The organism is Rhizobium cauense, from assembly GCF_019511525.1.
GTDB lineage: Bacteria > Pseudomonadota > Alphaproteobacteria > Rhizobiales > Rhizobiaceae > Rhizobium > Rhizobium cauense.
Map to the genome: position 1 here is coordinate 56,248 of NZ_JAEUAT010000012.1, position 57,328 is coordinate 113,575.

Sequence of the window (57,328 nt, forward strand, 5' to 3'; positions counted from 1 at the left end):
GGCCGCAGGGCTCGAAGCGCGAGGGTATGATGATGGCGTCGCTGCCGGCCTGCATAAGGTGCGACATCGGCTCGTTGTAGCCGATGGAAACGCCGATCCGCCCGGGGTGACGGGCGGCAGCGGCCAGCAGCGACCCTTCGAGCGCGGCGTCTCCGGAGCCAAGAATCGCAAGCTTGCCGCCCATGTCGACGATCTCGTCGGCGGTGGCGGCGATGACGTCCATGCCCTTCTGCCAGGTCAGCCGGCTGATGATGCAAAAGATCGGCGCGTTGTCGTGATGCAGCCCGAAGAATTCCGCGATCGAGGTGCGGTTCTCGGCGCGGCTTTTCAGCGTTGTGCCGTTGTAGTGGGTGTGGACAACCGGATCGGTCGAGGGGTTCCAGACATCGGTGTCGATGCCGTTGACGATGCCGTGGAGCGAATCGATTCGGCTTGCGATGACGCCCTGGAGGCCCATGCCGAACTCGGGTGTCAGGATCTCGCCGGCATAGGAGGGGCTGACAGTCGTGATGGCATGGGCAGTCTTCAGACCGCCCTTGAGGAAGCCGATATTGCCGTAATATTCGATGCTTTCCGTTGCGAAGGCGTGCGGTGGCAGCCGAAGGCCCGGGAATATGTCGGCGCCGAACTGCCCCTGGAACGCGATGTTGTGGATCGTCAGAACGCTGGGCAGTTCCGGCGTCGGGTTGTAGCGCATGTAGACCGAGGTCATCGCTGACTGCCAGTCATGTGTATGGACGAGATCCGGTCGCCAGCCTGGCATCAGTCCGGCGGCGATCTCGGCTCCCGCCAGAGACAGTGCTGCGAAACGGCGCCAGTTGTCGGGATAGTCTTTGCCGGTGGCGTCGAGATAGGGGCCGCCCGAGCGGTCGTAATAGGCGGGAGCATCGAGCACGAGGATATCGAGCCCGTCGTGCTTGACTTCGAGCACGGTTGCCGGTTCGCCGAGCAGATCGTCGAATTGGAGCCGGACGACAGGATTGCGGATAGCCCTCATGACGGCCGGATACCCCGGCATGAGGGTCTTGGTTTCGATGCCGAAACGCTCAAGAGCGATCGGCAGGGCACCCGCCACATCAGCGAGGCCCCCTGTCTTGACGAGTGGGAAGACTTCGGACGAAACCGAAAGAACTTTCATGTCTCTACAGGCCCAGCTTGTCGATCATCGGTTGGGTAATGAGGCAAATGCCGCCCTCGCTGCGGCGGAAACGCTTGGCATCCAGAACCGGATCCTCGCCGACGATGAGGCCTTCAGGGATCACGACGCCATGGTCGATCACGACGTCTCTGAGCTGGGCGTGCCTTCCGATCTTGACGCTCGGGAGAACAACGGCACCTTCGAGCTTGGAGTAGGAGTTGGCTCGAACGCCGGTGAAGAGGAGGCTCTTGTTCAGCGTCGCGCCCGATATGATGCAGTCGCCCGCCACAACCGAGGAGGTCGCCGAGCCGCGGCGGTCTTCGTCATCATGGACGAACTTCGCCGGCGGCGAGATTTCCGCGTAGGTCCAGATCGGCCAGGACTTGTCGTAGATATCCAGTTCCGGAACAACCGCGGTCAAGTCGATATTGGCCTGCCAATAGGCGTCGATCGTTCCAACATCGCGCCAGTAGGGTTCGTGCTCGAAGTCGGAGCGAACGCAGGATTGCGCGAAGCGATGGGCTACGGCCTTACCGTTCTTGACGATGTGGGGGATGATATCCTTGCCGAAGTCCTTGCTGGAGTTCGGATCAGCCGCGTCGCGACGCAGAGCATCGATCAGGAACTTCGTGTGGAACACGTAGATGCCCATCGAGGCAAGGGCAAAATCCGGCTTGTCGGGAATGGCGGGCGGATCGGCGGGCTTTTCGACGAAATCGATGATCCGGTCGGTACTGTCGACGTGCATGACACCAAAGCCGACGGCTTCCATGCGCGGCACTTCCAGGCAGCCGATGGTGACGTCGGCGCCGGAATCCACATGCTGCTGAAGCATGTATTCGTAGTCCATCTTGTAGACGTGGTCGCCGGCAAGGATGACCATGTACTCGACGCCGTAATCCTCGATGATGTCGATGTTCTGATAGACGGCATCGGCAGTGCCCTCATACCATTGCGTTTCCGAAACGCGCTGGGAGGCCGGCAGAATGTCGAAGCTTTCGTTTCGCTCCGGCCGGAAGAAGTTCCAGCCGCGCTGCATGTGGCGGATCAGCGAATGCGCCTTGTACTGGGTTGCGACGCCGATGCGGCGGATACCTGAGTTCAAGGCATTCGAAAGGGCAAAGTCGATGATGCGCGTCTTGCCGCCGAAGTAGACCGCCGGCTTGGCGCGGCGATCGGTGAGTTCCTTCAGGCGGCTCCCCCGGCCGCCGGCGAGAACATAGGCCATTGCGTCGCGGGCAAGTGGCTGAACACGTTTTTCTACCATTTTTATCCTCCCACCAGTCGTCAGTTCTCAGGTTCAAGCATTATCGTCGCCAGAGGCGGCAAGGTAATCGAGGCGGCGATGCTGCCGCCGGCATTAACGGCCTGAACGCGGCCGCCATTGCCCTTGCCGCTGCCGCCGTAGATATCGGCATCGGTATTCAGGATTTCGCGCCACCGCCCCTCGGTCGGCAGGCGCACGGAATAGTTCTCGCGATAAACCGGCGTCAGGTTGCAGATGACGGCAACGGGCTTTTCGCCGGGCGCCTTGCGAAGCCAGGCAAAGACAGAGTTCTCATGGTCATCGGCGATCAGCCACTCGAACCCGTCGCCTTCGCAATCGCGGGCGTGCAATGCGGGCTTGCTGCGGTAAGTCAGGTTGAGGTCCCGCACCAGGCGACGCATCCCCTCGTGCATGCGGTACTGCAGCAGGTTCCAGTCGAGCGAAGTTGCCTCGTTCCATTCGCTCCATTGCGCGAATTCCTGACCCATGAAAAGCAGCTTCTTGCCTGGATAGCCCCACATGAAGGCGTAATAGGCACGCAGGTTGGCGAACTTCTGCCAGTCGTCGCCCGGCATCTTGGCGATCAGCGAGCCCTTTCCATGCACCACCTCGTCATGGGAGAGCGGCAACACGAAGTTTTCCGAATAGGCGTAGAGCAGGCCGAAGGTCAGCTCGTTGTGATGGTGCTTTCTGTGGATCGGCTCACGGCTCATGTAGGAGAGCGTGTCATGCATGAAGCCCATGTTCCACTTGAAGCCGAAGCCGAGGCCGCCCTCGTGGACAGGCTGCGAGACCTTGGGCCAGGACGTTGATTCCTCGGCGATCGTCATGACGCCGGGATGCTCCGCGTAAATGCGGGTGTTCATGTTCTGCAGGAAACGAACCGCCTCCAGGTTCTCGTTGCCACCGTACTCGTTCGGGATCCATTCGCCGTGCTTGCGCGAGTAGTCGAGGTAGAGCATCGAGGCGACCGCGTCGACACGCAGGCCGTCGAGGTGGAACTTCTCGGCCCAGTAGAGCGCATTGTTGACGAGATAGGAGACGACTTCGGTGCGCCCGAAATTGTAGATCGCCGTATTCCAGTCGGGGTGGAAGCCCTGGCGCGGATCTGCATGTTCGTAAAGTGCGGTGCCGTCGAACCAGCCTAATCCGTGCTCATCGGTCGGAAAATGCGCCGGCACCCAATCAAGGATGACGCCGATGCCGACCTTGTGGCAGCCGTTGACGAAGCGGGCGAAACCCTCGGGCTCGCCGAAGCGGGCGGTGGGGGCATAGAGACCCGTGGTCTGGTATCCCCAGGACGGATCGTAGGGATGCTCGGTAATCGGCAGGAACTCGATATGGGTGAAGCCCATGTCGACGCAGTAGGGGATCAACCTTGAGGCCAGCTCATCCCAGGAGAGAAACGTGCCGTCGTCGCGCCGCTGCCACGAGCCGGCATGAACTTCGTAGATCGAGATCGGCTGGCGGCGTTTGTCCGTCGTCCCCCAGTGCTTCTGATGCGCTTCATCGTCCCATTCCTGCAGCAGCTCCGAGGCCGCGACGGAGGCGGTCTTCGGGCGCAATTCGCTGCGGCGGGCGAATGGATCGGCTTTCAGAGGCAGAAGAACGCCGTCCTGGCCGCGGATTTCGAACTTGTAGGCCACGCCGGTCGGAACGTCGGGGGCAAAGATCTCCCAGATGCCGGCGCCTGAGCGGAAACGCATCACATGGCGGCGACCGTCCCAGCCGTTGAAATCACCGACGACCGAGACGCGCTGCGCATTGGGCGCCCAGACGGCGAAATGGATACCTTGCGCACCCTCATGCTTGATCCAGTGCGCTCCCATCTTGTCGAAGAGACGAAGGTGGGAACCTTCGCGCACGTAATAGTCATCCATCGGCCCTAGGACGGGCCCGAAGCTGTATGGGTCAGTCACCGCCCATTCTGCATCGCCACGCCGGGCACGGTAGCGCACCGGCACCTGCTTGTTGACGGAGACAGTTCCAGCAAAGAACCCGTCCGGGTGTTGCTGCACCAGTTCGCCAACGACGCTGCCATCAAGCGTCATCGCGGTCACTTCTTCAGCACCAGGAATGAAGCATCGGGCAACGTAGGCGCTGCCTGATTTGTGAACGCCGAGGACGGCGAATGGATTGGAATGCGAGCCTGCGAGGATTGCCGCTATCTCGTCTGCCGAAATCTCCCAGGGAAGTCTGACTTCAGGGGTTTTCGGCGTTTTCATCCGGCTCTCCAGATTTCCTTGGCGTATTGCCGTATCGTGCGGTCAGACGAGAACCAACCCATCCGCGCCGTGTTGCAGATCGCTTTCGCGTTCCATACCGAAGGATCGGTCCAGAGCTGATCGACCTCTCGCTGGGCCTGCGCGTAGGCGTCAAAGTCGGCCGCAACCATGAACCAGTCGTGGGCATAGATGCCTTCGATCAACGCCGCGTAGCGGTTTCGGTCGTCGTGCGAGAAGACGCCGGAGCTGATTGCCTGGAGTGCCTGTGACAGTTCACGCGACGCCTCGATGACGGCGCGGGGTTTGTGACCATCGGCACGGGCGGCTGCGACTTCGTCGGCACGCAGGCCGAAGATGACGATGTTATCCTCGCCGACATGATCGCGCATCTCGACATTGGCGCCATCGAGCGTGCCGATCGTCAGCGCGCCGTTCAGCGCAAACTTCATGTTACCGGTGCCGGAGGCTTCCATGCCGGCCGTCGAGATCTGCTCGGACAGGTCGGCAGCGGGCACCATGACTTCCGCCAGCGAAACGTTGTAGTTCGGCACGAAGACGACCTTCAGCAGGCCGCGGACGGCCGGGTCGTTATTGATCGTGCGGGCCACGTCATTGATCAGTTTGATGATCAGCTTGGCGTTGTGGTAGCTCGGCGCCGCCTTGCCGGCGAAAAGTTTTACGCGCGGCACCCAATCCAACTCAGGATGCGATCGGATCTGGTCGTAGAGAGCGACAGCTTCAATGATGTTGAGCAGCTGGCGCTTGTATTCGTGAATGCGCTTGATCTGGATGTCGAACATCGCCGAAGGGTCGAGCTTGATGCCCATGCGTGACGCGACGAGGTTCGACAAGGCCACCTTGTTGGCACGCTTCACTGCCGCGAACTTCTCCTTGAAGCTTGCATCGTTCGCGAACTTGTCGAGCGGCTTCAGCTTCTCGGCATCATCAAGGAAGTCGTCGCCGATGGCCTCGCGGATCAGCGAGGTCAGGCCGGGGTTGCACTGCTGCAGCCAGCGGCGCGGCGTGATGCCGTTCGTCTTGTTGTTGATGCGGTCGGGATAGAGCTTGTGCAGGTCGGCAAAGACCGTGACCTTCATCAGGTCGGTGTGCAGCGCAGAAACGCCGTTGATCGAATGGGCGCCGACAAAGGCGAGATTGCCCATGCGGACACGGCGCTCGCCGCTTTCCTCGATCAGGGAAATCGAGCGAATTTCCGTCTCGGAGAAAAGTTTGGTCTTGCGCGCTTCGAGCAGCACCTTGGCGTTGATCGCGTAGATGATCTGCATATGGCGCGGCAGCAGGCGCTCAAACAGCGGGATCGGCCAGCTTTCCAGCGCTTCGGGAAGGAGCGTGTGGTTGGTGTAGCCGATCGTGCCACGGGTAATATCCCAGGCCTGATCGAATTCGAGGCCATGCACATCGCACAGCAGGCGCATGAGTTCGGCGATGGAGACGGCAGGATGCGTGTCGTTCAGCTGGATTGCCACCTTGTCGGGCAGCGACGTGAAATCGTCATACTGCTGCAGGTGGCGGCGCAGAATGTCCTGCAGGGACGCGGAAGAGAAGAAGAACTCCTGGCGCAGGCGAAGTTCCTGACCGGCCGGCGTCGCGTCGGCGGGATAGAGAACGCGTGTCAGACTTTCGGCCTTGTTGCTTTCGCGAAGCGCGCCGATGTGGTCGCCGGCGTTGAAGGCATCGAGCAGGATCGGGTCGATCGGTTGCGCCGACCAGAGGCGCAGCGTGTTGACGCGCTTGCCGCGCCAGCCGACCACAGGCGTGTCGAAGGCGGCGGCGATGACGCGCTCGGCCGGTTTCCACACATAGCGCGGCTCGCCGTCGGGGCTGTTGACGACATCGACGGTTCCGCCGAAGCCGATTTCGTAGGCGCTTTCGCGACGCTCGAACTCCCAGGGATTGCCGTGCGCCAGCCAGCTCTCCGGCAGCTCCACCTGCCAGCCGTCGGCAAGCTGTTGACGGAAGAGGCCGTGCACATAGCGGATGCCATAGCCGTAGGCGGGGACATCGACGGTCGCCATCGATTCCATGAAGCAGGCGGCAAGGCGGCCAAGGCCGCCGTTGCCAAGCGCGGCATCGGGCTCGAGGCCGGCAATGACTGACACATCGACGCCGAGCGAGGCAAGCGCATCGCGCACCTGCTCCATGAGGCCGAGGTTCGAGACGGCGTCACGCATCAGGCGGCCGATGAGGAATTCGAGGGAGAGGTAATAAACGCGCTTGTCGCCGGTGGCATAGACCTTGCGGGTCGATTCCATCCACTTGTCGATGATACGGTCGCGAATGACGAGGATCGTTGCCGTCAGCCAGTCATGGGGCTTGGCGACCTTCGCGTCCTTGCCGATGCGATAGGTCAGGCGCTCGATGATTTCCTCGGCGAGAATTTCCGGTTTGGAACTGCGCGGCGCGGGAGAGGGGATGGTCGGCTTCGAAACGGTGTTCATCGTCAGTCCTCGCCAATTCTGTTTGGTTTCAGTACGTTATGCCAATTTCAATCGGTTTACCGCGCACTAAAGACGCAGTTTATGCATCGTTACAACGCACTTGCAACAAAGGAATTATCCAAACGAAAAAATTGACGACGCCCGGCGGTTCGCTGCGGAAAGAGCTTGATTTCAATCGGTTTTCCGATTTTGATATGCGCGTTTTCGCAGGCAAACGAAAAGCCGCTCCGGTTTGTTCCGGAGCGGCTTGTTTGTTTGGGTGAGGCTGACTGCTTATTGCGTTAGCAGTGTCTTGCTCGCTGCTGTCTCTTGTCCGATCTTCTGGAACGCGGATATTAGATCGCCCATGCTCTCAGCTTTGAAATAGTAGCCTGCACCACTTGAGCAATCATCGAGTAGTTGCTGCCCGCGGGGCGGCGCCATAAACGCGATCGAATAGATCTTTATGTTCCCCTTGGTGGGGTCTTTCGCATCGGCGCATACACTACGCGTCAAGGTGTCGGAGTTGGTGCTGTTGTTGTTGCCGTCAGTCATGAACACGATGTATTTGGTGAGCTTCGTGTTGCCGGCGGCAGTCTGTATACTTGCCTCTGAGTTCGTGATGTTGTCCTGCAAGCCCTGGTACGCTTTGTTCATCGGTGCGTAGGATTCGGTGCCATTGCCTGCTGAAAGCAGGTTGACGACTTGGCTGCGGGTGTTCGACGTGCCCCAAGAGAACGTGTTCGAAATCCGAACCTTGTCGCTCCAGCCGATCCCGTTTGTCCGACTGTATTTGGCTGGTTTGGAGGGATCTGCCTTGTCGATTTCGTCCAGAAGTAGGTTCGCTGCCGTTTTCAGCGCGTCGATCTTTTTGATGTAGCAGGGGCTGAACTGCGTGATCGTCTTTTTCCCAACCTTCTCGGTGTATTGGTTCCCGTTTTCGTCGTAACGGGTACAACTGGTATTGTTCGGATCAAGCGTGCTCGTCTCGGCCAGCATCGAACCTGATTGATCGAGGACAAGCGTCATAGAAACGGCGCTCCGTTCTTCGCTGATGCCGCTCGTGGTGCTGCTATTGCTGGCGAGTTCCACCGTCTTCTTGCCGAAGACGTTCATCAGGGGCGTCAGGCCCATGTCGTAGGTGGCATTGACGTCAACCTTGTAGCTCTTGCCCGTGGACGTTGTCGTCTCTTTCACCGCTACGGTGGTCTTGTCCTTCAAGGACGCCGCATCGTCGGAACTGAGGTAGTTGGCCATCTGGCCGACGACGAAATCCTTGGCGATGGTCTGGGCCTGTGCGGTGGTGGCCGCTTTCCCACTGGCAAGCGCGGTCGCTGCTGCAAGCGCCGCCGCATCGGAAGCCTCCTGAAGCTGCCGCTGCTGAAGGACCATGTTGGAGAAGTCGATGGCAACACCGGCGGTCCCGATCAGAACCGGTATCACGATGGCCGTCATCATCCCGAAATTGCCGCTGCGATCACTCTGCAGCCGAGACAGGCTCGACTTCAGCGCTTGAAAGGTGCTCATCATGTTCACCTGAGTTAAGTGCCTCAATAGTGCCTACAACATGCTTGAGGACCCTTGAGTTCACCTTTATCCGGTCACTAAAATTGTAACGGAATGTCAGTTTTTTGCGCATGCCGCCTCGGTGGCGGCAGCTATTGAGGGATTTGGTCCCGTGGGCCCCGCCACAGCATGCAGTTCAACTCAGCGGGATGACATCCACGGCCTGAACGGCGCGTTGGCCGCCGTAGCTCTTCAGCACGCCGATGACAGGGGCAACATCGGCATAATCGCGGCCGTAGGCAACGACGATATGGTCGGTGCCGGCCCGGATATTGTTCGTCGGATCCAGTTCGACCCAGCCGATCGTTTCGCCGCACCAGACCCTGACCCAGGCGTGCATGGCGTCGGCGCCCTCCAGCCGTTCCTTGCCGGGCGGCGGAATGGTGCGCAGGAATCCGGAGACATATCCGGCCGGAATGCCGAGGCTGCGTAGCGCAAGGATCATGACATGGGCGAAGTCCTGGCAGACGCCGCGCTTTATCTTGAAGGCTTCAAGTGGAGTCGTGTCGACGGTTGTCGCGTCGGCATCGTACTTGAAATCCCGATGGATTTTCGCACAGAGCGCGGTGGCGATCTGCAGCACGGTCGATGACGGCTCGGCGCTCGCCTTGGCATAGTCCGAGATCGCGCGGGTTTCCGAAAGACGAGGGCTGTCGCCGAGAAAATGGTGCGGGGCGTCGGGCTTCAGCGACCAGATCCCCGCGACCTCGTCCGGGAGCCTGGCCAAAACGGGGGAGAAGTCTGCTGCGATCGAATGGTTCTCTACCTGGACGCGGGCCTGCATGCGGATATCCAGCTTTTCATGCGGAGCGCGCAGCATGAAGGAGGTCGCCGGATGCTCGAAAAAGTCGACAAAGCCGGCCTGTTCGTCCGGCGTCGGCGAGACCTTGATGGAACCGGCGATCAACCGCTGGCGGTTCGGTAGCGACAATGGCATCAGCCGCATGATGTGGCGTGCGCCGGAGGCCGGCGTGTCGTAGATGTAACCCATGTGCAGCGAGAGATCGTAAAGCACCAGGGTCACCCGAGATATGTGTGAGCAAGAAGGTCGGAGAGATGTTCCAGCTCCCGCTCGAGACGGCGGTAGACCTCGACGCTGATCGTCTCCGGGGTCATTACGGCAAGGCCTGAGTGCAATCGCATTGCCTCGCGGTAGAAGGGCGACATCTGGCCGTTGACGAGCGCGTTCGGCAACTGCTCCACCTCGCGGTGGATCTCGTTCATCTGGAAGAGGATCGAGCGAGGGTTGAGCGGATCGAGCGCCAGCAGGTCGGTCACCGTCAGCCGGGCGGTGTTGACGTTGTAGCGGCGGCGATGGGTCATGACGCTGTCGCCGATCTCGAGCAGCATGTCGAGCGCGCCATCAGGGGCGTCGGGCCCGGACATGTGGCCGAGCAGCCGCGTCATGTGCAGGCCGCGCTCGATGTGGCGACCGAGCGAGAGGAAACGCCAGCCGGTGAAGCGATACATGTTTTCATGCACGAGACCGGCGAAGCCCGCAAGCTTGCGCAGCAGGATTGTCATCGCGTGGCTGGCGTCGTCGCCGGGGGAAATGGTCTCGTGAAACCGTCGCGCTGTCTTCGCCAGATCAGTGAGCGCCAGCCAGCCATCCGGCGAGAAACGGTCGCGAATGTTGCTGGCGGAATAGACGGCGCTGTCGATGTTGCGCATCAGCGTATCCGGGACCGCTTCCTCGGTGTCGATGTCGACGGCGGCCAGATAGGCAGTCACATCGGCCAGCAGCGGCTGGTTCGGATCGGCGGCTTCGGCGAAGCGGGCGTGCCAGGCGCGCAGGATGCGCAACGCACCCTCAGCGCGCTCGATGTAGCGACCGAGCCAGAAGAGGTTGTCGGCGGCGCGGCTTGGCAGGCTGCCCGGCATGTTGCGGGTGAAGCTGCCCTCGGCCGGCAAAAGGGTGTGGCGTTCCACCGGCTTGTCACTGACGATCCAGACATCGGCGGCGGCACCGCCCGATTGCATGGCGATGGCCGAAACATCGTCGCTGCCGCCGATACGCGCAAAACCGCCCGGCATGATCTGCCAGCCATTGGCCGTGCGGGCGGCGAAGACGCGAAGCGACATGGGGCGTGGTGTCAGCTTGCCGTCGATCCAGGCCGGGGTCGTCGACAGCGTTACGACTTCCTGACCAGCAAGTTTGGCGCCGTCGGAGTTCAGCCAATCGCCGATGGAGTCCCTGGTCGTGGCACGCAAGGTCGAGCCGAGCACGGATTCGCCCCTGTCATCGAAGAACGGTGCGCGCGAATAGGCTGGACCGATCACCATCTTTTCGATGTTGGCCGCCACATGTTCGCGTTCGCCCTTCTGGCCGCACCACCAGGTCGCTATCGAGGGGAGCTTCAGTTCCTCGCCGAACAGACGACGACAGATGGTCGGCATGAAGGCGAGCAGCGCGCGTGTTTCGATGATGCCGCTGCCGAGCGCATTGACGATGGTCACGCTTTCCGCGCGCAGAGCCTCGACGAGGCCGGGCGTGCCGATATGTGAATTCTGGTTCAGTTCCAGCGGATCTGCATAGGCCGAGTCAAGGCGGCGCCAGAGCACGGTGATCGGCTTCAGGCCAGACACGGTGCGGACCATGACCTTGCCGTTGACGACAGCCAGGTCTTCGCCCTCGAGCAGCATGAAGCCGAGATAGCGGGCGATATAGGCGTGCTCGTAGTAGGTTTCGTTGGCGGGGCCTGGCGTGAGCACGGCGATGCGGTCATCGCCGCTGTGCTTCATGCCCTGCAGCGCATCGCGGAAGGCGCCAAAGAAGGAGGCAAGTCGATGGACCGGCGTTTCCGCGTAAATGTCGGAAAAGGCGCGGGTCGTCGCCACTCGGTTTTCCAGCGCGAAGCCGGCGCCTGATGGAGCCTGAGTGCGGTCGGCGAGCACCCACCAGTTACCATCCGGGCCGCGGCCGATCTCGAAGGCGCAGAAGTGCAGGTAGTGACCGCCGGCCGGCGTGACGCCGACGAGCGGACGCTGGTATTCGGGGTTGGCAGCGATCAGGGCGGGCGGCAGCACGCCTTCAGCGACGAGGCGATTTTGGCCGTAGACATCGGCCACGATCGCTTCCAGGAGGTCGGCGCGCTGGACGAGACCAGCCGAAACCGCCTCCCATTCGCGCGCATCGATAAGGACCGGAACGTGCGAGAGGGGCCAGGAGCGCTCGGCGCTTCCGGTGCTGCCATAGGCCCGGTAGAAAACGCCGGCATCACGCAGGTAACGGTCGGCGCGGGTGAAGCGTTCTGTCAGCTCCTTTTCGGGCATTCCGCTCAGATGCGAAAAGAAGTGCTGCCAGACCGGGCGGATGGCACCGTTGGTGTCGACCATCTCGTCGGCGACGCCAGGCAGAGGAGTATAGCCTGATACCGCATCGTTTCCCCTGCGGTTGCGTGGCTCCTCCCTCAGTTCTGCCGTCGGTTTCTTGCCCATTTCGCCCTAATTTTTAGATCCCCACCGGCCGTCGAAGATCGAGCGTCAGCGGGAATTCCGGTGAAACTGTCTCGGCACGCGGAATGAATGCGCCTGCCGTATGCCCCCACGGCTCGAATCGCGCCAGCCGTCTCGCTTCCGCTTCGTTACCATTGACTGGGAAGGTGTCATAGTTACGCCCGCCCGGGTGAGCAACATGATAGATGCAGCCGCCGATCGAACGCTTTGACCATGTATCATAAATGTCGAAGGTGAGCGGCGTATTGACCGGCAAAACCGGGTGTAATCCCGACGCAGGCTGCCATGCCTTGAAGCGAACGCCAGCGACCGAGACGCCTGTCGTACCGGTCGGCGTCAACGGAACGGTGCGGCCGTTGCAGGTCACGGTGTAGCGGGAGAAATTGCTGGTTTCCAGGCGGACCTGCAGGCGCTCGATAGAGCTGTCGACATAGCGGACCGTGCCGCCGATCGCTCCCTCTTCGCCCATGACGTGCCAAGGTTCCAGCGCCTGCCGCAGTTCCAGTTTCGAGTCTTCGTATTCGACCTCGCCACAGAAGGGGAAGCGGAATTCGAGCTGCGCCTTGAACCATTCCGGGCTGAGGTCGAAACCGTTCTGCTTGAGGTCGCCGAGCACGTCGAGGAAATCGGCCCAGACGAAGTGCGGGAGCATGAACCGGTCATGCAGTGACGTGCCCCAACGCACGAACTTGCCGTCCGCAGGGTGCTGCCAGAAGCGGGCGATCAGGGCGCGGACCAGCAGTTGCTGGGCAAGCGACATACGTGCGTTCGGCGGCATTTCGAAACCGCGAAATTCGACCAGGCCGAGCCGTCCGGTCGGGCCATCAGGCGAAAACAGCTTGTCGATGCAGATCTCGGCACGGTGCGTGTTGCCAGTGACGTCGGTCAGCAGATTGCGGAACAACCGGTCCACGAGCCAAGGGAGGGGTTGCACGCCGCGACCCGGCGCGGGCACCTGGGCGAGCGCGATTTCCAGTTCGTAGAGGCTGTCATGACGGGCCTCGTCGATGCGCGGCGCCTGGCTGGTCGGGCCGATGAACATGCCTGAAAACATGTAGGAGAGCGAGGGATGACGCTGCCAGTGCAGCACCAGGCTCTTCAACAGGTCGGGGCGGCGCAGGAAGGGGCTGTCGCCCGGGTTCGCTCCGCCGACGACGACGTGGTTGCCACCGCCGGTACCGGTGTGGCGCCCGTCGATCATGAACTTGTCGGTGCCGAGGCGGCTTTGGCGAGCTTCCTCGTAGATCGTCGTCGTAATGTCGATACAATCCTGCCAGTTGGAGGCGGGATGGATGTTGACCTCGATGACGCCGGGATCGGGGGCTACGCGGATGACGTTGATGCGCTCGTCGTGAGGTGGCGAATAGCCTTCGATATGGACGGGGAGGCCGAGTTCGGCCGCTGCATTCTCCGCAGCGGCGATCAGCTCGAGATAGTCCTCGATGCGCTCGACCGGCGGCATGAAGACGCAGAGCCTGCCGTCACGCGGCTCGACCGAGATCGCCGTGCGGACGGAGCCGCCGATTTCACCGACGGTTTGCTCAACGCGGTTCTGGCTGCTGTCGTCGCTGTGGCGGGAGGCTTCCGGCATGGCGCGGCCCAATGGAACGAAGACCTCGGGCAGCGGATTGCGCGGGATCGAGGGGTCGGCCGGGTGAATATAGGGAAAGCGGGCCGGCGGCACGTAGGGGAGGGTGCCGAGCGGCAGGCGATAGCCGACAGGGCTGTCGCCGGGCACGAGGAAGATCTTGCCGCGACGGGTCTTCCATTTCTCGCTGACCCACCGCCGGCCCGATGCGCGCGCGTTCCAGGCCTGCACCGGCAGGATGTAGCCAGTCGGTACCGTCAGGCCGCGTTCGAAGACGCGGGCGATGCGGCTGCGCTCTTCCGGATCCTTCAGCTTGGAATTGGAGGGATCGACGTTTTCAGGCAGGCTGCCTTCCTTGATGATCCATTCGGCTGGATCCTCGTAGGCGGGCAGCACCATCTCGGTCTCGATCGCCAGCTGCCTTGCGATGGCATTCAAAAGGTTGGCGGCGTCATCTGCCTTTACACCGGTGTCCTTGCCCTCGCCGGCGATGAGGTCCGGGTTCTGCCAGATCGGCTTGCCGTCCTTGCGCCAGTAGAGCGAGAAGGTCCAGCGTGGTAGGCTTTCGCCCGGATACCACTTGCCCTGGCCGTAGTGCAGGAAGCCGCCGGGCGCGAAGCGCTCGCGCAGCTTGCGGATCAGGACATCTGCCTTCTCGCGCTTCGTCGGGCCGACGGCGGCGGTGTTCCACTCCTCGGATTCGAAGTCGTCGATGGAAACGAAGGTCGGCTCGCCGCCCATGGTGAGGCGGACATCCCCCGCCTGCAGGATGCTATCGACCTTGGCACCAAGCGCGTTGAGCTCCTCCCAACTTTCGTCGGAGAAGGGTTTGGTGATGCGCGGATGCTCGGCGACGCGCGAGACCTTCATGTCGAACGCGAATTCGGTGTTGGCGTGGCCGTAGAGCGCGCCCGAGATCGGCGCGGCGTTGCGGTAGTGAGGCGTGGCGGCGAGCGGGATGTGGCTTTCGCCGGTCAGAAGGCCGGAGGTCGGGTCGAGGCCGACCCAGCCGGCGCCGGGGAGGTAGACTTCGCACCAGGCATGCAGGTCGGTGAAATCGACCTCGGTGCCCGAGGGGCCGTCGAGCGCCTTCAGGTCGGGCGTCAGCTGGATGAGGTAGCCGGAAACGAAGCGGGCGGCGAAGCCGAGATTGCGCAGGATCTCGACCAGCAGCCAGCTCGAATCGCGGCAGGAGCCAAGCGCCAGCTTCAGCGTTTCCTCCGGCGTCTGGACGCCGGGCTCCATGCGGATGACGTATTCGACGTCGTTCTTCAGCCGCGCATTCAGCCCGACGATGAAGTCGGTCGTGCGCATCGGGGTGCGGTCGATGCCGGCGAGATAGGCTGATAACGCCGGCTCCACCGGCTGCGGCTCCATATAGATCTTCAGGTCGTCCCTGATCTCCTCGGGATAGGAGAAGGGCCACATTTCTGCGCTCTCCTCGATGAAGAAATCGAAGGGATTGTAGACCGTCATGTCAGCGACGAGATCGACCTCGATCTTGAACTCGGTCACCGGGTCGGGGAAGACGTAGCGGGCGAGATAATTGCCGTAGGGATCCTGCTGCAGGTTCACGAAATGGTTGGACGGCGAAACCTTCAGCGAATGGCTGATCACCCGCGTCTTCGAATGCGACGCGGGCTTGAGGCGGATGATCTGAGGCCCGAGGCGGACCGGCTTGTCGTATTTGTAATGCGTCAGATGATAGATGCTGGCCTTGATCGACATGTATTGCCTTGTCCGCTGCCACATCGTTGTGCGGCATTTGCTGTTCCCAAACGGCAGTGTGTGCAATGCAGCGAAAGAATGCAAGGCGCTAAGGCCAAGCCGGCTAAGCCTTTAGGCAGCCTTTGCAAAAGTCACCGAGGCCTTGAGACCCCTGCCGCCGCTGCCGGGCGCCAGTGCAAGCGCAGCATTGAAGAGGCCGGCAATCTCCTCGACGATCGGCAGACCGAGCCCGGCGCCCGGAGCTCCCGAATCGCTGCCGCGCGAAAAGCGCTGGCGAACAGCGGCCAGCTTTTCCGCCGGAATGCCTGGGCCGTTGTCCTCGACTTCCAGGCGGACGGTGTCATCCGTTTCGGCTATCCGGACGGTGACCTCGGCACCCTTGCCGGCATAGGCAATGGCGTTTCCGGCGAGGTTGCGCAGCAGTTCGCCGATCAAAAGCGGCTCGGCGCGGACTAGGGCCGGGCGGTCGCCTTCGAAGCCGAGGTCGATGCCTGCCTCGGCGGCGGTCGGGATAAGTTCTCCGGTGATGTCCTGGGCGATGGCCGTGAGATCGATCGAAGAAGCGCTGAGCGCTTCCTTTGCCGTTGCCGCATCGATCTTCGCCATCAACAGCAATTGCGCGAGGATGCGTTCGGCATGTGCGACGGCCTGATCGCCTTTCAGGGCCGAGCCCTGCGCTTCCGCCAATGTGCCCGCGCGGGCCGAGAGGGCGAGCTGCGTACGGATGATTGCAAGCGGCGTGCGCAGCTGATGGCTGGCGTTGCCGGTGAAGTTGCGAAGCGCATCCAGCGCCGATTGCAAGCGCACCATGAAGCCGTTGACAGTATCGACGAGCGGCTGGACCTCGCTCGGGACGGATTGTTCGATCGGATGCAGGTCGTCAGGACTGCGCTCGCCGATCGCGTCGCGCAGCTTGTAGAGCGGACGGAGGGCGACTGTGACCGAGATCCAGACGATGACGGCAGCCCCCGCGATCATCAAAGAAAGGCGCAGGGCGGATCGGAAGAGGATGGCGCGGGCGAGCTGACGCCGGGCAATCGTGGTTTCGGCGACGGTCACGGCGAAGGGGACCGAGCGAATGCCTGTGGAGGCAGAACGCTTAAGCGTCGCCACCCGGATCGGCTCGCCGCGGAAGGTGTCATCGGCAAAGGCTGCGGTGTCGCCCACAATTTCGGCAAGCACGGGGAGCGCCTGGTAGCCGGTGATGAATTTTCCAGGCGGGCCGTCGACGCGGTAGAAGACCCGGTCCTGCGCGGCCGAGGTGAGCATCTCAAGCGCCACATAGGGGATATCGACCTCGAGCGTGCCGTCTTCGGCCACGACCACGCGTTCGGCGATGGCGAGCGCCGAGCCGGCAAGCACGCGGTCCGAGACGATGTTGGAGGTCTGTACCGCCTCGCGGTAAGTGTCCGCGAGCGCGACCATGCCGATAATGGCGGTCGAGATCAGCAGCCAGAACAGGAGCCTTCGTCGGAGCGAATAGGCCGTCGTCATGGGGCCTCGGGCAGCTTGTCGAGATAGTAGCCGATGCCGCGCGCGGTCTTCACCGTCAGGCCGTACGGCGACAGGCGCTTTCTCAGACGGCTGACATATTGTTCGATGGCATTGGCCGAGATGTCGTCGTCAAAGGCGGTCAGCGACTGGATGATCGCTTCCTTGGCGACCACCTTGCCGGCGCGCATGAAGAGGATTTCCAGAAGGCCAAGCTCACGGGCGGGGATATCGAGCGGCGTCGAACCGGCTGAAAACGCGCGCGAATTGAGATCGAGCGAGAGGCCGCCAAAACTGACGGTCGCCGAATGAAGACCGGCCTGGCGGCGCAGCAGAACGCGGACGCGAGCTTCGAATTCCGAGATATCAAAGGGCTTGATGAGATAGTCGTCCGCGCCGAGATCGAGGCCTTTGACGCGCTCTTCCGGCGCGCCACGCGCGGTCAGGATGAGGACCGCCGACTGGTTCTGCCGGGCGCGCATGGCGCGCAGCACCTCGAGGCCGTCCATTTCAGGGAGGTTCAGGTCGAGCACGACGAGATCGAAATTCTCGGCCGCCGTTGCGGCATTCGCTGAGGCACCGTCATGCACGACGTCGACGGCGTGGCCGGTGCCGCGCAGGATGGCCGAGAGCCCGTCGGCCAGCGCGATATTATCCTCCACCAGTAGAATGCGCACGGATGTTCCCTTGATTTTTGAGAAAGATACAGGGCGGTGAGGCTGATGTCACGACGGGCCAAGCGCACGACCAACGAAGCAAAAAAATGCGGCGCCCGCTTGAGTCGGCCCTTAGGTCATAGCCTATAACAAGTCGCGGAGGGCAAAATGGCGGGACAAAACAATGATCATTCCTGGCTAAGCGCGGCCGAGTGTGCCAACCGAATGGGTGTCACCGTGCGGGCGCTGCGGCTCTATGAGGTGCGCGGCCTCATCAAGCCTCGCCGGACTGGGAAAAACTGGCGTCTATATGGTGTTTCCGACATCGCACGGCTGCACGAAATCCTAGCGTTGAAGCGCATGGGGTTGAGCTTGGCCCACATCACCCGGCTCCTCGCGGGCCATGCGGTAGATCTCGATCGCATACTCGCCATGCAGCAAGCCGCTCTCATTGCATTGCAGGCGCGGGTAGAGGAAGGGCTCGCTCTGATCCGGTCGTCGCGATGCCGCATCGCGGCGGGTGAGACGATCGCGATCCACGATCTAGTCAATATCGCAAGGGAGACTGATATGACCCACGATACTGCTGACGCCATTGCATGGCGACGCTACGAGCAGACGCGTCCGCGCACGGAGGTGTCGATCGATCCGGCGCTCTATCCGCGTTACGTCGGCAACTATCGTTTTCCTGACGGCAGCATCATGACAGTGTCGATCCGCGAGGGAGGGCTGGCGACGCAGCTCACGGGTCAGAACCAGCTCGACATTTTTCCCGAGGCAGGCAATTTGTTCTTCTACCGCGCAGTACTGGCGCAGTTGAGCTTTGCTGTTGAGAATCGGGGACCTGTCGAAAGCCTTATCCTGCATCAGAACGGATATGAGCAAACAGCACGGCGTATCGATGACCACCTGGCGCATGAGATAGCCTTTGAGCTTGAAAGCAGGATCAGAGACAAGCGAGCGGTCGCGGGCAGCGAAGACCGCTTGCTCGGCCTGATTGGTCAGGCAGCGCGTGGGGAATATGACTTTGATCAGATGACGGAGCCGCTCGCCGTCGCAACGCGCGAGCAGGCGCAGATGGTAAAGGCGGATCTCGAAAAGGCCGGCGCGGTGAAGGGCCACGTTTTTAAGGGCGTGTCGTCGGAAGGGTGGGATGTCTACGAGGTCGCCTTCGAGAACGAGACAATGGAGTGGCGCTTCATCCTCGCCGACGACGGGCGCATGAGCGGTGCATGGATCAGACCGCTGCCTTAGATTGTCGGTCGGAGCGGAGATTCCTCGACTGCGGCCCAGCATTTGTCGCCGGTGACCACACGTCGTTTCAAAGCGTCCTCCATGTCTAGGCTGGCGAGCTCCAGCGAGTCTTGCGGGCTCGAACGAGGGAACGATCTCTACGCAATTGGCGGGCGCCTTGTGCCGCCTGCCACCCTCATGCATCTTAGGGGTATGAGGAGACTGTCTTTACTTGCGTGCCTGCTGCTCTGTCCCGGTCTGGCCCTGGCGGATGAGGCGTTCTATCCGGCTCGGTCCGGCAATGCTGCGGCTCCGACACTGGTTGTCTATTCCTCGCTCGACGAGCCTTTGGCGCAGCCGATGATCCGCGGATTTCAGGAGGCCAATCCTGATGTCGCGGTCAGATACGAGGATATGCTCACCGGCGAAATTTATGACCGCATCGTGCGCGAGACTGATGCCGGCAAGCGAACCGCCGATTTCGCCTTTTCCTCGGCCATGGACCTGCAGGTGAAGCTTTCCAACGACGGCTATGCGCAGGTGAGCAACCTGCCGATGAGCGCACGCTGGCCGAAATGGGCGAACTGGCGCAATACCGCTTACGCGCTGACTTTCGAGCCGGCGGTCTTCGTGTACCACAAGCCAAGTTTCGTGAACGAACCGCCGCCGAGTTCGCGTGCGGAATTCGTCGATTATCTCAAGCGCAAAGGCGATGCGATCCATGGTCGGATCGGCACCTACGACATAGAACGTTCCGGCGTCGGCTTTCTGTTCATGGCCCGCGACCAGGAGCAGTTCGGGGACATCTGGTCGGTAATCGGCGCGATGGGTGCGGCGGGCGTCAAGCTCTATTCCACGAGTTCGGCCATTCTGGAGCGCGTGTCGGACGGGCGTTTCGTACTCGGCTACAACATCCTCGGTTCCTACGCTGCCGATTGGGCGAAGCGCCATCCCGATGTCGGGATCGTGCTGCCGAAGGACTATACGGTCGTGATGTCACGTATCGGCCTGGTACCGCAGGCCGCGGGCGAGCCGGAACTCGGGCGGCGCTATCTCACCTTCTTCATGTCGAAGGAGGGGCAGACGATCATGGCGCGCGAATTGCAGATTCCCGCTGTCAGCCCCGAAGTCGCCGGCGAGAACACCGCCAACACGATGCAGGAGCTTCTGGGTGCACAGTTGCGGCCTGTGCCTGTCAGCCCCGGACTGATGGTCTATCTGGATCAGGTCAAGCGCGCGCGACTGATCGCCCACTGGAACGAAGTGCTGCGCACGCAATAGAAACCGTGACTGATTATCAGCGGAAGACGCAGGGGCGCTGCGCGTTGGCCAGCAGTTCCTGCTTGGTCGCGTATGATCCGAAAAGCGAGAGAAGGCGCTTCTCCTCCTGCTCGTCCAGCCTATGCCGAAGTGCAAAGTCATGCACACTCCAGACTTGGCGTAAGCCCTCATTTTCGATCTGCTTGCTATCGATGTGAGAACTCATGGGACAATCCTCCTGAGTGCTCTAACGCGCAAACCGCTCCCAGGTTCCATGGACATTAGCATTTATGTCCGTTTCGCCGCGCTCAATTGCGGCAAAAAAGTGTCATGGCGGGGTGGATAGTCTGCCGATGTCAGCTAAATGACAGCTTGTTGTGGTCCGTTTTGCAGAACTTCAGCTCCGTGGAGGCGGAGAGGTGAAGTTTTCGGGAGGAGCCTGCCAGTCGTAACGGACCTTTGTGTCCGTCTGCCCGTGTCTTCCCGATTCCATCGAAAACACAGTGCGGTTTCTCAGCCGCGCCCACGGAGGACACACTCGTGAAGCATACTTTTCTTGCAACCATTCTCGCCGCCGCTGTCGCGTTGCCGGCTTATGCTGCTGACTACACGATCATCGCGCCGGCAGCTCCCGGCGGCGGTTGGGACCAGACGGCGCGCTCGCTGCAGACCGTCATGCAGAAGGAAGGCATCTCTGGCAACGTTCAGGTTCAGAACGTTCCGGGTGCCGGTGGCACCATCGGTCTTGCGCAGTTCACCGGCCAGAACAATGGCAACCCCAATGCACTGATCGTCGGCGGCTACGTCATGGTCGGCGCAATTCTCACCAACAAGTCGCCGGTCACCCTGAAAGACGTCACGCCGATCGCGCGTCTCACCGGCGAGTATGAGGCCGTTGTCGTGCCGGCCGCATCCGATATCAAGACGATCGCCGATCTTGTCGCCAAGCTGAAGCAGGATCCGGGCTCGGTGTCGTGGGGCGGCGGTTCTGCGGGCGGCACCGACCACATCACAGTCGGCCTGATCGCCAAGGCCGCCGGCGTTGACCCGACCAAGATCAACTATGTCGCCTTCTCCGGTGGCGGCGAAGCGCTGGCCGCGATCCTCGGTGGACAGGTCACGGCAGGCATTTCCGGCTACGGCGAGTTCGAATCGCAGGTAAAGGCCGGCCAGCTGCGTCTGCTGGCTGTTTCCGGCGAGAAGCGTATCGAGGGCGTCGACGCGCCGACGCTGAAGGAATCGGGCCTCGACGTCGCGGTGCAGAACTGGCGCATGGTTGCTGCAGCCCCCGGCCTGTCGGCCGAGCAGACGGCTGCCATCACCGCCGATTTCGACAAGCTTTCGAAGTCCGCAGGCTGGCAGGAAATCCTGAAGACCAAGGGCTGGGCTGATACCTATCTTGCCGGCGATGCCTTCCAGGCGCAGCTCGACAAGGACGTTTCGGCCACCGAAACGATCCTCAAAGAGATCGGACTTGTTCAATGAGCCAGGGTAACGAACCCTTGGCAACGAAGCGCCGCCCTGATTGGGCGGCGCTCACCATTGCCATCTGTCTTTTCGTCGTCGCCGCCGTCATGCTCTGGGATGCCTCGCACATGCGCGCCATCGCTCAATATGACCGCATCGGCCCTGCAACCGCGCCCAAGGTCGTGGCCTTCGGCCTGATCGGCCTCGGCATCTGGACGATCTTCGAGGCCTGGCGCGGGGAGTTTCCGGAGCGCGAGCACCAGGAGATCGCGCCCGTCGTGTGGGTCGTCGCCGGCCTTGCCGCGCAGATGTTGCTTCTCAAGACGGCAGGCTTTTCGATTGCAACCGGCATTCTCTTTGCATTTACGGCCGCCGGCTTCGGACGTCGCAAGCTCTGGATCTCGATCCCTGCGGGCATCGTCTTCAGTTTTGTCGTCTGGGTGATCTTCGCGAAGCTCCTGCAGCTGACCCTGCCAGCCGGGCCGTTCGAACACCTCTTCTTCTAGGATTGGATGCGATGAGCACCTTCGAATTCCTCTTCCAGGGCATCCTGGTCGCGATGCAGCCGATGAATCTGCTCTATGCGCTCATCGGCGTTACGCTCGGCACCGCGGTCGGCGTACTGCCGGGCATCGGGCCGGCGTTGACCGTCGCGCTCCTTCTTCCAGTCACCTACAAGCTCGACCCGGCCGGTTCGCTGATCATGTTTGCCGGTATCTACTACGGAGGCATGTACGGCGGCTCCACGACCTCCATTCTTCTCAATACGCCAGGCGAAAGCGCCTCGATCGTTACCGCGCTGGAGGGTAACAAGATGGCCCGGGCGGGTCGTGGCGGACCGGCGCTGGCGACAGCGGCGATCGGTTCGTTCGTCGCCGGCCTGATCGCAACGCTCGGTCTCGCCTTCATCGCGCCCTATATCGTCAAGCTCGCGCTCGTCTTTGGGCCGCGGGAGTATTTCGCCCTGATGGTTCTGGCCTTCGTGACCGTCTCCTCCGCTTTCGGGGATTCGGCATTGCGCGGACTGACGTCGCTCTTCATCGGCTTTGCACTTGCCATGGTCGGTATCGACCAGCAGACAGGCCAGGCCCGTCTGACGTTTGGTGTTCCCGATCTGCTTGATGGCGTCGAAGTGACGACGCTTGCGGTCGCCATGTTTGCGATCGGCGAGACGCTCTACATCGCCGCCCAGGGCAACCGGGGCGAAGACAAGGTCGAGGCCGTGAGGGGCTCGCTCTGGATGACGGCGCAGGACTGGGGCCGCTCGTGGAAGGCGTGGCTGCGCGGCACTCTGATCGGTTTCCCGATCGGTGCGATGCCGGCAGGCGGTGCCGAGATAGGTACGTTCCTGTCCTATGCCACAGAAAAGCGGCTGGCGAAGAACCCGGAAGAGTTCGGTAAAGGCGCCATCGAAGGCGTTGCCGGTCCCGAGGCTGCGAACAACGCGTCGGCGGCCGGAACGTTGGTGCCGCTCCTGACGCTTGGTCTGCCGACGACGGCGACCGCGGCGATCATGCTGGCGGGCTTCCAGCAGTACGGCCTGCAGCCCGGTCCGCTGTTGTTTGCGAACAACCCGCAGATCGTCTGGGGCCTGATTGCCAGCCTGCTGATCGCCAATGCGATGCTGCTGGTGCTGAACCTGCCGCTGATCGGTCTCTGGGTACGTCTGCTGACGATTCCGAAGCCCTGGCTCTATGCCGGCATCCTGCTGTTTGCGACACTCGGCACGATCGGCGCCAACCCGTCGGTGTTCGAGCTTGGCATGCTGCTCGCTTTCGGCGTGCTTGGCTACATCATGCGGCTCTTCGGTTATCCGATCGCGCCTGCGGTCGTCGGTCTGATCCTTGGTCCGCTCGCCGAACAGCAGCTGCGCCGCGCGCTTGCGATCAGCCAGGGCGACGTGACGACGCTGGTGATGTCGCCGATCGCGGCCGGCCTTCTGATCGTCGCTGCGGCGGCCTTCATTATCCCACTGATCCTGCGCCTGCGTGGGCGAGGCGAGGTGCTGTCGCAGCTCGCGGCAAACGAGGACTAAAAGAAAAAGACTGCCCGAACCCCTCACTTGCGGCCGGCGATGGAAACATCCGCCGGCCTTTTCGTCTGTTCGGTTGTCGGCGCCTCAGATGCAAGCAGCAAACTGGGTAAAGTAGGATGCGACGACGATGTTCTTCCGGGAGAGCTGCGAGATGAGCTTCAGGACCATGTTCCGATCGATGTTGTCCAGCGGACGCGATCTGCCGCTTCGATAGACGATGGTGAGCTTGCGCAGTGCTTCATTGTACTGAAGCTCTGCAACTCTTCTAGCTTGGACGACGAGTCTTTGCATATCGGGTCTCGAAGCGGGGCGTTTCGGATCAGACGGCGCAATCTATCACCGGCGGGACCATTCGCCTCCTCATCAAAACGGACTAGATAGCACGACCATTGTGAGGGCTTTTGACGGTCCGGGTCGTTCCCGGACGGGCGATAGCCAACGTTGCGCGGCCTGCCGCGAACGGCGAAATGGTGGCTGTTAGCGTGTTATTGCATGGCAGGCGTGACTTTCCGTCGCTTGTGGCGAGCAGCGGCAGGGCACATATGTGAGCAGTCAATCATAAAGCAAAGCGAGAAAGAAAATGTCCTTCCGTAAGTCCATTCGCGATGGTTTCCTCGGCCGCGCCTTTGCGATCATTGGTGCTGCGAATGCTGTGAGCGCCACAATCGAGGCCGGTCGCCGTCCGAAGGCCCGCGATCTGCGCACGCTTGGCATCGATCCGAGCACATTCGGCAGAATCAACCACTAAAGCCTGTTCTCGCCTGTTTGGGCGAGCCGCGACAGCGAGATACGAAACAGCCCGCAACCGGATGGTCGCGGGCTTTATTTTTGTCTCGAGGGGAAGGCCGCACCTGTCGGTGCGGCTCGCTATGTTCAGGCGTGGAGCTTTTCGCGCTCTTCTGCGCGCTCTTCCGCCAGTTCCTTCTTGTTGTAGCGGATGGAAGACCACAACGAGATGCCGATCAGGGCTGCGCCGCCAAGACCGGTGATGACCTCCGGAATATGGTACAGCGTCTGCACGTACATGATTACCGACAGGATCAGGATCGCGTAGAAGGCGCCGTGCTCGAGATAGCGATATTCGGCAAGCGTTCCCTTCTCGACGAGCATGATCGTCATCGAGCGCACATACATGGCGCCGATGCCGAGGCCGATGGCGATGACGAAGAGGTTCTGCGTCAGCGCAAAGGCGCCGATGACGCCGTCGAAGGAGAAGCTCGCGTCGAGCACTTCCAGATAAAGAAACGCGCCGAGACCGCCCTTGGCGGCCGCGCTCATTGTCTGCTGCGAGGCATCGAGCAGACCGCCGACCACTTCGACCACGAGGAAGGTCACCAGACCGTAGATCGCCGAATAGACGAAGGTGGTTGCTTCCTCACCTTCCAGCAGTGACGAGAACAGCAGGATGAGGAGCAGGACAAGAGCAATTTCGATGCCTTTGACCGTAGCCGAACGCGCCATCACCTTTTCAAGCGCGACGATCCAGTGGACGTCCTTTTCATGATCAAAGAAGTAGGTGAGGCCGACCATCATCAGGAAGGTGCCGCCGAAGGCCGCGATCGCCAGGTGTGCATCGTTCATGATACGGGCGTATTCGGCTGGCTCGCGTGCGGCCAGGACGAGCGCTTCCCAAGGGCCGATCTTGGCGGCGATCGCCACGATCGCAAGCGGGAAGACGATACGCATCCCGAAGACCGCGATGATGATGCCCCAGGTCAGGAACCGTCTCTGCCAGACCGGCGTCATTTCCTTGAGCTTGTTGGCATTGACAATGGCATTGTCGAAGGAGAGCGAGATCTCCAGCACGGCGAGCACCGCGCAGATGAAGAAGACGGTCGCCATGCCGCCGATCGTGCCCGTTGTCTGCCAGCCAAGGGCCGCACCGAGAATGAGGCCCAGGATGGTAACGGCGAAGGCCCAGCCGAAATAGCTGAGCGTCGATTTCTTCGAGGACGTGTTGATCATGGCCGCACCTCGCAGCCATGAAGGGTGAACTGGAAATATGTGTGCGAAAAACGCGACATACCACAACGGGCATGCGCGTGAGGCATGGTGAGCTTTTTCATCAATGAAAAATCCGCCGGCTTATGCTGCAGGCGGTACCGACATCACGAGAGCGCCGTAAAAACTCTCGCCAGAGGGGCCCGGCACCAGGTTGACCCGTCGGCCGATGTCCGAGGCCGCAGGATATCGTGAAGGTAGTGAACTTGCCGCGCCAGTCAAGATCATCTCGATACGCTTCGCTTTTTTCTTTGGAACCAATCCTGCGTGGCGGTCGTTAGTCCCAGGTTCAGCCGTCGTACGCGCAATGAAAAGGAGGCCGATGATGCACACCTCGACCCATATTCCCGACAAACGCACGGAAACGTCCGACCGCATGAAGCGGGCCCGCCCCAACCGGATGAAAAAGGCTCAGGTAATGCCTCCGCATCATGTTGATCTCACGCTGCCCAATGGCGTCTTCGATGACGTCCACGTTCCCGCACACGTGACCGGTGGCGACCTCTCCAGGGGCGGACCGCAGCCGGCCGTTGGCGACGATGTCACGGTGGCAAAGCCGACCCGTTGAGCGTTCAGCAAATTTTTATTCCTGCATCGCAATAACCGGTGAGAAGAGATGACGACAATTTTTGTGCCGCACGACATTTACATGAAGCATGAGATCGAATGGCAGGCGCTTCGCGTGGCCGCCGAAACTCGGATTGATTTCAAAGGAACAGAGACCGCGACGGTGCTGGGCTCCTGCGGAGAGTTGCCGGCGCGCCAGCGGCCGGACCCGGTCGCCACCGAGCTGCCCGGCTAGTATTTCGGCTATGCCCGACGCAAACATGTGACAACTGTACCAAAATGAAGCGGCCGCCAACATTTCGGTAAGGATTGCCCGGCGATAATCCGTGCGCTCACGGGAATCGGATAGATGGCAAAGACTGCGACACGCCGCCGCAAATCATCGGCTCGATCTAAGGCAAGGGGAGGGGGTAGTGCTCTTTCCTGGGCGATCATAGGCGTCATTGCCGTCGGTGGAATTGCGATCTACGACAATTGGAAAAGCGTGAAGCCGATGCTGACTGCGCACGCACCGGCCTCGACGGTTTCGCGACCCGCAACGGTCGCGCGGAGCGAGCCTGCTCGTGATCCCGGCCCGAGGCAGACCGCGTCGATCGCGGCGGCCTCTCGCATCGTTCCCCCCGCCGCCGTGCCTATTCCGGCAAAGGCCCCTGTTGTTGCCGAAAAGCCGGTGCCGGAAAGAGCTGTGCCAGTTTCCATCTCTCCCGCGCAAGCGCAGACCGGCAAGGCCGCGTTCGGCTATTGCGGACAGGGAGCCCACATCAATTGCGTGGCTGATGGAGGCACCTTCTGGTACAAGGGCGAGAAGATCGTCATTGCCGATGTCGTGGCGCCAGGCATCGAGGCAGCCCGTTGCGACAACGAGAAGCGGCTTGGCTTCTCCGCCAAGCTGCGGCTCCTGAACATTCTGAATTCCGGATCCTTTTCGATGAATCCGGCCGGGCAACCTGGCAAGGCCGGTGCCCCGCATGTCGTGTCGCGCGATGGCCGGTCGATCGGCGTGCAGATGATCAACGAGGGACTGGCTCGCAAGCCCGGCACGAACGGCCCCTGGTGCGCCTGAGCGCAGCCGCGAGGGCAATGGTGCTACTTCTGCTTTGGCGCCTTGCCGTTGGTGCGGAAGCTGCCGGTAAAGGCGGTGTCCTTGCTTTCGGCCGTACATTCGATGGCGACCGGCTTGCCGCCATAGGGGTTGCCCATCGTGCAGGAACCGGCGACCTTCACCTGACCGGTCATCTTCTGGCCGACGCCCGTCACCACGAGGCTGAGCGGCATCCGCGCGTTGCCGTTGGAGGCAGGCTTGATGGCCGTGCCGTCGCCCTGGAAGCCCAGCATCTTGCCGCCTGACGTGAAGATGAAGGTGACCTGACCGTTCACCAACGTCACGCTCGCAAGTTCGCCTTCGCAGCCCTTCGTCGCGTCGACCTTGCCGACGACGAGCTTGGCGCACTTGCCGGCGAGGGTCAGCGCGCCCGGTGCGCCGGGGAAGTTCTGCGGCGCCGCGTGCGCCGTTGTCGCGAGTGTTGCGGCAAGCAGCGAAGCGGCGGCGCAAGTCGTCAGTCTCATGTCTTTACCTCGTAGTGGCTCGGCAGTGCTGTTCTATCGGCAGCGATTTGCCATTCTTCTGTGTTCGAAATTGGTCGCAGGCCCAGACTTTCAATCCTGGTGTCCGGATCCGCAGGGGCGCTGTCGGATTCGCCAGAAGCGAGTATATTCGGGTTCATGTTCAATTGATCCGGGGAGTGCGAAATGGGTCCTGCTTCCAAGCCTGCCTTCAGCATGTTGATTTCGGCTGCGGCTCTATTGTCGCCGTCGGTCGCGTTCTCTGCCGCGGCTCTGAATGTCGATGCGCGCTCTTATACCTGTAGTCAAATCTCGCAGATCATCCGGCAGAACAAGAAAGTGTTCGTTCGCTCCGGCTTCGGGGGCAGCAGCTTTCGCTATCCGCCGGCCAAATGCGGCCTGGGCTATGCGCGCACAACCGCCAATTTCCGGGACGCAACGGGTAGGCAGTGCGTCCTTGACTACGCCTGCACTTACGACAGCGGATCGTTTTACAACAACCCCTAGCGCTGAATGCCGCCGCAAACGCGCCGACGGCAATCCGCTCGCTGCCGGTGCCCAATCGTGTTCATGTTGGAAACGAAAAAGGCTCAGCGATTTCTCGCTAAGCCTTTGAATTCGAATGGTGGGCGTGACAGGGATTGAACCTGTGACCCCTACGATGTCAACGTAGTGCTCTCCCGCTGAGCTACACGCCCATCCGATGGCGGCGCATAGACCACAAACCTTTTTTGCCGTCAATAGGCTTTTTTCGGTTTTGTGACACGCGCTGCCGGAAGCCCTACGCGGCAAGCATTTTGTTCACTTCCTCGACGAGGTCGCGGAGGTGGAAAGGCTTGGAAAGAACCTTGGCGTCCTTCGGTGCCTTCGAATCAGGGTTCAATGCGACGGCCGCGAATCCGGTGATGAACATCACTTTCAGGTCCGGATCGAGTTCGGTCGCGCGGCGCGCCAGTTCGATTCCGTCCATCTCGGGCATGACGATATCGGTGAGGAGCAGCGAGAAGGGTTCTTCGCGAAGCCTGTCGTAGGCGCTGGCGCCGTTGTCATAAGAAAGGACCTTGTAGCCTGCCTTTTCAAGGGCCTTCACAAGGAACCGGCGCATGTCATTGTCGTCTTCTGCAAGAAGTATCTTCTGAGTCATTATCCAGACCGCTAATCAGTAATTTATGCGTGGGGCTCCAGCCAATTACACTAGAATTCGGCCAGTAAACAACCAGTGAAGAGGTTGTCTGGGCCGTCATCCCCATGAGATAGTATGGACTTGCCATGCGGCAACTGGCAACATAAGCGAAGCAACGGCTTGCAGGCATGGTTAAGAGGGAAAAAGGGTGCACGAAATCCCCGAATACGCACTTTTCGAGATCCGGGAGCCTCAGTCGCATTCCATTCCATTCGTCTACAACTCGCCGCACAGCGGGCGCATCTACCCGCCAGAGTTCATCGCTCAGTCCAGGCTCGAGGGCGTTTCCATCCGCCGTTCCGAGGATCACTATGTCGATGAGCTGTTTGCCGATGCGAGTGCGCTCGGTGCGCCGCTTCTGCTTGCGAATTTTCCGCGCGCCTATCTCGATGTGAACCGCGAGCCCTATGAGCTCGATCCACGCATGTTCGATGGCCTGCTGCCGCCTTACGCAAACATCAATTCGCTGCGTGTGGCGGGCGGGCTCGGCACGATCCCGCGCATCGTTGCGGAAAACATGGAAATCTATGCCCGTCGCCTGCCCGTGCAGGAGGGGCTTGATCGTATCGAGAGCGTCTACAAGCCATATCACGCGGCGCTGCGGCGGCTGATCGCCCGCACTCATGTTCAGTTCGGCTTCGGCGTGCTGATCGATTGCCACTCCATGCCCGGCAACGTTCGCGTGGCCGGCACGAACGCCCGGCCGGATTTCATCATCGGTGACCGCTACGGAACCAGCGCGTCCGCGGAACTGTCACGCGCGGCCGTCGCCATCTTCGAGGAGATGGGTTTCACGGCGATCCGCAACAAGCCTTATGCCGGCGGTTTCATTACCGAGCATTACGGTCGCCCGTCGCGCGGGCTTCATGCGCTGCAGATCGAAGTAAACCGGTCGATCTATGTTGACGAAATGACGCTGGAGAAGCGCCCCGACTTTCCCCTGGTCGCCGCAGCGATCACCGCCTTCATGCGCCAGATGGCAGTCTATGTGGCGCAGTTCGCAACCGACTCTGCACTCGCTGCAGAGTAAGCTCCCGACTTCAAAAAAAGACCGCCTCGCGGCGGTCCAAGTCTAGGGAGGAAACACCCAAGGAGGGTATTTACAGTCAGAAGACTGTGAGCAAACGCTACTATTGCGGTGCACAATTGTCAATCAAAATTTTGCGGTGCAAAATTATTGTGCAGCCGGCTAAGCGGTGCCTCTCTCGTTTGCAACGGGCTGCAATTCCGCTATGAAAAGCGCCATCTGAGCGCCACCTATGGATTTCGCCATGCTTCCTGACCGTTCGTTCTTCAATCGCCTCGCTGAAGCCGCCAAGGCCGAGACGCTGCCGCGGTTCCGTTCCGGCCTCGATGTGACCAACAAGCTCTCGAGCGGCTTCGATCCGGTCACGGAAGGCGACCGCGCTGCGGAAGTCGCCATTCGGGCGCTGATCGAGGCGCATTTCCCGGAACACGGCATCCTTGGCGAGGAACACGGCAGTATCGGGCTTGACCGCGAATATGTCTGGGTGATCGACCCGATCGACGGTACGCGTGCCTTCATCTCGGGCGTTCCTGTCTGGGGCACGCTGATCGGCCTGCAGCGAAATGGCCGCGCCGTCATGGGCATGATCGAGCAGCCGTTTACCGGCGAACGCTACTTTGCCGATGCGAACGGTTCGGTCTACAGCGGCCCTGAGGGGGAGCGTCGGCTGCAGGTTCGTGATTGCGGGGCACTGGCCAACGCCATTCTCTTCACCACCTCGCCGCATCTCTTCAAGGGAGAGGAGATGGATAAGTATCGGGAGATAGAGGGCCAGGTCCGGCTCTTCCGCTACGGCACGGATTGCTACGCCTATGCGCTGCTTGCTGCCGGTCACGTCGACCTGGTGATCGAAAACAGCCTGAAGCCCTACGATGTCGGCGGTATCATTCCCGTCATCGAGAATGCCGGCGGCATCATTACGACATGGGATGGCGGGCGTCCGGAAAACGGCGGCTCGATCATCGCGGCCGGCAGTCGCGCTGTCTACGAAGAGGCGATGGCGATCCTCAATCGCTGATATGCTGCCGGCACGGCGCAGTGGTTCGCACGCATTCGCTTGCAATTTAAAAGTACAATTTTCGGATTGTTTGCGCTTTTGGCGCGTTTCCGCCGCACTCTTTGGGCGGGCGTTGCGATTCGCGCGCCAACATTAACAGAGCCGTAACGTTTCGCTGTAAATCCTTACAATTAGATTTGATAGCGCGGCTCCGCATACTTTAAAGCCGCATCTTACGTACAGGGAATTTCAGTGAACTTTTTTCCACTTACCGCAGGCGCGGACGCCAAGGCCATTCTGGACGCTGTCCATCGCTCACAGGCCGTCATCGAATTCGACCTCACAGGCAGGATCCTTGCTGCCAACGAGAATTTCTGCAAGGCGATGGGATACTCGCTCTCGGAGATCGTCGGGCAGCATCACCGCATGTTCGTCGATCCGGCGGAGGCTGGGAGCGCTGACTACCGTATGTTCTGGGAACGCCTCGCACGCGGCGAGTTTGATCGACAGCAGTACAGGCGCATCGGCAAGAATGGCCGCGAAGTGTGGATCGAGGCCTCCTATAATCCCATCTTGCGGGGATCGACGCCCTACAAGGTCGTGAAGTTTGCGACCGATATCACGGCGATGAAGCTGAAAAGCGCTGAAGATGCCGGCAAGCTCGACGCCCTGTCGCGGGCGCAGGCGACAATCGAGTTCACGCCCGACGGCAAGATCCTTACCGCAAACCAGAATTTTCTCGCCACTCTCGGCTACACGATCGAAGAGGTGCGCGGCAGACACCACTCGATGTTCTGCGATCCGGATTACGTGGCATCGCCTGCCTATCGCCAGTTTTGGCAGAGCCTCGCCGATGGTCACTTTGCCACCGACGAGTTCATGCGCATCGGCAAGGGTGGGCGCAAGGTCTTCATCCAGGCCTCCTACAATCCGATCCTCGACATGAACGGCAAGGTCTTCAAGGTGGTGAAATTCGCCAGCGACGTGACTGAGCGCGTGCGCGCCGTCAATGAGCTTGGAAACGGTCTGCAGGCGATGGCGGATGGCAATCTGGAGCGTACGATCGACCGGCCGTTCATCACCGCGCTCGACAAGCTGCGCACGGACTATAACGCCTCCGTTGGACGCCTGCGCGCCGCGATGCGCGCAATTGCGCAGAATGCGACGATGATTGCTTCGGGCTCGCGAGAGATGCGCATTGCCTCCGACGATCTGGCGCGGCGAACGGAAACGCAGGCTGCCTCGGTCGAGGAAACGGCCTCGGCTGTCACGGAAATATCCACGACGGTCTCCGATTCTGCTCGCCGGGCTGCCGATGCCGGGCGTCTGGTCGAGGACACCACGCGCAGCGCCCAGGAGTCGGCGAATGTCGTGCGCGAGACTGTCGATGCCATGACGAGGATTGAAGGATCGTCCGCGAAGATATCGGGAATCGTCGGTGTCATCGACGAGATCGCGTTCCAAACCAACCTTTTGGCGTTGAACGCGGGCGTCGAAGCAGCGCGCGCCGGCGAGGCCGGTCGAGGATTTGCCGTCGTGGCACATGAGGTGCGCGAACTGGCGCAGCGTTCGGCCAGTGCGGCGAAGGAAATCAAGGCGTTGATCGCGGATTCAGAGCGGTTTGTCCGCGATGGCGTGGTGCTGGTCGGCAAGACCGGTTCGGCGCTCGAGGCAATCGCCACCCAGGTCCTGCAGGTGCGCGAAAACGTCGTTGCGATCGTGGAGGCAACACGCGAGCAATCCTCCAGCCTCGACCAGATCAATAGCAGCGTTCTCTCGATGGATCAGGACACGCAGCGCAACGCCGCGATGGTCGAGCAAACCGCCTCCGCAAGTCGCAAGCTGGCCGCCGAGGCGCAGTCGCTTTTCGAACTGATCGGCCAGTTCAAGGTGGACGAGGCAGCACCGGGGCGGGTTTTACTAGCGAACGTCGCCTGAGGCCTGGCCCTACGTGCCAAACCCCTCGATTTCCTCGACGGCTTCCGCGTCGCTGCCGGGGATGAAGGCGTGGAACGCGGCAAGCGCCGCCTTTCGATAGACGTCGCGTTCCTGAAGCACCTCATGCCGGGCGCCGTTGATCGGTACGAACTGGGCAGCCCGGAAGTAGCGCGACATGCGTTCCTGCGCGATATACGGCACGATATCGTCGCGTGTGGGCGCTATCACGACTGTCGGTATGGTGATCGAGAAGAGATGGATCGGTGACGTGACGCGGTCGATCGTCGTGAAGGATTCGTGCAGCCAGCGGGCGCTCGGCGGTCCGAGCACCAGTTCCGGATGGGCGGTGGCGACAGCGACATTTCGCGAGAACCGTTTCTCGTCCGACGTCAGCGGATTGTCGCGGAACTGCGGTTCTTCGAACCTGCGCTTCAGCGGAAACGAGCCAAGGCCGAGCGAGCAGGCTGTGGCTGCGAGTGTGCGGATCGTGCCTTCAGATGCCGACTGACCCGAGAGGCCAATGAACGGCGCAGTCAGGACCATGCGCTCGACGCGTGTCGAGAGGTAGGGCGCGGCGGAGAGCGCGATCAGCGCGCCCGTCGAGTGCGCCAGGATGAAGAAGGGCAGGCGCGTATCCGGCAGCACGATTTTCTCGAGGAAGGTGTCGAGGTCGTGTTCGTAGTCCACGAAGCGGCGCACATGGCCGTACTGGGGCTTTTTCAGAAGCCGTGTGGAGCCGCCCTGGCCACGCAGATCGAAGGTCGCGACCCATAGGCCCCTGGCGGTAAGATCGCGGATCGTTTCAAAGTACTTCTCGATATATTCGTTGCGGCCCTGGAGAAGGACGACGGTGCCCTTTGCCACCGGCGCGGATGAGCGGAAAACTGCATAGCGCAGGCGATGGCCGTCGTGGGTCTCGAAGAAACCCTCGGTACGGTTTTCCGGGATCGGGTTGTCGGGTGTGGAGAAGAGGACCTGTTCCATGGCCAGTCGATCATGTCCTTCGCGGATTCGTCTGTCGAGTAAAGCGGATAGGCGATCACCCTGTCAAATCAAAGCAAAAAGCTTGGTTGACAGGGGGCTGGGAGTGGATTTCGCTATTGCCGGTCGCGCGGCAAAAAAAGACCGGCATGCGGACATTGAGGTTCCGCGATGCCGGCCGGAGATCGGGCTGAAGACGAAGGGACGATACACTCCAGCCATCGGGCCAGTGTCACCCGATGGCACCATTCGTATTCCTCTCGTCATGAACGGCTTCCGAACTGCATGTTCATATGCGGTTCACGCAAGGTAAGTTCGCGTCCCGGACACAGGGCCTTGAACTCCACAAAAGGCATCCCCATCTCATTTCTGCAGGCGCCAAACGGGCCTGCCGAACCGTCCCGGAGCTGCCGAACAAGGGGTTTCAGGGGCAATTATCGCAACACGTCGCTTCCTCAGGAGGACATCATGCGTCACGTAGACTTCTCTCCCCTTTATCGTTCCACCGTCGGTTTCGACCGTCTCTTCACCATGCTCGACAGTCTCGGTCAGCCTGACCAGGGCCAGACCTATCCGCCCTACAACATCGAGCGCACGGGCGAAAACACCTACCGTATCACCATGGCCGTTGCTGGTTTCGATGAGACCGAAATCTCCATCGAGTCGCAGGCCCACGCTCTGACCATCAAGGGTGAGAAGAGCGAAGAAAAGGCTGAAGGTAGCGAGTTCCTTTATCGCGGCATCGCCAAGCGCGCCTTCGAGCGCCGCTTCCAGCTTGCCGACCACGTAGAGGTCACCGCCGCTTCGCTGAAGAACGGTCTGCTCCACATCGACCTGCTTCGCAGCATTCCGGAAGCCATGAAGCCGCGCAAGATCGCGATCGCGGCTGAGCCGGTGAGCGCGCCGAAGGCCATCGAGGCGCAGGTCGCCAACTAATCGGTCCTCCCAGGCCAAACATGCAGGCGGCGCTCATCCGAGCGCCGCCTTTTTTGTTCGGTTTCAGGCTGGACTTGCCGCTTCTTCGGCTTCCTCTTCCGTGATCCGGTGCGCGGCATTCGTCGCATATTTCTGTGCGATGACGGCGCAGACCATCAGTTGGATCTGGTGGAACAGCATCAGCGGCAGGACGATCGCGCCGACGGATTGCCCGGCGAAGATGACGCTTGCCATTGGCGCGCCGCTGGCCAGGCTTTTCTTGGAAGCGCAGAATGTAATGGTAATCTCGTCGGCCTTGTTGAAGCCCAGCAGGCGGCTGCCGTACATCGTGAAGCACAGGACGAGACCAAGCAAAACCATGTCGGCGACGATGACCGCCGCAATGTCGCCGATCGAGAAGGTGTGCCACAACCCCTCGACGACGGCCTTGCTGAAGGCGAGGTAGACGACCATCAGGATGGAGCCGCGGTCTACAGGCATCAGCAGGGTCTTCTTGGAGCGAATCCAGTTGCCGATCCATGGCTGCAATGCCTGACCGACAATGAAGGGCAGCAGCAGTTGCAGGAGGATCTGTCCGAGCACGTCCCATGAAAAGCCGCCATGACCGCCGACGGAGAAGAGCAGCCCGACCAGCAGCGGCGTCAGGAACATGCCGAAGATGTTGGACGCCGATGCCGAGCAGATGGCGGCTGGTACATTGCCGCGGGCTATCGACGTGAAGGCGATCGAAGATTGCACCGTCGAAGGCAGAACGCACAGATAGAGTATGCCGAGATACAGAGGCTTCGGCAGGATCCAATCCGGCACGAAGCCGAGACCCAGGCCGAGGATGGGAAACAGGCCGAACGTGGTCAGCAGGATCACGAGATGCAGCCGCCAGTGCAGCAGGCCGGCAATGACGACATCACGCGACAGGCGGGCGCCATGGAGGAAGAAGAGCAGCGCCACCGCCAGGTTCGTCGCTATTCCAAAATAGCCGGCAAATGTGCCTTGGGCCGGCAGCAGCGAGGCCAGGATGACGGTGCAGACCAAAAGGATCGTGAATGTATCGGGCAAAAAGCGGCGCATGGCGTTTCTCGTCGGATCAGTAGATCATTTGTGTTTCTTCCATTACGATACAGGATGCAAGGAATAACAGTTATCACACTTCCGGATAGGTTATGCTTGATCTTACGCAATTGCGCAGTTTCGTGGCGGTGGAACAGATGGGCAGCTTCACGCTTGCCGCCGAGAGGCTGGGGCTTGGCCAGTCGACCGTCAGTCAGCACATCCAGCGGCTGGAAAGCGCTGTCGGGCGGCGGTTGCTGGCCCGTGACACCCACAAGGTGGTGCTGACGACCGATGGGGAAGCGCTTCTCAGTCACGCACGAGCAATGCTGGCGATCGAAGCACAGGTGCAGTCACAATTCAAAGGCCAGAACCTGCGCGGCAACCTGCGGCTCGGCGTTTCGGAGGATTTCGTGACCAGCCAGCTGCCGGCGGTGCTTGAGGATTTCGTTCGCTCGCACCCTTCCGTCGATCTTGAATTGACCGTGGCGCTATCAGGAACGCTGTACGAAATGCAGGACAACGGCGAGATCGACCTTGTGCTGGCGAAGCGCCGGCTGGGCGATGCGCGCGGGCGGCTGGTCTATCGCGAACCGCTGGTCTGGCTGGCGCGCGACCCGGACCATGTGCTGAACGGCGGCCCCCTGCCGCTGATCGCCTTTCCGCCGCCGAGCGTCACGCGCAGCATTGCGCTTGAAGCGCTGGGTAGGAGCCGGGTCGCCTGGCGGATCGTTTGCACCTGCGGCAGCCTCAGCGGACTGACGGCGGCGGCGCGGGCGGGGATGGGCGTGCTGGTGCAGCCACGCAGCATGGCACCATCCGGTTTGAAGGAGATCGGGCGCGATAGGCTTCCCATCCTCGAGGACGTGGAATTCGTGCTTGTGCCACGCAAGGGCGCAGATCAGGCTCTGATGTCGGCGCTGTCGGAGGACATCCTCGGCAAGGTGCGCCGTCTTGGCTCCGGCGGATGATGTGTTAAGTGGCGTTGAAGCCGTCGTGATAGCTGACTTTGCCGGGGGGCAACGGGCCATCAAACCTCAAGCGCATGAAATATTCGGCCGGCACGCCCTCGAAGATCAGATTGGCGTCGTTCTCGAAGCCGAAGCGCTTGTAGTAGCCGGGATCGCCAAGAACAACGCAGCCCTTGGCGTCGATATCGGTGAGCCGCGACAGGCCTTCGCGAATGAGCTTTCCGCCGATGCCCTCTTTCTGATGACCTGGTTTGACAGAGACCGGTCCAAGTCCATACCAGCCCTTGTCTTCTCCATTGATCGTGACAGGCGAAAAGGCGACATGCCCGATGACGGCGCCATCCTTGATGGCAACGAGAGAGACGGTCAGTACATCGGCATCTCGAAGAGCGTCGACGATTTCTGCTTCGGTCTGACTACTATATTCCATCGACGCAAAGGCGGCTTTGGTGATCTGGCGGATTGCCGCGATGTCGCTCGGCTGTTCGGGGCGGATTTCCATCGTCGTTTCTCTCGTCGTTTTCCGATCGCTGCAATAGCGTGGTCTCGGCGTGGCAACCAGTACATAGGTAGTAGGAACGTCCGTTTGCGCAACATTGCTTCTCAATTGCGTAACTTTCGTTCACGGCTCCACAAAAGTTAATGGGCTGCTTACCATGTTAATGCGCCCTCAACCCTGTCGCTTAGGTATCTGGTCAGGTTCCGGGCCTAGTCTCCCGGCGCCTATGGTCGATCTTCGGGGCAAGGAGAACGGACCGATGACGTATGGCGTACTCTTCGTATCCGGGCTGGTTGCCTGTGTGATGCTCATTGTCGTGGCAGGACACGACGCGAAAACGACGGATAGCGGCAAGCCGCAATCCGCCGTGACGGGACATCAGAACTGAGCCCGGTATTTCAGCCGGCGAGGCAGCCAAGGAAACCGTCGACATCTGCCTCGCTGGTCGCAAAGCTGGTGACGAGCCGGATCAGCGTCTCGTCCTGGCCGACGAGTTCGGGCGTCGCCGGCGGGACCGGCCATTCATAGAACTTTGCGCCTTTTTCACCCGCAATCTTCGCAGCGCTCTTCGGGATGACGGCGAAGACCTCGTTGGCCGAGGTCGGCCACGCAAGCCTGGACGCGTTGCTTGTGGTGATGCCTGATCGCAGGCGATCGGACATGCCGTTCGCATGGCGGGCGAGATCGAGCCATAGATCGTTCTCGAAATAGGCGTCGAACTGCGCCGCGATGAAGCGTGACTTCGAGAACAACTGGGCGGCGCGCTTGCGGATGAACGGCATCTCCGTCGCTCGCTCCGGGTTGAAGAAGACGATCGCTTCCGCGCACCAGCATCCATTTTTGGTGCCGCCGAAGGACAGCATGTCGATACCGCGCTTCCAGGTCATCTCGGCCGGGCTGACGCCGAGGGAGACAAGGGCGTTGGCAAAGCGAGCGCCGTCCATGTGGAGAGGCAGCTTGTCCTTCCGGGCGATAGCTGCGATCTCGCCGATCTCGGCCAGGCTGTAGACGGTGCCGGCTTCCGTCGCCTGGGTGATCGTCACTGCCGTCGCGCGTCCGTGCTGCACGGCACTCTGCGGGAAGGCCGCGATTTTCTCCTTGAGCTTTTCCGGATCGATCTTTCCTTCGAGGCCGGGCACACCGATGAGGCGGGCGCCGCTGAAGAAATCGGGCGCGCCGCACTCGTCGGCAATCACATGCGCCTCGGAATGGCAGAAGGTGATGCCGCCCGGGCGCTGGACGCTTGCAAGCGACAGCGAGTTCGCGGCGGTGCCGGTGCCGACGAACAGGACGGTCACATCGCGCTCGAAGATTTCCGCGAAGCGCCGCTCGACGCGGCGGTCGAGATCGCTTGCGCCATAGGCTGCTGCAAACCCGTCGGATTCCCTGAGCAGACGTTCGGCGATGGAACGATGGGCGCCTGCCCAGTTGTCGGATGCAAGATACATGAAAGGAGACCGGATGAGATGTGATGGGATGAGGTTCGGGCGGCGACCTTACGCCATCACTCCGGCCGGTCAAAGAGGCGACGTGGAATCCATCACAAAAATTGACTTCGGCAATCAATAAACAAAATAGTGCGGAAACGCGTAATTTTATGTCTCATACTCCAGCTGTTTCAGCAATATTAGATCGCAAATGGCCGATTTTTTGAATCTGCACCCTTGCGAAGGTCAGATGTTTCTGGCATAGATCAAGTGAATTAGGACAGTGTTGTTGTCCTATTTTGGCCGCGACGGCCGAAGAGGCGCCAAAAAACCTTACACTCGTGGGGTTTCACGCTATAGTTCTTCAAAAGCGGGCAAAAGCCCGCATGCGGAGGCGGATGGCAGGCGCGGTAGCGCAACGGTGCTTTCCCTGGAGAGCCTGCCGCCGGCGACCGGATCTTCGATAATGCAACAGCGCTGTCACGCGCCGAACCTAGGATCAGGGACGGCGCACGACAGGAAGCCGCCCGCAGCCCCGCGGGCTCTGACAGGAGGGAATGATGACGAAGACGCCATCCACGGGTTTTGACCAGTTCGCAGCAGCAACGGCTAGCGCGACGGCCAATACGCGTAAATTCGCCTCCGGCCTGCCGCAGAAACAGGGGCTCTACGACCCGCGCAACGAGCACGATGCCTGCGGCGTCGGCTTTGTCGCCCATATGAAGGGGCAGAAGTCGCACCAGATCGTCAAGGACGGTCTCTTCATTCTCGAGAACCTGACGCACCGTGGTGCTGTCGGCGCCGATCCGCTGATGGGCGACGGTGCCGGTATTCTCGTGCAGATCCCGGATCGTTTCTTCCGCGAGGAAATGGCCAAGCAGGGCATCACCTTGCCGAAGGCCGGTGAGTATGGCGTCGGCCATGTCTTCATGCCGCGCGACGAAAAGCAGATCGAGCATTTCAAGAAGGTGATGCACGACGTCATCGCCGAGGAAGGTCAGGTTCTGCTTGGCTTCCGCGATGTGCCCGTCGACAACTCTTCGCTATCCAAGGCGCCGGATATCGCCGCGACCGAACCGCATCACTGTCAAATCTTTATCGGCGCCGGCGAGAACGCCGCGACGACCGATGAATTCGAACGCCGCCTGTTCACGCTGCGCAAGGTGATCTCGAACCGCATCTATGACGAGTTCGATGGCGAGGAGAGCCATTTCTATCCGGTGTCGCTGTCGTCGGCGACGATCGTCTACAAGGGCATGTTCCTGGCCTATCAGGTCGGCGCCTATTACAAGGACCTGTCGGACCCCCGCTTCGAAAGCGCGGTTGCCCTCGTCCACCAGCGTTTCTCGACCAACACCTTCCCGTCGTGGAAGCTGGCGCACCCGTACCGCATGGTCGCCCACAACGGCGAAATCAACACGCTGCGCTCCAACGTAAACTGGATGGCGGCACGCCAGGCCTCCGTGTCTTCGCCGCTATTTGGCGAGGATATCTCCAAGCTCTGGCCGATCTCCTATGAAGGTCAGTCGGATACGGCCTGCTTTGATAACGCGCTCGAATTCCTCGTGCGCGGCGGCTACTCCATGGCGCACGCCGTGATGATGCTGATTCCTGAAGCCTGGGCGGGCAACCAGTCGATGGCGGCCGAGCGCAAGGCGTTCTACGAATATCATGCCGCCCTGATGGAGCCGTGGGATGGACCGGCGGCCGTTGCCTTCACCGATGGCAAGCAGATCGGCGCGACGCTCGACCGTAACGGCCTGCGTCCGGCCCGCTACCTCGTCACCTCTGATGACCGCGTCATTCTCGCTTCGGAAGCCGGCACGCTGCCGGTGGCCGAAGAGGATATCGTCAAGAAGTGGCGCCTGCAGCCGGGCAAGATGCTGCTCATCGACATGGAGCAGGGCAAGATCATCTCCGACGAGGAGCTGAAGACGGAACTTGCGACCAAGCATCCGTACCGCAACTGGCTGGATCGCACGCAGCTGATCCTTGAGGACCTGAAGCCGGTCGAGCCGCGCGCGCTGCGCCGCGACGTGTCGCTGCTCAACCGCCAGCAGGCATTCGGCTATACCACCGAAGACACCAAGATCCTGATGTCGCCGATGGCGACGACGGGCCAGGAAGCCGTTGGTTCGATGGGCACCGATACGCCGATCTCGGCGATGTCCGAAAAGTCGAAGCTGCTTTACACCTACTTCAAGCAGAACTTCGCGCAGGTCACCAACCCGCCGATCGACCCGATCCGCGAAGAGCTCGTCATGAGCCTCGTTTCGTTCATCGGGCCGCGTCCGAACATTCTCGACCACACCGGCATGGCGAACGCCAAGCGGCTGGAAGTGCGTCAGCCGATCCTGACCAATGGCGATCTCGAAAAGATCCGCTCGATCGGTCACACGGAAGACCGCTTCGACACCAAGACGCTCGACTTCACCTATGATGTCGAGCGCGGCGCCGAAGGCATGCCCGAGATGCTTGATCGCCTCTGCGAACGTGCGGAAGCGGCGGTCAAGGGCGGCTACAACATCATCGTGCTCTCGGACCGCCAGATCGGACCGGACCGTATCGCGATCCCGGCACTGCTGGCGACTGCTGCCGTCCACCACCACCTGATCCGCAAGGGTCTGCGCACCTCGGTCGGCCTCGTCGTCGAGACCGGCGAGCCGCGCGAAGTGCATCACTTCTGCCTGCTCGCGGGCTATGGCGCCGAAGCGATCAACCCTTACCTTGCCTTCGACACGCTGCTCGACATGCATGCCAAGGGCGAGTTCCCGAAGGAAGTGGACGCCTCCGAAGTCGTCTACCGCTACATCAAGGCGGTCGGCAAGGGCATCCTCAAGGTCATGTCGAAGATGGGTATCTCGACCTATCAGTCCTATTGCGGCGGCCAGATCTTCGACGCGATCGGCCTGCAGCAGGAGCTGGTCGACAAGTACTTCTTCGGCACCGCGACGATGATCGAAGGCGTCGATCTCACTGATATCGCCGAAGAGACCGTTGCCCGCCACACCTCTGCCTTCGGCAAGGATCCGCTGCTGGCGACCACGCTCGATATCGGCGGCGAATATGCCTATCGTATGCGCGGCGAAAGCCATGCCTGGACGCCGGATGCGGTGGCCACGCTGCAGCACGCCGTTCGCGGTAATTCGGAGGATCGCTACCGCGAGTTCGCCGAGATGGTGAACGATTCAGCGCTGCGCATGAACACCATTCGCGGCCTGTTCAAGATCAAGAGCGCTGAGCAGATCGGCCGCAAGCCGGTCGCGCTCGACGCGGTCGAGCCGGCGGTAGACATCGTCAAGCGCTTCTCGACTGGCGCCATGTCCTTCGGCTCGATCAGCCGTGAGGCGCATACGACGCTGGCGATTGCGATGAACAAGATCGGCGGCAAGTCCAACACCGGCGAGGGTGGCGAGGAGAGCGATCGCTACTTCCCGCTGCCTGACGGATCGGCGAACCCGGAACGCTCGGCGATCAAGCAGATCGCATCGGGACGCTTCGGTGTCACGACCGAGTATCTCGTCAACGCCGACATGCTGCAGATCAAGGTCGCGCAGGGCGCCAAGCCCGGCGAAGGCGGCCAGCTGCCCGGCCACAAGGTCGACGCGACCGTTGCCAAGACCCGTCACTCGACACCGGGCGTCGGCCTGATCTCGCCGCCGCCGCACCATGACATCTATTCGATCGAAGATCTGGCGCAGCTGATCTACGACCTGAAGAACGTCAACCCGACGTCCGATGTCTCGGTCAAGCTCGTCTCTGAAGTCGGCGTCGGCACGGTGGCCGCCGGCGTTGCCAAGGCGCGCGCCGACCACATCACCGTCTCCGGCTTCGACGGCGGCACCGGCGCTTCGCCACTGACCTCGCTGAAGCACGCGGGCTCTCCATGGGAAATCGGCCTTGCCGAAACCCAGCAGACACTGGTGCTGAACGGCCTGCGTTCGCGTATCGCGCTGCAGGTCGATGGTGGTCTGAAGACCGGCCGCGACGTTATCATCGGGGCGCTGCTCGGCGCCGACGAGTTCGGCTTCGCAACCGCGCCAGTCATTGCCGCCGGCTGCATCATGATGCGCAAGTGCCATCTGAACACCTGCCCCGTGGGCGTTGCCACGCAGGATCCTGTCCTGCGCAAGCGCTTCAAGGGCACGCCGGAGCATGTCATCAACTACTTCTTCTTCGTCGCCAACGAAGTGCGCGAGATCCTGGCGTCGCTCGGCTTCACCAAGTTCGACGAGATCATCGGCGCTTCGGAGCTGCTCGAGAAGGATGAGATGCTGGCGCATTGGAAGTCCAAGGGTCTCGACTTCAGCCGCATCTTCCACAAGGTCGAGGCGCCGAAGGAGGCAACTTACTGGACATCACGACAGAAGCACCCGATCGACGACATTCTCGATCGCAAGCTGATCGCTGAAGCCGAGCCTGCACTGTCTTCGAAGACGCCTGTGTCCTTCGAGGTCGACATCAAGAACGTCGACCGCTCGGCGGGTGCGATGCTGTCTGGTGAAGTTGCCAAGCGCTACAACCACCGCGGCCTGAAGGAAGATACGATCAACGTGACGCTCAAGGGCACGGCGGGCCAGTCGTTCGGCGCCTTCCTGGCTCGCGGCATCACCTTCAACCTGATCGGTGACGGCAACGACTATGTCGGCAAGGGTCTTTCGGGCGGCAAGATCATCGTCCGGCCGCCTGAGAATGCGAAGATCGTCGCGGAAGAGTCGATCATCGTCGGCAACACCGTTCTCTACGGTGCGACCGAAGGCGAGTGCTACTTCCGTGGTGTCGCGGGCGAGCGCTTCGCGGTCCGCAACTCGGGTGCGATTGCCATCGTCGAAGGCGTGGGCGACCACGGCTGCGAATACATGACGGGCGGCGTGGTGGTCGTTCTCGGCCAAACGGGTCGTAACTTCGCGGCCGGCATGTCCGGTGGCGTCGCTTACGTGCTGGACGAGGTTGGCGATTTCGCCAAGCGCTGCAACATGGCGATGGTCGAACTCGAGCCGGTTCCCGAAGAAGACGACATGCTCGAGAAGCTGCATCATCACGGCGGCGACCTCATGCACAAGGGACGGGTCGACGTCTCCGGTGACATGACGCGCCACGACGAGGAGCGCCTCTACCAGCTGATCTCCAACCATCTGCACTACACGGGCTCCACCCGCGCCAAGCAGATCCTGGACAACTGGGTCGACTACCGTCCGAAGTTCCGCAAGGTCATGCCGGTCGAGTACCGCCGTGCTCTGGAAGAGATGGAACGCGCCCGCATGGGAATTGCGGCGGAGTAAATACGCTTACTTCCGTTGCGCCGGCGAAGGCTGGCGCGGCGGATGACCGAAATATCTCAATGACCCACGCATCGGCAGCAGCCTCAGGCAGCGCAGACGCGTGGATGGCACTCAAGGGATATGCTTGATGACGGTCGAAAGAAGCAACTTGCCTCCGCTGTCGAGGCTGATGATGGACAACTGGCCGCAGGCGAGGCGGTCATGAGTGTAAGGGACGAAAATATGGGTAAGGTCACAGGGTTTCTGGAAATCGACCGGCAGGTAGCAAAGTATCAGCCTGCCTCGGATCGCATTCGGCATTTCCGCGAATTCACGATCCCGATGTCGGACCAGGAAGTGCAGAAACAGGCAGCCCGCTGCATGGACTGTGGCATCCCTTATTGCCATGGTCCGACCGGTTGTCCTGTTCACAACCAGATTCCTGACTGGAACGACCTCGTCTACAACAACAACTGGGAAGCAGCGATCCAGAACCTGCATTCCACGAACAACTTCCCGGAGTTCACGGGTCGCGTCTGCCCGGCGCCCTGCGAGGAAGCCTGCACGCTGAACCTCGAAGATACGCCGGTTGCGATCAAGACCGTCGAGCAGGCGATCGCCGACAAGGCATACGAGCTCGGCTTCATCCGCCCGCAGCCGGCGACTGTTCATACCGGCAAGAAGGTTGCGATCATCGGCTCCGGCCCGGCTGGCATGGCGGCTGCGCAGCAGCTTGGCCGTGCGGGTCACGACGTTCACCTCTACGAGCGCGAGTCGAAGCCCGGTGGCCTGCTGCGCTACGGTATTCCTGACTTCAAGATGGAGAAGAACTTCATCGATCGCCGCGTCGAGCAGATGAAGGGCGAAGGCGTCACCTTCCACTGTGGCGTCAATGTCGGCGTGGACGTGAAGGTCGAGCAGCTGCTCGCAGACTACGATGCGGTGCTTTACTGCGGTGGCTCCGAGACCCCGCGCGAAGCCGGCATCCCGGGCATCGAGCTATCAGGTGTCCATGACGCGATGCCTTACCTCGTGCAGCAGAACAAGCGCGTCGGCCGCGAAAACATCGACAGCGTTGGTTGGGCATCCGACCCGATCCTCGCCGGCGCCAAGCATGTCGTCGTCGTCGGCGGTGGCGATACCGCGTCGGACTGCGTCGGCACGGCGTTCCGTCAGGGCGCCGTGAAGGTCACGCAGCTTGACATCCGCCCGCAGCCGCCGGAGAAGGAAGACAAGCTTGCCGTCTGGCCGTTCTGGGCGACGAAGATGCGCACCTCCTCGTCGCAGGCCGAAGGCGCCATCCGCGAGTTCCAGGTCGCAACACTGGAGTTTGTTGGCGAAGATGGCGTTCTGACCGGCGTGAAGTGCTGCGAAGTCGACGAGCGCCGCAAGCCGATCCCCGGCACCGAGTTCATCATCAAGGCCGATCTCGCCTTCATCGCGATCGGTTTCAGCGGTCCGTTCAAGGATAGCGTCCTGAAGGAACTTGACGGCAAGCTCACGCTCAACACCGACCGTCGCGGCTCGACCAACGTCGTTGCCAACGACAAGGACTACAAGACCTCGGTCGACAAGTTCTGGACCGCGGGCGACGTGCGCCGCGGCCAGTCGCTGGTGGTCTGGGCAATCCGCGAAGGTCGCCAGGCCGCGCGCGCTATCGACGAAGCCCTGATGGGCTCGACGGTTCTGCCGCGATAAGCGACTGATATCTACAGAATGAATGGGGCCGCGTTAAGCGACCCTTTTCGTTTCATCGATGTCCCCACGCCTCACAGGCTCCTCAGCCATTCATGGCCGGGGTGGCACGCGGCAAGGGACGTTTTCAGCCACTGGCGTTCCGAAGATAGGAGCTTCGGGAGGGCCCTTTCGAAATCGGCCTCATCCTTGGCGCGTTGGTATTTTGCCTTGAATAGAAGAATGGCTGCCGGCTTCAGATAGGGGATGCCATCCTCGGTCCTGGCGACGATCTCGGCGCGCGGTAGAGAAATGGCGGGATCTCGCTTGTAGATCCACGTATCGAGCGTTCCCGGCTCGATCATCATATCGACGCGCCAGCGCCGCGCCTCGACGTCCAGACACCAGACTTGCGAGATCGTTGCCGGAGGCTCCTCATTCGCGGGCAGGCGCTCGACGATGCCATCTCCGACCGAGTGGAATTCCATGCCTTCGAGAGCACCGCGAAAGACACCGAGATCGTGGCGCAGGACAGTGAATTCGAGGTCCTCATGTTCGCGCGTCTGGTGCCCGTGCCAAAGGTCGAGCGCCCATCCGCCAACGATGCACCAGGGTCTTGTGATAGCGCTCAGCCGGGCTGCCAATTCCGTGGGATGCCATGGAGACCATGCGTCGTGAGCAATCGGGGGATGCATGGATCTGGTTTCTCACTGCGTGGCAAGGAGTAGCGGCAAAGTCCGCGGCCCGCCGCCGTTGGCCGAGATGCCTTTGGGGAAGGCTGTCTATTTGATGGAAACCTGCGCTGTGGGCTTCGGCGGTGTCATACGATAGTCATCGACGCGGCCGGCCGGGGGAGGCGCCATTTCGCCATCCTGAACGAGCATGTCGCGCGGCGACTTCGTCGCGCTGACCGGAAGGATCCTGCCGCCAAGGAGCTCCGCCCCGCCATCGAGATTAGGGTCGGAGAGGCTGATCGGTTCGGTACGGCCGGGCGTTGCGACAGCATCGATTATCGGAGCATTGCCTGTATCGAGGCGGACAAGGTCGGGGCTTGCCTGCGTGCCCAGAATACGGCGCACCGGCTTCTCGACATAGAAGGCGAGCTTGCGCCGGCCGGCTTCGGTGAGGTTGATGCCGTCGGAAGTGCGCAGTCGGACCTGCTGGCCGTTGATATCAGAGCCGGTGACGATGAATTCGCCGCCTTCGCTGACGAAACCGTCCCAGATATCGACGAATTCGCCGCCGATGCTTTCCATCTGCTTGCGGAACAACTGGTTGAGCTGGACGGCGTCGGATGTCATCGCGGGCGAATCAAAGGCTGGCAGGCCAACCCAGAGCAGCGGGATCTTGCGGCTGGTAACCTGTTTGCCGAAGGCTTCGACACGACGTTGATACTCGGCGTACCAGCCCTCCGTCCTGAATTTCTCCTTGCCTATATCCGTCACCATCTGCTGGCGATCATTGGCGCCGAGCATGACGATGACCATGGCTGGCTTCGCCTCGTCGAGAAACGTCGTCAGCTGCTGCGGCCAATTGTAATAGTCGTCGCGCACCAGGCCCGAGGCCACGTTGCTGTGCGACTCGATGACAACGCCGGGCGAATCGCGGAACGCGGCGTCCATGCCGACTCCGAGACCACCAGCGAGAAAATCGCCAACGACAAGAATCTTCTGAGCATTGGCAAGCTTTTCGACCACCTTCTCTTCAACGACAGCGGGTGCAGCCGCGCGTGGTGCGGCAGCGGCAGCCTTCGGCGCGACTTTTCGTTTCGGAGCAGGCTGTCGCTGCGGCGCGTTCTGAGACGGCGCTTGCGGCGGATATTCCTGGATGTAGCGACGACCGAGGAAGAAATCGAAAATGGAGCGGCGATAGTAATAGCGTTCCTGCGCATCGGCCACATGCACCGGCAGCGCGCTGAAGACAAGCACCAGCGTGGCGGTGCCGATCGCACCCCAGCGCAGCGTTACCCGGTTTACTCGTTTACGCATAATCAGCAGCCTCGCGTCTGCCGGCATTCTCGCATGGAGCGGGAACTTGCGTCCACACCCCAAAATGCATGTCGCCGATTATTCTACCTGCGAAGCGCGTTCAGGAGCGGCAGCGATGGCTCGCCGTCCTGTTGCATTCCCATGCGAGCCTGGACTGCCGCAATGGCTGCCTTGGATCCGCTGCCGAAGTTTCCATCGACCTCGCCGTCGTAATAGCCAAGCGTCTTCAGGCGCGTCTGCAGTTCGAACTTCTCTTTCATGTCGAGGGTGCCGTCCGGTCGGGGCCAGCGCTGTTTCATGCCGCCGTAGCCGGCGAGCTCGTCTGCAAGCAGCCCGACGCCGATCGCATAGCTGTCCGAGGCGTTGTATCTCTTGATCGTGAAGAAGTTGCTGGTCATGAGGAAGCCAGGGCCGTTCGGACCCGCCGGCATCTTGAGGACCGCATTGCCGCCACCATCCCGGAAGCCTTTGCCGTTAGGCCGTGTCAGGCCAAGGGAGGCCCACTGCGCCAGCGTGTGGGTCTTGCCGACCTGCTTGCGTGCGTTCGGCGGCACGACGACCTCGTAGCCCCAGGTCTTGCCTCTGTCCCAGCCGTTCTTCATCAGAAGGTTTGCAGACGTCGCCAGGGCATCTGGCACGGAGTTCCAGATGTCGCGGTGGCCGTTGCCGTCCGCGTCGACTGCATAGAGCAGATAGCTTGTCGGAATGAACTGGGTGTGGCCCATGGCGCCTGCCCAGGAACCGGTCATGCCATCAGAAGAGATGTCGCCGTTCTGGAGGATCTTCAGAGCCGCGATGAGCTGCTTCTTGGCAAACTTTGCACGGCGCTCATCGGCATATGCAAGTGTCGCCAGGGCGCGGGGCACGTAGTGCAGGCGGTCGTCCTTGTCGAGAACTGCGCCATAATTGGATTCCATCGACCATATCGCGAGGAGAATCGATTTGTCGACTCCGAAGCGGCGTTCGATCGCATTCAGCGTTGCGGCATGTTTGGCGGCCATCTGGCGGCCGATCTGGACCGTGTAGGGATTTACACGGGAATCTACGTAGTCCCAGATTTTTGTTGTAAATTCAGGCTGATAGGCCGCCTTCTCGAGGACTGTCGGGTCCGGATCGCTGACGCCTGCGAAGGCTTTGCGATAGGTTGCCTTGCTGATGCCATTTTGAGCGGCAGTTTGATAAAAGTCCGCGATCCACTTCTGGAACCGCTGATCTGCTTTCGCGTTGATGGGGGCCAGGCCGGTGGACGCGGTCACGATGAGTGCAATAGCAAGACCACGAAGGGAATTTCTGTGATTTTGAGTCATCGGCGGTCATCCGTCCTTTCGTTTCAGGCACAGCAGAGCGCGAAGTTCCGCTCAGGCCCGAGACTACCTGAACGGAGTCAACAAATTCTTTACCATGACACGTGAACGCAGTCACCATTTGCAAAACGGTAGCAAATCTCATCTAGTCCAATCAAAAATGCCTTTTATTTCAAGCGATGTGATCATCGCAGGAGGATTGTGTGGCAGAGCATAAAAAAGTTCGCAAAGCTGTATTTCCAGTTGCTGGCCTCGGGACTCGCTTTCTCCCGGCTACCAAAGCAGTGCCGAAGGAAATGCTGACTGTCGTCGATAAACCCATCATTCAGTATGTGGTCGACGAAGCCCTGGAAGCTGGCATCGAGCACTTCGTTTTTGTCACGGGTCGCAACAAGCACATCATCGAAGATTACTTCGATATCCACTTCGAACTCGAGCAGACGTTGCGCGAGCGCAGCAAGAAGGCGGAAATGACGCTGCTTGCCGGCCAGCTTCCCAAGGCTGGTACGGTCAGCTTCACCCGCCAGCAGGAGCCGCTCGGGCTCGGCCACGCCGTCTGGTGCGCCCGCGAGATCGTCGGCAACGAGCCGTTCGCGCTGCTGTTGCCCGACATGATCATGAAGAGCGAAGGCAAGGGTTGCATGAAGGGCATGATCGACCTCTATGCCCAGAGCGGTGGCAACATTATCGCCGTCGAGGAATGCGCCCCTGATCAGGCTCACAAGTATGGCATCGTTGGCGTCGGTGAAGCGATCGGTGATGGTTTCCGCATCACCGGCATGGTCGAGAAGCCGGCAAAGGGCACTGCTCCTTCGAACTACTTCATCAACGGCCGCTACATCCTGCAGCCTGAGGTCTTCAAGATCTTGGAAACCCAGGAGCGTGGCGCCGGCAACGAGATCCAGTTGACGGACGGCATGCTGAAGCTGCTCAAGGATCAGACCTTCGCAGGCTATCACTTCCGTGGCACGACCTATGACTGCGGCGCCAAGGACGGCTTCATTCTCGCCAACGTGGCGTTTGCACTGGAACGTGCCGACATTCGCCCGAGCGTCGAGGAAGGCTTCAAGGCGCTGTTGAAGGGTCTCTAAGACCAATTCACCTGGCTTTTGTACAAATTGGATCCGCCTTCAAGTCTCCCACTTGGAGGCGGATTTCATTTCAGCGTTTCAGCGTTTCAGCTTGAGGCCGACGCCGGCACGCCATTGATCGGAGTCGCTCGTCGTCTTGCGGGAAGTCAGTTCGTAGCCGATCGTGCTGGTCAGATCGAGATAGCGGTTGATGTTCCAGGTGAGGCCGGCGCTCGTGCTGTAGACCGTCTCGTCGCTGGTCGGGCTGTCTGAGGGGTAGTCACGGAATGTGATGCCGCCGAGAACCGTTCCCGTCAGATTGTCGCGGAGCTGGTGGGTGATGCCGGTCGTCAGAGCATGCGAGACATAGCCGGATTCGCCAGCGGTCGTCGACGGGTTGATGCTTGTCAGCAGGCCGATGGCGACGTCCGTGCCTCTCAGCGGCGACCAAAGAAGCTGCGCGTCCACCACGACCGCGTCTATATCCGAGAGGCGGGGGTCATCGAATGTGGCGGTTTCATAACCGACCCCAACCTCGCCACGAAGCTTTTCACCCATATCCAGTTCGGCGCCGACTTTGGCGCCGTAACTGTCACCCGACCTGCGGAAGCCGGCGGAATCAACGGCCTCGTCGTAGACGGTCTTGCCGACATTGGCCTCGATGAATGGGATGAGCGCGGGGGAAAGCTCATAGCCGATGCGTCCGCGGATCGTACCGGTCGTCTGGTTGCGGTCGCTGAGTGAAACGGTGGTGCCATCGGACAGCGTCGCGTCGGAGTAGATCGCGCGGGTGAGATCGATGCCGGTGCTGCCTCGCAGGATACCGAAGTCGCGCTCGATCGATGCGCCGGCGCCGAATTCCTGCACATCCGACTGTTTGTCTGCATTCTGGACGGCGTTCGGATCATCGGTGTCCTCGCGATAGAAACGATAGCCGCCGGTGAGATGTGCCGTTGTGTCCTCCGGAAGATCGAGGCGCAGGTCGCCGTTGATTCTGAACTCCGGTTGCTCCTCGCCTTCGCCGCTGACATTCTGCTGCCAGGCGCCGTCAGTGGTAATCATGAGCTGATGCAGCGCCCAATCGGATGTCAGCGTCGCGTGCAGATCCGTTTCGAGAAATGCACGTGTCTGCTTGATGCCGCCGTCATCCTGGGTTTCCGTGTTGATGCTCTGGGTGATGGCGGGGCGCAGCACGAAGGTACCGACGTGAATGCCTGGTGTTTCCTCTGTTGCCGGGTTCGGCTCCGGTTTGCGGGCTGGCAGCCGCTCGTCGAGCGGCGCCTCGCGCGTGTTCAGGCGAAGCATGTCCTGATCGAGAATCGCTCCGGTGATTTCGTCGCTCGGTTTCGGATCGGGTGTGGACGTGGTGTCGGCATCTGGTTGCACAGCTCCGCCGCCCGCAGTGGTGTCGGACGGTGACGCCGGGGCGTCGCCAGCATCCTCGACTGTCGATGCTGGGAGGGTAGGGGAGGGACGCGTTGCACCGCTCGCCGTGGCCGATTGAGCAAGTGAGCCTTGAGGGGCAAGAAAGACACTTCCCGCCAGCGCCATGGACACGGCAAAGCTCGCCGCGCGGAGCGGCGTTAGACTGCTCGTATCCTTCCAATCGCCCATTTCAATCCTGGCATGCTTCGAAGTCGTTACCCGAACGTAAAGGCTTGTGGTTAACCATTCGTTGCCCTGGCGCGCCTTGCGGATCAGCCGATGGACTCGGCGGATGAAAACCGCTAACGCAGTGCCATGATCAAAAGAGCGGCAAATGTCATCGAAAACGGCGTTCTCGCGTCGGCAAAGCGGACGATCGGTACCGAACGGCGGGCGCTTGAAGCCCTCGAGCGAGCCTTTGACGACGGGCTTGCCGAGCCTTTCATGCGCGCTGTCGAGACGATCAACCGGATTACCGGTCGCGTTATCGTTACCGGTGTCGGCAAGAGCGGCCACATCGGCGTAAAGCTCGCAGCGACACTGGCCTCGACCGGCACACCGGCCTTCTTTGTCCATGCCGCCGAAGCAAACCATGGTGATCTCGGGATGATCGGCACGACGGATGTCGTCCTTGCCCTTTCAAAGGGTGGGGAAAGCGCCGAGCTTCGCAGCATTATTGCCTACACACGGCGTTTCTCGATTCCGCTGATTGCCGTTACCTGTTCCGAGAAGTCCTCGCTCGCCACTGCCTCTGATATCATCCTGCTGATGCCGAACGAGGAGGAGGCCTGTCCGCACGGGCTTGCGCCGACCACCTCGACGCTGATGCAGCTTGCCATGGGTGACGCGCTCGCCATCGCGCTGCTCGACGCGCGTGGCTTTACGGCGCGCGATTTCCACGTGTTTCATCCGGGCGGCAAACTTGGGGCAAGTCTCAGCCATGTGGCCGATATCATGCACACGGGCGATCGCGTTCCCCTTGTTGCCAAGGGTACGCCCGTTCCTGTGGCCATCTCGACGCTGTCTCGCAAGCATTTCGGCTGCGTCGGCATTCTGGACGAGGATGAGCGTCTCTGCGGCATCATCACCGAGGGCGATCTGGCCCGGAACCTGACGCGCAACCTCTCCGAACTGGTGGTCGACGACATCATGACGCGCACGCCGAAGACGGTGAAGCCGACGGTGCTGGCAACAGCTGCGCTTGCCATGCTCAACCAGCACAGCATCGGTGCCCTGATCGTTGTCGACGACGACAACCGCCCGGTCGGACTGGTACACTTCCACGACCTACTTCGGATCGGCGTGGCCTGATCAGGCCGATTCCACGGTCAGATAGCGGCCGTCGGTTGCGACCACCTTTACCTTGGTGCCAACAGGCAGGTCGGGGCCGCTGACGCGCCATACCGTATCATCGAGGCGAATACGTCCGCGGCCTTCGCGAATGGGTTCCGCGAGCGTTGCCGTGCGCCCGACGAGGCTTTCGGCCCGCTGATTGAGGAAAGGCTGATCTGTTTCTCCGTGCCGCAGGATCAGCCTGCGACCGACGAGCGTTGCCGCGACAGCAAGCAGCGCAAATACGATGGCCTGGACTTGCCACAGCCAGAAGCTGCTATCCCAGAACAGCAGTGACAGCATGCCGACAATCAAGGCAGCAAGGCCGATCCAGACGAGGAAGAAGCCGGGCACGAGCATCTCCGCCGCCAACAGCACCAGGCCGGCAATCCACCAGCTCCAGGGTCCGAGTTCCGCGACAAGGCCGGCGATCATGGCTCAGCGCTCCGTTGGCGGGTTGAAGGGGTTGACCGTCGGCGCGCTGCGCGGCGTTGATTGCGGGCGCGGTGCCGGCGGCGTCGGGGTGTCACCGAAGACCTCCTTGGCGATGGCGCCGATGCCGCCAAGCGATCCGATAAGGGAGGAAGCCTCCATGGGCATCAGCACGACCTTGGAATTGCCGGCGGTACCGATAGAGGCGAGCGCTTCGGTGTATTTCTGCGCGACGAAGTAGTTGATGGCTTGAACGTTGCCCGAGGCGATGGCTTCGGACACCATTTTTGTCGCCTTGGCTTCGGCCTCGGCCAGACGTTCACGAGCCTCGGCGTTGCGGAAGGCAGCTTCGCGTTGACCTTCGGCCTGCAGGATGGCTGACTGCTTGGCGCCTTCGGCGCGCAGGATCTGGGCGTTGCGCGAGCCTTCCGCTTCGAGTACCTGCGCGCGTTTTTCGCGCTCGGCCTTCATCTGCCGCGCCATCGCGTCCACAAGATCGCGCGGCGGCTGGATGTCCTTGATCTCGACACGCGTCACCTTGATACCCCATGGCTGGACTGCGTCATCGACGACGCGCAGCAGGCGATCGTTGATCGCGTCGCGGTTCGACAGCAGTTCGTCGAGGTCCATCGAGCCCATGACCGAACGGATGTTGGTCATCGTCAGGTTGAGGATGGCGTTCTCGAGGTTCGACACCTGGTAGGCGGCTTCCGCAGCATTGAGGATCTGGTAGAAGGCGACCGCATCGGCGGAAACGGAGGCGTTGTCCTTGGTAATGACTTCCTGCGTCGGCACGTTGAGAACCTGCTCCATCACATTCATGCGGGCGCCGACACGCTCGATGAAGGGAACGATCAGGTTGAGACCCGGTTCAAGGGTGCGGGTGTAGCGGCCGAAGCGCTCGATCGTGTAGCGATAGCCCTGTGGGACGGTCTTGATCCCGGCAAACAGAACCAGGATGACGAAGACCACCAGAGCAATAACGACGATATCAAAGCCGCCCAGAACCATAAAACTCCCCCGCGATAGAATCGATTGGCACAACCTTAAACGAGCCAACCTCAAACGCCAGTAGCTTCGGCGCGCGACGCAATGGCGATAGATTCGATATGGGGAGTTCGCTGGCTATTCACAACGGGGTCACTTTGGCCTAGAACGCGCGCAGGAAATACCGGTCGCAGCCCACCCGGTCAAAACAAGGGATCCTCATCATGAAGACCATCGTCATCTGCTCCGGCGGATTGGACTCCATTTCGCTCGCCCACAGGGTTGCAGCGGAACATCAACTCATCGGACTGCTTTCCTTCGATTACGGACAGCGCCACCGCAAGGAGCTGGACTTCGCCACGGCCTGTGCCAAGCGGCTCGGCGTGCCCCACCAGATCATCGATATCCGCACCATCGGCCGCCATCTCATAGGATCGGCGTTGACCGACGATGTCGACGTTCCCGACGGCCACTATGCTGAGGAGACGATGAAGGCGACCGTGGTGCCGAACCGCAACGCAATCATGCTGGCAATCGCCTTCGGCCTCGCTGCGGCTCAGAAGGCCGATGCGGTGGCCGTTGCGGTGCATGGCGGCGATCATTTCATCTATCCGGATTGCCGCCCGGGTTTCATCGATGCCTTCCAGGAGATGCAGAACCAGGCGCTGGATGGCTATGCCAGCGTTTCGCTGCTGGCCCCCTACGTCAACGTCTCCAAAGCCGATATCGTCACCGATGGCGTGAAATACGGGACTCGCTTTGCCGAGACATGGTCTTGCTACAAGGGTGGTACACGCCATTGCGGGCGATGCGGAACCTGTGTTGAACGGCGCGAGGCCTTTCATCTGGCCGGTGTCGCCGATCCTACCGAGTATGAAGACCCGAACTTCTGGGTGGCGGCAACCTCAGGCTACGCGGCAAGGGAGGTGAAGTGATGTTTCGCATCACCAAGGAGTTCCACTTCTCCGCATCCCATCAGTTGACGCATCTGCCTGCCGATCACCAATGCGCCAGGCTGCATGGGCACAATTACATAGTCGTCGTTGAACTGTCTTCCGCCGGGCTCGATGAGAACGGCTTCGTGCGCGACTATCATGAGCTTTCGCCTTTGAAGCGCTACATCGACGAGCGCTTCGACCATCGGCACCTGAACGACCTCTTCGGCCATGACCGCGTAACATCGGAGTATCTCGCCAAGCACTTCTACGATTGGTGCAAGGAGCGGCTGCCGGAGACCTCGGCTGTGCGCGTCAGCGAGACACCGAAGACCTGGGCGGAATACCGGCCATGAGCGGGGCTCGCGAGGCGCAGATCCGCGTCAGCGAGATCTTCGGACCGACGATCCAAGGCGAAGGCATACTGATCGGCCTGCCGACGGTTTTCGTCCGTACGGGCGGCTGCGATTACCGCTGTTCGTGGTGCGACAGTCTGCATGCGGTCGATAGCGAGTATCGCGATCAATGGCTGCCGATGACTGTCGACGGCATATGGGGTGAGGTGACACGGCTCTCAGGCGGCAAGCCGCTGATGATATCGCTTTCGGGTGGCAACCCGGCGATCCAGCCGCTTGGCGGCCTCATCGCTCATGGGCATGCGCAAGGCTACAAGTTCGCGCTGGAAACGCAGGGCAGCGTTGCCAAGGAGTGGTTTGCCGATCTCGATGTGCTGGTGCTGAGCCCGAAGCCGCCGTCGAGCGGCATGGCGACGGATTGGGATGCCTTCGAGCACTGTCTTCAGTTGGCAGGCAACGGGCCCGAGATCGCGCTGAAGATCGTCGTTTTCGACGACCGCGACTATGCCTACGCACGAGAGGCGTCAGCGCGCTATCCAGAGCTGTCCGTCTATCTGCAACCGGGCAATCACACCCCGCCACCGCCTGATGACGATGATGCGCGCGTCGATATCGACGGCATCATGGACAGGATGCTGTGGCTGGTCGACAAGGTGACCGAGGACCAGTGGTTCGAGGCTCGTGTGCTGCCCCAGCTGCATGTTCTGCTCTGGGGCAACAAGCGCGGCGTCTGATCAGGCCCAGCCGAGCAGTTCGCGGCGGACGACCTTTTCCAGCACCCGCATGCCGTCCTCGCTGTCGTTCAGGCAGGGGATGTGGGCGAACTTCTCGCCGCCATTTTCGTGGAAGGAATGGGCCGCCTGCTCGGCGATTTCTTCCAGCGTTTCCAGACAGTCGGAGACGAAGCCGGGGTTCAGGACGGCGATCTTCTTGACGCCTTCCTGCGCCAGCTTTTCGACGGTCTTGTCGGTATAGGGCTGAAGCCACTCTTCCGGCCCGAAGCGGGACTGGAAGGTCACCATGAACTTGTCTTCGGGCAGTCCCAGCCGTTCGCGCAGCAGGCGGCCGGTCTTCTGGCACTGGCAGTAATAGGGATCGCCCTTCTCGAAGTAGGACATCGGGATGCCGTGGAAGGAGGCGATGATCTTCTCCGGTTCCCAGTCCAGGGTCTGAAGATGCCTGGTGACCGAGTTCGCCAGCGCATCGATGTAGGCGTCGTCGTCGTGATAGTCGGGAACCGTGCGCAGTGCCGGCTGCCAGCGCATCTTGAGGAGATGCTGGAAGGCCTTGTCGTTGACCGTCGCCGTCGTTGCAGCAGCGTATTGCGGGTAGAGCGGGAACAGCACAATCCTGTCGCAGCCGTCGTCCTTCAGCGCCTGGATGCGCGAGGCGATCGACGGGGTGCCGTAGCGCATCGCCCAGTCGACCTGGACGCTGGGCAGGTCCGTGAGGCGATCGGCCATCAGTTCGGCCTGGCTGCGGGTGTAGGTGCGCAGGTAACTTTCGTTCTTGTCCTTGTTCCAGATCAGCTCGTAGGCCTTGCCGACCTTGCCGGGGCGGGTGTTGAGGACGATGCCGAAGAGGATCGGGTACCACTTCCAGGGCGACCATTCGATGACGCGCTTGTCGGTCAGGAATTCCTTCAGGTACCGGCGCATGGAGGTGTAATCGGTGCCATCGGGCGTACCGAGGTTGACGAGCAGGACGCCCACTTTGCCGGATTTGACGGGCGGGTGGTCCGCAGGGCGGTGTGCAGTATCAACAGTCGTCATCTAAACCCCGGTGTCTGGTCGGCTCCGGCTCATACGCAGCCAAGCCTTGATGGTTCACCCTATAGGAACAAAAGCCGGCCCGGGAAACCCCGGACCAGCTTTCAGGA

The 57,328-nt window shown here is 61.1% G+C and carries 49 protein-coding genes and 1 tRNA gene (1 of these 50 cut by a window edge); 23 read left to right on the forward strand and 27 right to left on the reverse strand.

The window, feature by feature from the left end:
- From glgA to JNB88_RS21440, 10 genes are all read right to left on the reverse strand, one after another.
- A protein-coding gene (gene glgA, locus JNB88_RS21395) for a glycogen synthase GlgA (protein WP_220357169.1) crosses the window boundary here: on the reverse strand, positions 1 to 1,138 show its 5' portion. It extends 305 nt beyond the left edge of the window; the window shows 1,138 of its 1,443 coding nt (coding positions 1–1,138); its start codon is at positions 1,136 to 1,138; its stop codon lies off the left edge, out of view.
- Between the two features lie 4 nt (positions 1,139 to 1,142).
- Positions 1,143 to 2,405 carry a glucose-1-phosphate adenylyltransferase gene (glgC, locus tag JNB88_RS21400; protein WP_037133511.1) on the reverse strand — a complete coding sequence of 421 codons (1,263 nt, stop codon included), beginning with the start codon at positions 2,403 to 2,405 and terminating at the stop codon, positions 1,143 to 1,145.
- A gap of 20 nt (positions 2,406 to 2,425) precedes the next feature.
- Positions 2,426 to 4,630, reverse strand: coding sequence for a 1,4-alpha-glucan branching protein GlgB (gene glgB / locus JNB88_RS21405; RefSeq protein ID WP_220357170.1), 2,205 nt, complete (start codon positions 4,628 to 4,630; stop codon positions 2,426 to 2,428).
- Positions 4,627 to 7,089, reverse strand: coding sequence for a glycogen/starch/alpha-glucan phosphorylase (locus tag JNB88_RS21410; RefSeq protein WP_220357171.1), 2,463 nt, complete (start codon positions 7,087 to 7,089; stop codon positions 4,627 to 4,629). Before JNB88_RS21410 ends, glgB begins: the two co-directional genes overlap by 4 nt.
- Before the next feature lie 273 nt (positions 7,090 to 7,362).
- Positions 7,363 to 8,595 carry a pilus assembly protein TadG-related protein gene (locus JNB88_RS21415; RefSeq protein ID WP_338111020.1) on the reverse strand — a complete coding sequence of 411 codons (1,233 nt, stop codon included), beginning with the start codon at positions 8,593 to 8,595 and terminating at the stop codon, positions 7,363 to 7,365.
- Between the two features lie 175 nt (positions 8,596 to 8,770).
- Positions 8,771 to 9,658 (reverse strand): transglutaminase family protein, encoded by an 888-nt coding sequence (locus JNB88_RS21420; RefSeq protein WP_220357173.1) that lies wholly within the window; start codon positions 9,656 to 9,658, stop codon positions 8,771 to 8,773.
- Entirely contained in the window at positions 9,655 to 12,072 is a 2,418-nt protein-coding gene (locus JNB88_RS21425; RefSeq protein WP_220357174.1) for a circularly permuted type 2 ATP-grasp protein, read from the reverse strand. Before JNB88_RS21425 ends, JNB88_RS21420 begins: the two co-directional genes overlap by 4 nt.
- Before the next feature lie 13 nt (positions 12,073 to 12,085).
- Positions 12,086 to 15,406 (reverse strand): transglutaminase family protein, encoded by a 3,321-nt coding sequence (locus JNB88_RS21430; protein ID WP_220357175.1) that lies wholly within the window; start codon positions 15,404 to 15,406, stop codon positions 12,086 to 12,088.
- A 111-nt stretch (positions 15,407 to 15,517) separates the two neighbouring features.
- Complete coding sequence (locus JNB88_RS21435) at positions 15,518 to 16,900, reverse strand: sensor histidine kinase (protein ID WP_220357176.1); 1,383 nt, start codon at positions 16,898 to 16,900, stop codon at positions 15,518 to 15,520.
- On the reverse strand, positions 16,897 to 17,574 hold the full coding sequence (locus JNB88_RS21440) for a response regulator (protein WP_220357177.1): 678 nt from the start codon (positions 17,572 to 17,574) through the stop codon (positions 16,897 to 16,899). Before JNB88_RS21440 ends, JNB88_RS21435 begins: the two co-directional genes overlap by 4 nt.
- Before the next feature lie 147 nt (positions 17,575 to 17,721).
- Here JNB88_RS21440 and JNB88_RS21445 point away from each other — a divergent pair, with 147 nt between their 5' ends.
- The gene (locus tag JNB88_RS21445; protein WP_220357178.1) at positions 17,722 to 18,807 is read left to right on the forward strand and encodes a MerR family transcriptional regulator; all 1,086 of its coding nucleotides are present in this window, start codon (positions 17,722 to 17,724) and stop codon (positions 18,805 to 18,807) included.
- A gap of 192 nt (positions 18,808 to 18,999) precedes the next feature.
- Entirely contained in the window at positions 19,000 to 20,067 is a 1,068-nt protein-coding gene (locus tag JNB88_RS21450) for an ABC transporter substrate-binding protein (RefSeq protein WP_220357179.1), read from the forward strand.
- Positions 20,068 to 20,083: 16 nt separating this feature from the next.
- Here the strand turns inward: JNB88_RS21450 and JNB88_RS21455 are convergent, their stop codons facing one another.
- Positions 20,084 to 20,272, reverse strand: a complete 189-nt coding sequence (locus tag JNB88_RS21455; protein WP_037133538.1) for a hypothetical protein — start codon at positions 20,270 to 20,272, stop codon at positions 20,084 to 20,086.
- Positions 20,273 to 20,586: 314 nt separating this feature from the next.
- Between JNB88_RS21455 and JNB88_RS21460 the strand changes: the two genes are divergently transcribed.
- The 3 genes from JNB88_RS21460 to JNB88_RS21470 are packed head-to-tail and all read left to right on the forward strand — an operon-like array spanning position 20,587 to position 23,548.
- Positions 20,587 to 21,531, forward strand: coding sequence for a tripartite tricarboxylate transporter substrate-binding protein (locus JNB88_RS21460; RefSeq protein ID WP_037133540.1), 945 nt, complete (start codon positions 20,587 to 20,589; stop codon positions 21,529 to 21,531).
- Positions 21,528 to 22,019, forward strand: a complete 492-nt coding sequence (locus JNB88_RS21465) for a tripartite tricarboxylate transporter TctB family protein (RefSeq protein WP_037133551.1) — start codon at positions 21,528 to 21,530, stop codon at positions 22,017 to 22,019. Before JNB88_RS21460 ends, JNB88_RS21465 begins: the two co-directional genes overlap by 4 nt.
- A gap of 11 nt (positions 22,020 to 22,030) precedes the next feature.
- Entirely contained in the window at positions 22,031 to 23,548 is a 1,518-nt protein-coding gene (locus tag JNB88_RS21470; protein ID WP_037133563.1) for a tripartite tricarboxylate transporter permease, read from the forward strand.
- A gap of 84 nt (positions 23,549 to 23,632) precedes the next feature.
- Here JNB88_RS21470 and JNB88_RS21475 read toward each other — a convergent pair whose 3' ends face one another.
- On the reverse strand, positions 23,633 to 23,839 hold the full coding sequence (locus JNB88_RS21475) for a hypothetical protein (RefSeq protein WP_037133566.1): 207 nt from the start codon (positions 23,837 to 23,839) through the stop codon (positions 23,633 to 23,635).
- A gap of 289 nt (positions 23,840 to 24,128) precedes the next feature.
- Between JNB88_RS21475 and JNB88_RS21480 the strand changes: the two genes are divergently transcribed.
- On the forward strand, positions 24,129 to 24,296 hold the full coding sequence (locus tag JNB88_RS21480) for a hypothetical protein (RefSeq protein WP_197066650.1): 168 nt from the start codon (positions 24,129 to 24,131) through the stop codon (positions 24,294 to 24,296).
- Positions 24,297 to 24,421: 125 nt separating this feature from the next.
- On the opposite strand, the gene JNB88_RS21485 is transcribed toward JNB88_RS21480, so the two are convergent.
- Entirely contained in the window at positions 24,422 to 25,513 is a 1,092-nt protein-coding gene (locus JNB88_RS21485; protein ID WP_037133569.1) for a DUF475 domain-containing protein, read from the reverse strand.
- A gap of 358 nt (positions 25,514 to 25,871) precedes the next feature.
- Here JNB88_RS21485 and JNB88_RS21490 point away from each other — a divergent pair, with 358 nt between their 5' ends.
- The 3 genes from JNB88_RS21490 (at position 25,872) to JNB88_RS21500 (ending at position 27,179) form a co-directional block, all read left to right on the forward strand.
- The gene (locus JNB88_RS21490) at positions 25,872 to 26,117 is read left to right on the forward strand and encodes a hypothetical protein (RefSeq protein ID WP_220357180.1); all 246 of its coding nucleotides are present in this window, start codon (positions 25,872 to 25,874) and stop codon (positions 26,115 to 26,117) included.
- Positions 26,118 to 26,165: 48 nt separating this feature from the next.
- Positions 26,166 to 26,351 (forward strand): hypothetical protein, encoded by a 186-nt coding sequence (locus JNB88_RS21495; RefSeq protein ID WP_037133575.1) that lies wholly within the window; start codon positions 26,166 to 26,168, stop codon positions 26,349 to 26,351.
- Positions 26,352 to 26,465: 114 nt separating this feature from the next.
- Positions 26,466 to 27,179, forward strand: a complete 714-nt coding sequence (locus tag JNB88_RS21500) for a hypothetical protein (protein WP_220357181.1) — start codon at positions 26,466 to 26,468, stop codon at positions 27,177 to 27,179.
- Between the two features lie 23 nt (positions 27,180 to 27,202).
- Here JNB88_RS21500 and JNB88_RS21505 read toward each other — a convergent pair whose 3' ends face one another.
- Positions 27,203 to 27,682, reverse strand: coding sequence for a hypothetical protein (locus JNB88_RS21505; RefSeq protein ID WP_220357182.1), 480 nt, complete (start codon positions 27,680 to 27,682; stop codon positions 27,203 to 27,205).
- Between the two features lie 183 nt (positions 27,683 to 27,865).
- Here JNB88_RS21505 and JNB88_RS21510 point away from each other — a divergent pair, with 183 nt between their 5' ends.
- Positions 27,866 to 28,186 carry a hypothetical protein gene (locus JNB88_RS21510; protein ID WP_420832204.1) on the forward strand — a complete coding sequence of 107 codons (321 nt, stop codon included), beginning with the start codon at positions 27,866 to 27,868 and terminating at the stop codon, positions 28,184 to 28,186.
- 116 nt (positions 28,187 to 28,302) lie between these two features.
- On the opposite strand, the gene JNB88_RS21515 is transcribed toward JNB88_RS21510, so the two are convergent.
- Together JNB88_RS21515 and cpdR1 are read right to left on the reverse strand one after the other, a co-directional pair.
- Positions 28,303 to 28,377, reverse strand: a tRNA-Val gene (locus JNB88_RS21515).
- 83 nt (positions 28,378 to 28,460) lie between these two features.
- Complete coding sequence (cpdR1, locus tag JNB88_RS21520) at positions 28,461 to 28,823, reverse strand: response regulator CpdR1 (protein ID WP_007527565.1); 363 nt, start codon at positions 28,821 to 28,823, stop codon at positions 28,461 to 28,463.
- Between the two features lie 187 nt (positions 28,824 to 29,010).
- On the opposite strand from cpdR1, the gene JNB88_RS21525 reads away from it, so the two are divergent.
- From JNB88_RS21525 to JNB88_RS21535, 3 genes are all read left to right on the forward strand, one after another.
- The gene (locus tag JNB88_RS21525) at positions 29,011 to 29,892 is read left to right on the forward strand and encodes an N-formylglutamate amidohydrolase (RefSeq protein ID WP_220357183.1); all 882 of its coding nucleotides are present in this window, start codon (positions 29,011 to 29,013) and stop codon (positions 29,890 to 29,892) included.
- A 241-nt stretch (positions 29,893 to 30,133) separates the two neighbouring features.
- Complete coding sequence (gene hisN / locus JNB88_RS21530; RefSeq protein WP_220357184.1) at positions 30,134 to 30,907, forward strand: histidinol-phosphatase; 774 nt, start codon at positions 30,134 to 30,136, stop codon at positions 30,905 to 30,907.
- Between the two features lie 231 nt (positions 30,908 to 31,138).
- Positions 31,139 to 32,824 (forward strand): methyl-accepting chemotaxis protein, encoded by a 1,686-nt coding sequence (locus tag JNB88_RS21535; RefSeq protein ID WP_220357185.1) that lies wholly within the window; start codon positions 31,139 to 31,141, stop codon positions 32,822 to 32,824.
- Positions 32,825 to 32,833: 9 nt separating this feature from the next.
- On the opposite strand, the gene JNB88_RS21540 is transcribed toward JNB88_RS21535, so the two are convergent.
- Positions 32,834 to 33,808: an alpha/beta fold hydrolase gene (locus JNB88_RS21540; RefSeq protein WP_220357186.1), complete on the reverse strand. Its 975-nt coding sequence runs from the start codon at positions 33,806 to 33,808 to the stop codon at positions 32,834 to 32,836.
- 465 nt (positions 33,809 to 34,273) lie between these two features.
- Between JNB88_RS21540 and JNB88_RS21545 the strand changes: the two genes are divergently transcribed.
- Complete coding sequence (locus tag JNB88_RS21545) at positions 34,274 to 34,741, forward strand: Hsp20 family protein (protein ID WP_113359147.1); 468 nt, start codon at positions 34,274 to 34,276, stop codon at positions 34,739 to 34,741.
- Positions 34,742 to 34,804: 63 nt separating this feature from the next.
- On the opposite strand, the gene JNB88_RS21550 is transcribed toward JNB88_RS21545, so the two are convergent.
- On the reverse strand, positions 34,805 to 35,809 hold the full coding sequence (locus tag JNB88_RS21550; RefSeq protein WP_220357187.1) for a bile acid:sodium symporter family protein: 1,005 nt from the start codon (positions 35,807 to 35,809) through the stop codon (positions 34,805 to 34,807).
- Positions 35,810 to 35,901: 92 nt separating this feature from the next.
- Here JNB88_RS21550 and JNB88_RS21555 point away from each other — a divergent pair, with 92 nt between their 5' ends.
- Positions 35,902 to 36,759 (forward strand): LysR substrate-binding domain-containing protein, encoded by an 858-nt coding sequence (locus JNB88_RS21555; protein WP_220357188.1) that lies wholly within the window; start codon positions 35,902 to 35,904, stop codon positions 36,757 to 36,759.
- Between the two features lie 4 nt (positions 36,760 to 36,763).
- On the opposite strand, the gene JNB88_RS21560 is transcribed toward JNB88_RS21555, so the two are convergent.
- Positions 36,764 to 37,261, reverse strand: coding sequence for a GNAT family N-acetyltransferase (locus JNB88_RS21560; RefSeq protein WP_220357189.1), 498 nt, complete (start codon positions 37,259 to 37,261; stop codon positions 36,764 to 36,766).
- A gap of 256 nt (positions 37,262 to 37,517) precedes the next feature.
- Between JNB88_RS21560 and JNB88_RS34175 the strand changes: the two genes are divergently transcribed.
- Positions 37,518 to 37,646: a hypothetical protein gene (locus JNB88_RS34175; RefSeq protein WP_259128832.1), complete on the forward strand. Its 129-nt coding sequence runs from the start codon at positions 37,518 to 37,520 to the stop codon at positions 37,644 to 37,646.
- Between the two features lie 10 nt (positions 37,647 to 37,656).
- Here the strand turns inward: JNB88_RS34175 and JNB88_RS21565 are convergent, their stop codons facing one another.
- Entirely contained in the window at positions 37,657 to 38,706 is a 1,050-nt protein-coding gene (locus JNB88_RS21565) for a threonine aldolase family protein (RefSeq protein ID WP_220357190.1), read from the reverse strand.
- A gap of 536 nt (positions 38,707 to 39,242) precedes the next feature.
- Between JNB88_RS21565 and gltB the strand changes: the two genes are divergently transcribed.
- The gene (gene gltB, locus JNB88_RS21570) at positions 39,243 to 43,967 is read left to right on the forward strand and encodes a glutamate synthase large subunit (protein ID WP_220357191.1); all 4,725 of its coding nucleotides are present in this window, start codon (positions 39,243 to 39,245) and stop codon (positions 43,965 to 43,967) included.
- A 222-nt stretch (positions 43,968 to 44,189) separates the two neighbouring features.
- Entirely contained in the window at positions 44,190 to 45,644 is a 1,455-nt protein-coding gene (locus tag JNB88_RS21575) for a glutamate synthase subunit beta (RefSeq protein WP_037133869.1), read from the forward strand.
- Between the two features lie 71 nt (positions 45,645 to 45,715).
- Here the strand turns inward: JNB88_RS21575 and JNB88_RS21580 are convergent, their stop codons facing one another.
- From JNB88_RS21580 to JNB88_RS21590, 3 genes are all read right to left on the reverse strand, one after another.
- A complete protein-coding gene (locus JNB88_RS21580; RefSeq protein ID WP_220357192.1) occupies positions 45,716 to 46,315 on the reverse strand; it encodes a nucleotidyltransferase domain-containing protein in 600 nt (199 codons plus the stop codon).
- Between the two features lie 87 nt (positions 46,316 to 46,402).
- On the reverse strand, positions 46,403 to 47,635 hold the full coding sequence (locus JNB88_RS21585) for an SGNH/GDSL hydrolase family protein (RefSeq protein ID WP_220357193.1): 1,233 nt from the start codon (positions 47,633 to 47,635) through the stop codon (positions 46,403 to 46,405).
- 56 nt (positions 47,636 to 47,691) lie between these two features.
- Positions 47,692 to 48,915: a lytic murein transglycosylase gene (locus tag JNB88_RS21590; protein WP_220357194.1), complete on the reverse strand. Its 1,224-nt coding sequence runs from the start codon at positions 48,913 to 48,915 to the stop codon at positions 47,692 to 47,694.
- 200 nt (positions 48,916 to 49,115) lie between these two features.
- On the opposite strand from JNB88_RS21590, the gene galU reads away from it, so the two are divergent.
- Entirely contained in the window at positions 49,116 to 50,003 is an 888-nt protein-coding gene (galU, locus tag JNB88_RS21595; RefSeq protein WP_037133619.1) for a UTP--glucose-1-phosphate uridylyltransferase GalU, read from the forward strand.
- Between the two features lie 78 nt (positions 50,004 to 50,081).
- On the opposite strand, the gene JNB88_RS21600 is transcribed toward galU, so the two are convergent.
- Positions 50,082 to 51,596 carry an outer membrane beta-barrel protein gene (locus JNB88_RS21600; RefSeq protein ID WP_220357195.1) on the reverse strand — a complete coding sequence of 505 codons (1,515 nt, stop codon included), beginning with the start codon at positions 51,594 to 51,596 and terminating at the stop codon, positions 50,082 to 50,084.
- Positions 51,597 to 51,722: 126 nt separating this feature from the next.
- Here JNB88_RS21600 and JNB88_RS21605 point away from each other — a divergent pair, with 126 nt between their 5' ends.
- Positions 51,723 to 52,718 carry a KpsF/GutQ family sugar-phosphate isomerase gene (locus JNB88_RS21605; RefSeq protein WP_220357196.1) on the forward strand — a complete coding sequence of 332 codons (996 nt, stop codon included), beginning with the start codon at positions 51,723 to 51,725 and terminating at the stop codon, positions 52,716 to 52,718.
- On the opposite strand, the gene JNB88_RS21610 is transcribed toward JNB88_RS21605, so the two are convergent.
- A complete protein-coding gene (locus tag JNB88_RS21610) occupies positions 52,719 to 53,174 on the reverse strand; it encodes an NfeD family protein (protein ID WP_220357197.1) in 456 nt (151 codons plus the stop codon).
- Positions 53,175 to 53,177: 3 nt separating this feature from the next.
- Entirely contained in the window at positions 53,178 to 54,182 is a 1,005-nt protein-coding gene (locus JNB88_RS21615; protein ID WP_220357198.1) for an SPFH domain-containing protein, read from the reverse strand.
- A gap of 200 nt (positions 54,183 to 54,382) precedes the next feature.
- On the opposite strand from JNB88_RS21615, the gene queC reads away from it, so the two are divergent.
- The 3 genes from queC to queE are packed head-to-tail and all read left to right on the forward strand — an operon-like array spanning position 54,383 to position 56,183.
- Positions 54,383 to 55,093 carry a 7-cyano-7-deazaguanine synthase QueC gene (queC, locus tag JNB88_RS21620; protein WP_220357199.1) on the forward strand — a complete coding sequence of 237 codons (711 nt, stop codon included), beginning with the start codon at positions 54,383 to 54,385 and terminating at the stop codon, positions 55,091 to 55,093.
- Complete coding sequence (gene queD, locus JNB88_RS21625) at positions 55,093 to 55,449, forward strand: 6-carboxytetrahydropterin synthase QueD (RefSeq protein ID WP_220357200.1); 357 nt, start codon at positions 55,093 to 55,095, stop codon at positions 55,447 to 55,449. Before queC ends, queD begins: the two co-directional genes overlap by 1 nt.
- Positions 55,446 to 56,183 (forward strand): 7-carboxy-7-deazaguanine synthase QueE, encoded by a 738-nt coding sequence (gene queE, locus JNB88_RS21630; RefSeq protein WP_220357201.1) that lies wholly within the window; start codon positions 55,446 to 55,448, stop codon positions 56,181 to 56,183. The genes queD and queE overlap by 4 nt, the downstream gene beginning before the upstream one ends.
- Here the strand turns inward: queE and hemH are convergent, their stop codons facing one another.
- Positions 56,184 to 57,221 carry a ferrochelatase gene (hemH, locus tag JNB88_RS21635; protein ID WP_220357202.1) on the reverse strand — a complete coding sequence of 346 codons (1,038 nt, stop codon included), beginning with the start codon at positions 57,219 to 57,221 and terminating at the stop codon, positions 56,184 to 56,186. It abuts the gene before it with no gap.
- Positions 57,222 to 57,328 lie beyond the last annotated feature (107 nt).

Bases quoted from the DNA above. Each gene is read 5' to 3' on its own strand.
- JNB88_RS21540 (WP_220357186.1), bottom strand. From the start codon at position 33,808: ATGGAACAGGTCCTCTTCTCCACACCCGACAACCCGATCCCGGAAAAC.
- cpdR1 (WP_007527565.1), bottom strand. From the start codon at position 28,823: ATGACTCAGAAGATACTTCTTGCAGAAGACGACAATGACATGCGCCGG.
- JNB88_RS21410 (WP_220357171.1), bottom strand. From the start codon at position 7,089: ATGAACACCGTTTCGAAGCCGACCATCCCCTCTCCCGCGCCGCGCAGT.
- JNB88_RS34175 (WP_259128832.1), top strand. From the start codon at position 37,518: ATGACGTATGGCGTACTCTTCGTATCCGGGCTGGTTGCCTGTGTGATG.
- hemH (WP_220357202.1), bottom strand. From the start codon at position 57,221: ATGACGACTGTTGATACTGCACACCGCCCTGCGGACCACCCGCCCGTC.
- queE (WP_220357201.1), top strand. From the start codon at position 55,446: ATGAGCGGGGCTCGCGAGGCGCAGATCCGCGTCAGCGAGATCTTCGGA.
- glgC (WP_037133511.1), bottom strand. From the start codon at position 2,405: ATGGTAGAAAAACGTGTTCAGCCACTTGCCCGCGACGCAATGGCCTAT.
- JNB88_RS21615 (WP_220357198.1), bottom strand. From the start codon at position 54,182: ATGGTTCTGGGCGGCTTTGATATCGTCGTTATTGCTCTGGTGGTCTTC.
- JNB88_RS21465 (WP_037133551.1), top strand. From the start codon at position 21,528: ATGAGCCAGGGTAACGAACCCTTGGCAACGAAGCGCCGCCCTGATTGG.
- JNB88_RS21455 (WP_037133538.1), bottom strand. From the start codon at position 20,272: ATGAGTTCTCACATCGATAGCAAGCAGATCGAAAATGAGGGCTTACGC.
- JNB88_RS21590 (WP_220357194.1), bottom strand. From the start codon at position 48,915: ATGACTCAAAATCACAGAAATTCCCTTCGTGGTCTTGCTATTGCACTC.
- JNB88_RS21550 (WP_220357187.1), bottom strand. From the start codon at position 35,809: ATGCGCCGCTTTTTGCCCGATACATTCACGATCCTTTTGGTCTGCACC.
- JNB88_RS21470 (WP_037133563.1), top strand. From the start codon at position 22,031: ATGAGCACCTTCGAATTCCTCTTCCAGGGCATCCTGGTCGCGATGCAG.
- JNB88_RS21500 (WP_220357181.1), top strand. From the start codon at position 26,466: ATGGCAAAGACTGCGACACGCCGCCGCAAATCATCGGCTCGATCTAAG.
- JNB88_RS21485 (WP_037133569.1), bottom strand. From the start codon at position 25,513: ATGATCAACACGTCCTCGAAGAAATCGACGCTCAGCTATTTCGGCTGG.
- JNB88_RS21600 (WP_220357195.1), bottom strand. From the start codon at position 51,596: ATGGGCGATTGGAAGGATACGAGCAGTCTAACGCCGCTCCGCGCGGCG.
- glgB (WP_220357170.1), bottom strand. From the start codon at position 4,630: ATGAAAACGCCGAAAACCCCTGAAGTCAGACTTCCCTGGGAGATTTCG.
- JNB88_RS21565 (WP_220357190.1), bottom strand. From the start codon at position 38,706: ATGTATCTTGCATCCGACAACTGGGCAGGCGCCCATCGTTCCATCGCC.
- queC (WP_220357199.1), top strand. From the start codon at position 54,383: ATGAAGACCATCGTCATCTGCTCCGGCGGATTGGACTCCATTTCGCTC.
- JNB88_RS21430 (WP_220357175.1), bottom strand. From the start codon at position 15,406: ATGTCGATCAAGGCCAGCATCTATCATCTGACGCATTACAAATACGAC.
- JNB88_RS21585 (WP_220357193.1), bottom strand. From the start codon at position 47,635: ATGCCGGCAGACGCGAGGCTGCTGATTATGCGTAAACGAGTAAACCGG.
- JNB88_RS21435 (WP_220357176.1), bottom strand. From the start codon at position 16,900: ATGACGACGGCCTATTCGCTCCGACGAAGGCTCCTGTTCTGGCTGCTG.
- JNB88_RS21610 (WP_220357197.1), bottom strand. From the start codon at position 53,174: ATGATCGCCGGCCTTGTCGCGGAACTCGGACCCTGGAGCTGGTGGATT.
- JNB88_RS21490 (WP_220357180.1), top strand. From the start codon at position 25,872: ATGATGCACACCTCGACCCATATTCCCGACAAACGCACGGAAACGTCC.
- JNB88_RS21450 (WP_220357179.1), top strand. From the start codon at position 19,000: ATGAGGAGACTGTCTTTACTTGCGTGCCTGCTGCTCTGTCCCGGTCTG.
- JNB88_RS21580 (WP_220357192.1), bottom strand. From the start codon at position 46,315: ATGCATCCCCCGATTGCTCACGACGCATGGTCTCCATGGCATCCCACG.
- queD (WP_220357200.1), top strand. From the start codon at position 55,093: ATGTTTCGCATCACCAAGGAGTTCCACTTCTCCGCATCCCATCAGTTG.
- JNB88_RS21560 (WP_220357189.1), bottom strand. From the start codon at position 37,261: ATGGAAATCCGCCCCGAACAGCCGAGCGACATCGCGGCAATCCGCCAG.
- JNB88_RS21445 (WP_220357178.1), top strand. From the start codon at position 17,722: ATGGCGGGACAAAACAATGATCATTCCTGGCTAAGCGCGGCCGAGTGT.
- JNB88_RS21575 (WP_037133869.1), top strand. From the start codon at position 44,190: ATGGGTAAGGTCACAGGGTTTCTGGAAATCGACCGGCAGGTAGCAAAG.
- JNB88_RS21495 (WP_037133575.1), top strand. From the start codon at position 26,166: ATGACGACAATTTTTGTGCCGCACGACATTTACATGAAGCATGAGATC.
- JNB88_RS21425 (WP_220357174.1), bottom strand. From the start codon at position 12,072: ATGGGCAAGAAACCGACGGCAGAACTGAGGGAGGAGCCACGCAACCGC.
- gltB (WP_220357191.1), top strand. From the start codon at position 39,243: ATGATGACGAAGACGCCATCCACGGGTTTTGACCAGTTCGCAGCAGCA.
- JNB88_RS21555 (WP_220357188.1), top strand. From the start codon at position 35,902: ATGCTTGATCTTACGCAATTGCGCAGTTTCGTGGCGGTGGAACAGATG.
- JNB88_RS21505 (WP_220357182.1), bottom strand. From the start codon at position 27,682: ATGAGACTGACGACTTGCGCCGCCGCTTCGCTGCTTGCCGCAACACTC.
- hisN (WP_220357184.1), top strand. From the start codon at position 30,134: ATGCTTCCTGACCGTTCGTTCTTCAATCGCCTCGCTGAAGCCGCCAAG.
- JNB88_RS21480 (WP_197066650.1), top strand. From the start codon at position 24,129: ATGTCCTTCCGTAAGTCCATTCGCGATGGTTTCCTCGGCCGCGCCTTT.
- JNB88_RS21475 (WP_037133566.1), bottom strand. From the start codon at position 23,839: ATGCAAAGACTCGTCGTCCAAGCTAGAAGAGTTGCAGAGCTTCAGTAC.
- JNB88_RS21605 (WP_220357196.1), top strand. From the start codon at position 51,723: ATGATCAAAAGAGCGGCAAATGTCATCGAAAACGGCGTTCTCGCGTCG.
- JNB88_RS21415 (WP_338111020.1), bottom strand. From the start codon at position 8,595: ATGAGCACCTTTCAAGCGCTGAAGTCGAGCCTGTCTCGGCTGCAGAGT.
- JNB88_RS21510 (WP_420832204.1), top strand. From the start codon at position 27,866: ATGGGTCCTGCTTCCAAGCCTGCCTTCAGCATGTTGATTTCGGCTGCG.
- JNB88_RS21545 (WP_113359147.1), top strand. From the start codon at position 34,274: ATGCGTCACGTAGACTTCTCTCCCCTTTATCGTTCCACCGTCGGTTTC.